Source organism: Streptomyces sp. NPDC111802 (genome assembly GCF_055634335.1).
The window spans coordinates 57,672-105,600 of sequence record NZ_JBVKCZ010000035.1; the positions used below are offsets into that span (position 1 = coordinate 57,672).

General features: G+C 65.1%; 31 protein-coding genes, 4 pseudogenes and 1 riboswitch (1 of these 36 running past the window's edge). Of the genes and pseudogenes, 18 read left to right on the plus strand and 17 right to left on the minus strand.

From position 1 onward, the window contains the following. The 4 genes from ACZ7NC_RS32110 to ACZ7NC_RS32125 all read left to right on the plus strand — a co-directional run. Positions 1 to 674, plus strand: partial view of a S8 family serine peptidase gene (locus ACZ7NC_RS32110; RefSeq protein WP_471493179.1) — the 3' portion only. Its footprint begins 1,102 nt before the window's first position; only the last 674 of its 1,776 coding nucleotides appear in the window; the start codon falls outside the window, past its left edge; the stop codon is at positions 672 to 674. Between the two features lie 190 nt (positions 675 to 864). Next, the gene (locus tag ACZ7NC_RS32115) at positions 865 to 1,959 is read left to right on the plus strand and encodes an alpha/beta hydrolase family protein (protein WP_471493181.1); all 1,095 of its coding nucleotides are present in this window, start codon (positions 865 to 867) and stop codon (positions 1,957 to 1,959) included. 185 nt (positions 1,960 to 2,144) lie between these two features. Further along, positions 2,145 to 2,738 carry a 2-amino-4-hydroxy-6-hydroxymethyldihydropteridine diphosphokinase gene (gene folK / locus ACZ7NC_RS32120; RefSeq protein WP_471493183.1) on the plus strand — a complete coding sequence of 198 codons (594 nt, stop codon included), beginning with the start codon at positions 2,145 to 2,147 and terminating at the stop codon, positions 2,736 to 2,738. A gap of 481 nt (positions 2,739 to 3,219) precedes the next feature. Continuing rightward, positions 3,220 to 4,587: a hypothetical protein gene (locus tag ACZ7NC_RS32125; RefSeq protein WP_471493185.1), complete on the plus strand. Its 1,368-nt coding sequence runs from the start codon at positions 3,220 to 3,222 to the stop codon at positions 4,585 to 4,587. Between the two features lie 1,402 nt (positions 4,588 to 5,989). Here the strand turns inward: ACZ7NC_RS32125 and ACZ7NC_RS32130 are convergent. Both ACZ7NC_RS32130 and ACZ7NC_RS32135 read right to left on the minus strand, forming a co-directional pair. Then, positions 5,990 to 6,967: a CAP domain-containing protein gene (locus ACZ7NC_RS32130; protein WP_471493189.1), complete on the minus strand. Its 978-nt coding sequence runs from the start codon at positions 6,965 to 6,967 to the stop codon at positions 5,990 to 5,992. Positions 6,968 to 7,257: 290 nt separating this feature from the next. Next, the gene (locus ACZ7NC_RS32135; protein ID WP_471493191.1) at positions 7,258 to 7,518 is read right to left on the minus strand and encodes a hypothetical protein; all 261 of its coding nucleotides are present in this window, start codon (positions 7,516 to 7,518) and stop codon (positions 7,258 to 7,260) included. Between the two features lie 326 nt (positions 7,519 to 7,844). Here ACZ7NC_RS32135 and ACZ7NC_RS32140 point away from each other — a divergent pair, with 326 nt between their 5' ends. Next, positions 7,845 to 9,071, plus strand: coding sequence for a nucleotide sugar dehydrogenase (locus tag ACZ7NC_RS32140; protein WP_471493195.1), 1,227 nt, complete (start codon positions 7,845 to 7,847; stop codon positions 9,069 to 9,071). A gap of 649 nt (positions 9,072 to 9,720) precedes the next feature. After that, positions 9,721 to 9,899 (plus strand): annotated as a pseudogene (locus ACZ7NC_RS32145) (IS481 family transposase); the annotation flags it as partial. On the opposite strand, the gene ACZ7NC_RS32150 reads toward ACZ7NC_RS32145, so the two are convergent. Beyond that, entirely contained in the window at positions 9,868 to 10,347 is a 480-nt protein-coding gene (locus ACZ7NC_RS32150) for an alpha/beta hydrolase (RefSeq protein ID WP_471493197.1), read from the minus strand. The pseudogene ACZ7NC_RS32145 and the gene ACZ7NC_RS32150 sit on opposite strands and share 32 nt — an antisense overlap. A gap of 537 nt (positions 10,348 to 10,884) precedes the next feature. Between ACZ7NC_RS32150 and ACZ7NC_RS32155 the strand changes: the two genes are divergently transcribed. After that, positions 10,885 to 11,283: a DUF4234 domain-containing protein gene (locus ACZ7NC_RS32155; RefSeq protein WP_471493199.1), complete on the plus strand. Its 399-nt coding sequence runs from the start codon at positions 10,885 to 10,887 to the stop codon at positions 11,281 to 11,283. An 862-nt stretch (positions 11,284 to 12,145) separates the two neighbouring features. Here the strand turns inward: ACZ7NC_RS32155 and ACZ7NC_RS32160 are convergent. Both ACZ7NC_RS32160 and ACZ7NC_RS32165 read right to left on the minus strand, forming a co-directional pair. Beyond that, positions 12,146 to 12,832, minus strand: a complete 687-nt coding sequence (locus tag ACZ7NC_RS32160; protein ID WP_471493202.1) for a transglycosylase family protein — start codon at positions 12,830 to 12,832, stop codon at positions 12,146 to 12,148. A gap of 3 nt (positions 12,833 to 12,835) precedes the next feature. After that, a riboswitch (cyclic di-AMP (ydaO/yuaA leader) is annotated at positions 12,836 to 13,005 on the minus strand. A 372-nt stretch (positions 13,006 to 13,377) separates the two neighbouring features. Continuing rightward, positions 13,378 to 13,530, minus strand: a complete 153-nt coding sequence (locus ACZ7NC_RS32165) for a hypothetical protein (protein ID WP_471493206.1) — start codon at positions 13,528 to 13,530, stop codon at positions 13,378 to 13,380. A 1,060-nt stretch (positions 13,531 to 14,590) separates the two neighbouring features. On the opposite strand from ACZ7NC_RS32165, the gene ACZ7NC_RS32170 reads away from it, so the two are divergent. Further along, the gene (locus tag ACZ7NC_RS32170) at positions 14,591 to 15,193 is read left to right on the plus strand and encodes a hypothetical protein (RefSeq protein ID WP_471493208.1); all 603 of its coding nucleotides are present in this window, start codon (positions 14,591 to 14,593) and stop codon (positions 15,191 to 15,193) included. A gap of 58 nt (positions 15,194 to 15,251) precedes the next feature. Here ACZ7NC_RS32170 and ACZ7NC_RS32175 read toward each other — a convergent pair. After that, a pseudogene (locus ACZ7NC_RS32175) lies at positions 15,252 to 16,966 on the minus strand (alkaline phosphatase family protein). Between the two features lie 373 nt (positions 16,967 to 17,339). Between ACZ7NC_RS32175 and ACZ7NC_RS32180 the strand changes: the two are divergent. The 6 genes from ACZ7NC_RS32180 (at position 17,340) to ACZ7NC_RS32205 (ending at position 23,010) form a co-directional block, all read left to right on the plus strand. Continuing rightward, positions 17,340 to 17,498: a hypothetical protein gene (locus ACZ7NC_RS32180; protein ID WP_471493212.1), complete on the plus strand. Its 159-nt coding sequence runs from the start codon at positions 17,340 to 17,342 to the stop codon at positions 17,496 to 17,498. A 326-nt stretch (positions 17,499 to 17,824) separates the two neighbouring features. Beyond that, on the plus strand, positions 17,825 to 19,336 hold the full coding sequence (locus ACZ7NC_RS32185) for a glycosyltransferase family 2 protein (RefSeq protein WP_471493214.1): 1,512 nt from the start codon (positions 17,825 to 17,827) through the stop codon (positions 19,334 to 19,336). 62 nt (positions 19,337 to 19,398) lie between these two features. Next, complete coding sequence (locus tag ACZ7NC_RS32190) at positions 19,399 to 19,980, plus strand: sortase (protein ID WP_471493217.1); 582 nt, start codon at positions 19,399 to 19,401, stop codon at positions 19,978 to 19,980. 447 nt (positions 19,981 to 20,427) lie between these two features. Further along, entirely contained in the window at positions 20,428 to 20,616 is a 189-nt protein-coding gene (locus ACZ7NC_RS32195) for a hypothetical protein (RefSeq protein ID WP_471493220.1), read from the plus strand. Positions 20,617 to 20,826: 210 nt separating this feature from the next. Further along, positions 20,827 to 21,594, plus strand: a complete 768-nt coding sequence (locus ACZ7NC_RS32200) for an enoyl-CoA hydratase-related protein (RefSeq protein ID WP_471493222.1) — start codon at positions 20,827 to 20,829, stop codon at positions 21,592 to 21,594. 459 nt (positions 21,595 to 22,053) lie between these two features. Next, positions 22,054 to 23,010, plus strand: coding sequence for a glycoside hydrolase family 6 protein (locus tag ACZ7NC_RS32205; protein ID WP_471493267.1), 957 nt, complete (start codon positions 22,054 to 22,056; stop codon positions 23,008 to 23,010). Between the two features lie 1,669 nt (positions 23,011 to 24,679). On the opposite strand, the gene ACZ7NC_RS32210 is transcribed toward ACZ7NC_RS32205, so the two are convergent. From ACZ7NC_RS32210 to ACZ7NC_RS32235, 6 genes are all read right to left on the minus strand, one after another. Continuing rightward, on the minus strand, positions 24,680 to 25,852 hold the full coding sequence (locus ACZ7NC_RS32210; RefSeq protein ID WP_471493224.1) for a hypothetical protein: 1,173 nt from the start codon (positions 25,850 to 25,852) through the stop codon (positions 24,680 to 24,682). 2,029 nt (positions 25,853 to 27,881) lie between these two features. Next, positions 27,882 to 28,691, minus strand: a complete 810-nt coding sequence (locus ACZ7NC_RS32215) for a 3'-5' exonuclease (RefSeq protein WP_471493226.1) — start codon at positions 28,689 to 28,691, stop codon at positions 27,882 to 27,884. Positions 28,692 to 28,796: 105 nt separating this feature from the next. After that, positions 28,797 to 29,162 carry an integration host factor, actinobacterial type gene (mihF, locus tag ACZ7NC_RS32220; RefSeq protein WP_471493229.1) on the minus strand — a complete coding sequence of 122 codons (366 nt, stop codon included), beginning with the start codon at positions 29,160 to 29,162 and terminating at the stop codon, positions 28,797 to 28,799. Positions 29,163 to 29,556: 394 nt separating this feature from the next. Continuing rightward, complete coding sequence (locus tag ACZ7NC_RS32225) at positions 29,557 to 29,970, minus strand: hypothetical protein (protein ID WP_471493231.1); 414 nt, start codon at positions 29,968 to 29,970, stop codon at positions 29,557 to 29,559. An 83-nt stretch (positions 29,971 to 30,053) separates the two neighbouring features. Continuing rightward, positions 30,054 to 30,203 carry a hypothetical protein gene (locus ACZ7NC_RS32230; RefSeq protein WP_471493233.1) on the minus strand — a complete coding sequence of 50 codons (150 nt, stop codon included), beginning with the start codon at positions 30,201 to 30,203 and terminating at the stop codon, positions 30,054 to 30,056. A gap of 169 nt (positions 30,204 to 30,372) precedes the next feature. Beyond that, positions 30,373 to 30,723, minus strand: coding sequence for a hypothetical protein (locus ACZ7NC_RS32235; RefSeq protein WP_471493235.1), 351 nt, complete (start codon positions 30,721 to 30,723; stop codon positions 30,373 to 30,375). Between the two features lie 491 nt (positions 30,724 to 31,214). On the opposite strand from ACZ7NC_RS32235, the gene ACZ7NC_RS32240 reads away from it, so the two are divergent. Beyond that, positions 31,215 to 31,559, plus strand: a complete 345-nt coding sequence (locus tag ACZ7NC_RS32240; RefSeq protein ID WP_471493237.1) for a hypothetical protein — start codon at positions 31,215 to 31,217, stop codon at positions 31,557 to 31,559. A 94-nt stretch (positions 31,560 to 31,653) separates the two neighbouring features. On the opposite strand, the gene ACZ7NC_RS32245 is transcribed toward ACZ7NC_RS32240, so the two are convergent. From ACZ7NC_RS32245 to ACZ7NC_RS32265, 5 genes are all read right to left on the minus strand, one after another. Continuing rightward, positions 31,654 to 32,349: a response regulator transcription factor gene (locus ACZ7NC_RS32245; RefSeq protein WP_471493239.1), complete on the minus strand. Its 696-nt coding sequence runs from the start codon at positions 32,347 to 32,349 to the stop codon at positions 31,654 to 31,656. Positions 32,350 to 32,438: 89 nt separating this feature from the next. Continuing rightward, on the minus strand, positions 32,439 to 33,260 hold the full coding sequence (locus tag ACZ7NC_RS32250; RefSeq protein WP_471493242.1) for a sensor histidine kinase: 822 nt from the start codon (positions 33,258 to 33,260) through the stop codon (positions 32,439 to 32,441). A gap of 2,654 nt (positions 33,261 to 35,914) precedes the next feature. Then, positions 35,915 to 37,000: a C40 family peptidase gene (locus ACZ7NC_RS32255; protein WP_471493245.1), complete on the minus strand. Its 1,086-nt coding sequence runs from the start codon at positions 36,998 to 37,000 to the stop codon at positions 35,915 to 35,917. 784 nt (positions 37,001 to 37,784) lie between these two features. Next, the gene (locus ACZ7NC_RS32260) at positions 37,785 to 39,083 is read right to left on the minus strand and encodes an alpha/beta hydrolase (RefSeq protein WP_471493248.1); all 1,299 of its coding nucleotides are present in this window, start codon (positions 39,081 to 39,083) and stop codon (positions 37,785 to 37,787) included. Positions 39,084 to 39,743: 660 nt separating this feature from the next. Next, positions 39,744 to 40,328, minus strand: a complete 585-nt coding sequence (locus ACZ7NC_RS32265; RefSeq protein WP_471493250.1) for a hypothetical protein — start codon at positions 40,326 to 40,328, stop codon at positions 39,744 to 39,746. A 2,848-nt stretch (positions 40,329 to 43,176) separates the two neighbouring features. Between ACZ7NC_RS32265 and ACZ7NC_RS32270 the strand changes: the two genes are divergently transcribed. From ACZ7NC_RS32270 to secF, 3 genes and pseudogenes are all read left to right on the plus strand, one after another. Continuing rightward, on the plus strand, positions 43,177 to 43,605 hold the full coding sequence (locus ACZ7NC_RS32270) for an SsgA family sporulation/cell division regulator (RefSeq protein WP_471493254.1): 429 nt from the start codon (positions 43,177 to 43,179) through the stop codon (positions 43,603 to 43,605). 363 nt (positions 43,606 to 43,968) lie between these two features. Beyond that, positions 43,969 to 45,663, plus strand: a pseudogene (gene secD, locus ACZ7NC_RS32275) (protein translocase subunit SecD); the annotation flags it as partial. Between the two features lie 81 nt (positions 45,664 to 45,744). Next, positions 45,745 to 46,791, plus strand: a pseudogene (secF, locus tag ACZ7NC_RS32280) (protein translocase subunit SecF); the annotation flags it as partial. Between the last annotated feature and the right edge of the window lie 1,138 nt (positions 46,792 to 47,929).

Consider the following 47,929-nt stretch of genomic DNA (forward strand, 5'->3'; position numbering starts at 1 on the left):
TGTTCCCCGGAGGGCACCTGAGCGACCTCATCGAGGCCCTCGACTACTGCATCACCCACGACATCGACATCGCCCAGGTCAGCCTTGCCTACACCGCGCCGTCCCAGCTCATCGCCTGGAAAGCGGCGGACGCGCGGGCCGCCGGGATCACGCTCGTCGCCCCGGCCGGCGACACCGCCGGGCCGGTAACTCACCTGGCCATGCTGCCCGAGGTCTTGGCGGTCGGGGCCATCGCTCACACAGGGTCCTACCCCACCAGCAGCCCTCTCTCCGCCGTCCAGCCGCCCTGGCCCGGCCCGTATCCAGCCCCGTTCACCCCGACCGGCCCGGGAGTGGATCTGGTTGCACCGGGGGCAGCTGTGATCACCACTTCCTTTGGCGACGGCTATACGCCGGCGGATGGGACGGCCATCGCCGCGTCCCACGTCACCGGGCTGTCCGCGCTGCTTCTGGCCCACCACGACCACCTGCGCGCAGAGGCCATCCCCCGGACCACCGCCCGCGCCGACAGCCTCTACACCCTGCTGCGCACGGCATGCCGCCCGCTACTGGGCGCTGATCCTCGTGTGGGGGCAGGGATCGCTGACGCTCCGACCGCTCTGGGCATCACCTCGAGTTGGCAACAGGATTTCCGGGCTGAGCAAACCTACGCTGCGGCGCACCAGCGGCGATGACGCCCATGGACGCGGTCACCGGGCCCGTCGCTGGAACGGGCTGAGCACCTTCGCACGCTCTGGGCGAGGCGTAGGCATCGCGATCCTGGACATTCCCAGCAGTCCTGTGCAGCAACGGGCGGCACGTTTCCGTGTTCTTAGCATGCTCGTCAGTAGCAAATAAAGTACGCGTCGCATAATCCTGACCTGCATGAAACGCAACCGCACCCATGCTCGAAAGCACAACCGACTCGGCGCCCTGCCCCGATTGGCGGCCACGGCCCTTGTCGGCACCGTGGTCGCGCTTCCCCAACAGGCGCAGGCGGAAACTGCTCCCGCGGCAGCCGTCCAGTCTGCCAATACATACCAGCGAGGCCCCGCGCCGACCGAGCAGAGCATCACGGCCGAGCGGGGGCCGTTCGCCACCGCACAGCAGGCCGTGCCACCCGGCAGCGGTGCCGGATTCAATCGCGGGACGATTACCTACCCGACCGACAACACCCAAGGGACCTTCGGTGCGGTTGCAATCAGCCCGGGGTTCACTCGGCCCGAGCAGAGAGTTGCCTGGCTCGGACCCCTTCTTGCCTCACACGGCTTCGTCGTCATCACGATCGACACCAACACAACAGGCGACTTCCCCGAAGGCCGAGGCGATCAATTACTTGCCGCGCTCGACTATCTGACGTCCAAGAGTCCGGTCCGCGACCGGGTCGATCCGCAGCGACTGGCGGTCATGGGGCATTCGATGGGTGGCGGGGGCGCATTGCGTGCTGCTGAGAAACGCCCGCAGCTGAAAGCCGCCATCCCGCTGGCACCCTGGGACATCGGCAACCCCATAGCCACGAACAGAGTCCCCACCATGATCATTGGGGCTGACGGCGACGGCGTCGCACCGGTAGCAGCGCACGCCGATCCGCTCTACCAGGGCATGACCGCCGCCCCCGAGAAGGCGTACTTGCTCATGCGAGGTGCTGATCACGAGGCGCCCGGACAACCCAATGCCACGACGCCGAAGTACATGGTTGCCTGGCTGAAGCGGTTTGTGGACGACGACACCCGCTACGAGCAGTTCCTCTGCCCGCCACCACAGCCGTCGAACAAGATCGGTGAGTATCGTGGCACCTGCCCCGGCGGAGGACCGTCGCAAGGCGTGGCCAGGCCGACGGCCGTGCCGGCTGCGGGCGGCGGGAACGCGCTCCCATCTCCGCAAGCCGCGCAGATGCATCCGGCGCAACCAGTACCACAACAGCGTCCAGCCGGCAGCAACGATCACTGCCCCGGGTCGTCTGCGCGCCCGCACGCATAACCAGTGACTTTGTTGTTCCGGGGCATTCGCCATCGTGGCTTGCCTGGTTGCGAGGACCGCGCAACAGCGCATCAGTCAGCTGGGGGCAGGCCGGCGAGGAGGCAGGCCCCATCCTGCGAACCCAACACTCAAAAGTGACCGCACCTGCCATTCGATGACATGACCCCCCATGACCGGAGCCGAGTATGAGCATCAGCGACCCAACCGTGCAGCCCGTGCCCGCCTCGGTGGTTGAGCAGGTAGACGCGGCGGATGTCACCCTGAGCAATCCAAAACGCGCCGTGATCGCGTTGGGCAGTAATCTGGGCAACCGGCTGGAAAGTCTGCAGGGCGCGGTCGATGCCCTGGAGGACACTCCGGGCGTACGCGTCAAGGCTGTGTCGCCGGTGTACGAGACAGAGCCGTGGGGCGTCGCGTCAGGCTCCCAGCCGCAGTACTTCAACGCCGTAGTACTCGTCAGGACGACACTGCCGCCCTCCTCGCTGCTGGAGCGGGGTCTCTCGATCGAGGAGGCCTTCGAACGTGTACGGGAGGGGCGTGGGGGCCCAAGGACTCTGGATGTCGACATCGTGACGTACCAAGGCGTGGTCTGCGACGCCCCGGGGCTCACCCTGCCTCACCCCAGGGTGCACGAGCGGGCCTTCGTGATGGTGCCGTGGCACGACGTGGACCCGCAGGCCGAGGTACCGGGACGCGGGGTGGTCGCTGACCTGCTGGCCGATGTGGGGCGCTCGGGCGTCGAACCGCGCCGCGATCTAGAACTCTGGCTGCCCGAATAGGCGATGCTTCCGCTGCCACCGCGCCGCCGTGCCGGGCGGGCTGCGGGATCAGGGCGTCAAGGCTCGCGGTGGGCGGCAGGGTAACTGCTCGCACGACCGGGAACGCAGGGGAGGGCAGACTGCCGCCGGTTCCAGGTGGCGTGCCGAGCAGAACGGGAGCAGCCCCGACCGCGCTGGGACGTGTCGGCACCGCCAGAGACGTCACCGTGCGGGCTCGCACCACGAGCGCCCAATTGTCCATGTGCAGGACGTGCGTTGGCCGCGAGGCTATCGGCCGGGCGCCGCGAACCGGGCGCCCTCTGCGCGGGTGTCGATCGGCCGTTCACAGATCGAGCGGTTGCGTTCTTGTCCCACATCGCAGGTATGCGGCGATTTGAACAGGGGAAGCCTCGCTCTGGCGGCACCGGCCATTTCAGGACATCTGCCTGGCACCACGTCGATCGCGGGAAGTTCGCCAGACGGGGATGAAGGGGGATCGCAGATGACGAGCCATACTCCCAATGATCGGCTCAGGACGTTACTGGCGGAAGCTGAGTGGAGCGCTGGCGAGTTGGCGCGAGCTGTCAACGGCCTTGGCACAGCTCAATCGATGACGCTTCGCTACGACCGCACATCCGTGGCTCACTGGCTTTCCGGATCCAGGCCCCGCCCCGCGGTCGCTGAGCTGGTTGCCGCGGCGTTCAGCCGACGAATCGGCCGACTGGTCACTGTGGAAGAAACCGGACTGGCCCCTGAAGTACCGGCGGCCGGTGTTCGCTTTGTGGACAGCATCAGGGAAGTTCCGCTGCTGCAGCGTCTGGGGGTCCTCGCGCGCGCGGATGCAGATCCAATGGAGCGAGCCCCTCTGGTGCAGTCCGCTTACCGTTTGGCCCGTGTGCCGACGCAGGACTGGGAGCAAGTCCGCTCCTTACAGCCGACGTCCTTCGACGAGAGACGACGGGCCACCGCGGAGGACGCGCAGATGCTGAACGTCATGGCCAAAGTGTTCGCTGACCAGTTGGAATGCCATGGGGGTGGTCACGCTCGTGCGACGCTGGCTGCGTACTTGGCCAACGATGTAAGTCGCATACTTACCGCTGCCGCTCCGCCTCTGCTGCATCGAGAACTGGTCACCGCGACCTCGCAGCTGACCCATCTACTCGCCCGGATGACGAGCGATGCCGGTCACCAGGGGCTGGCGCAGCTCTATTACGAGACTGCCCTCGAATTGGCACTAGTTGCCGGTGACCGAGCTGTGTATGCAGTCGCATTGCGAGCGATAAGCGCACAGGCAATGCAGCTGGGCCACCATCGAAACGCCCTCGCCTTGGCTGACGCGGCACTCGAGACGGCTGGACCGCGAGCCAGCGGGGCCGCTATGGCTTTCCTTCTCAGCCAGCAGGCTGTCTCTATTGCGCACGATGGGCAACGAAGATCTGCGATCACCAGTCTCTCCGCCGCTGAAGCGCACCTGGAGCGGGCATCAAGCACACCAGGCCCCTTCACTTCCTATCCGCGGGCTGGGCTCGAATACCAACGTGCGCAGACACTCCTGGCCTTGGGGCTTCGTGCCGACGCCTTGGCTGCCCTTCGCGACTCGGCCCGCCTTCGTGCCCCTGAGAGCCGCAGAACCTTGGCTCTCACGGAGTTTCGCATGGCTGAAGTTCTCTTGACCATGGGGCACTTGGAGGAGGCTTGCGCCCACTTGAATCGCTTTCTCGACCAGTGGCCCCGGCTACGGTCTGCTCAAATCGACCACGCTGTTGGCAAGCTTCAGGGGTTGTTGAAGCCGTACCTACGGCAGCGACAGGCCCTGGCGGTATGGGAGCGCGCCCGCTCGTTGGCCGATGAGCTCCCCAAACGCTATTGATTCGTATGCGCCGGGGGACCTGTGCCGGAATTGACGGTGACATTTTCCTCCGGGCGCACCTCACGATCGCTGTCGCCGCCGCGGGTTTTCTCTGGTCGGTTGGGGTGCGGACCGGCCCCACTCAATCGAGCTGGACCCAGAACACCTAACGCAAAGGGATCATCCATTCCTCGTTCATACGAGATCCACGTGGGCGTGTGTGCGCAATGCCCGAGGGAAATTGAACTCTTCACCCGAAGAGTCTGAACGGTTTAGCCCATTCGTCTCAGGCCGTGCTTACCGGCGCGAGTTCCAGTTACAGCAACAGCTGCGGCAGTCACTGCGTTCAACGCGTTCATGCATGGGGCGCCGCTGCACTGGTTCCGCAACAGGTGGCCATGTGGTCGAATGAACCCAGCGAGCATGCAGCGCCGGGGCGGCCGCAGTGCAATCAGCAACTAGGGCCAATAGTGCGGTGATACGCAAGAAACCACCACGCTGCGTATAAAATGTCCTCCTCGTTGCCAACACGTGTGCACGCCTGCAGGTGACATTGAGGGACCAGTGGGTCAAGGCCACTGGCTGCCTGTCCTCTCCCACGCCCAAGGCAGTCAGTGGGTCGAACGCGGCCGTTCATGACGGCCGCGTTCGACCTGAACGGCTACGCTGTCGCTTTTGGCTTTGGACCTTCTGGTCCAGGCCGTGTAAGCGCCCTTGATCGCGTACGGGCGCCACCCTGTCGGGCAGGGCAGCTCGGCGGGAGGGTGATGTGCCGTCCGTAAGCGGCTCTCTCCGGGCAGGCCTTCGCCGGACCACGGATCGGCCACATGATCTTCCTCCGCACGGTTCGGTCTGGCCGGGAGGGGCGCCGCCAATGCCGTCTGTACGACGGTTGAGGTCGGACTCGGTGAGCCGATGCAGGGGCCGCCCCTCCCGTGAAGAGGAAGTTTGATGGGTCAACGCCGCGTGGTCAAGAGGTCCTCGTGTCGGCGTGACTCGGCCCGTGAATCCTCTGTCGTGAGCACCGGCTGTCTGCAGGAGTCACGGGTGAGCTGGGAGGCGCGTGCTCCCGCATTACGGCGTAATGCCCATTGGGCCTTTGGCCGCTGATGGGACCAGAGAGCTCCGTGGATGGAGCCGGCAGTACCGATCGCACTACGGGCGGCAGCACGACGCAGCGAGTAACAATCTCCCCGCCTTTCGGCCTCGCCATGATCTCCTGCAGTCGGCTTCCAGACGGGCACAGCGGATTGCACGGACCGCTAGCCCTGTTCCACAGGGAGCAGATCGACGTGCAGGTGGAGTGAGCGGCCCCGCCCTCATGTATATGAGGGCGGGGCCATCGCCCCTCTCTGCTGCCCAGCGCTGCCCGCTGGCGGCCTGCTGGGCAGCACCGCGGCGGACTTCATGGGCTCGAGGAACGTCAGCTTCCGACGCCGAAGTTCTGCGTCCAATAGGAACCAGTGGCGTCCACGCCGATGCCTATCTCCTTGAGCCTGGGGTCGAGGATGTTCGCCCGATGGCCTGGACTCTTCATCCAGTCGGCCATGATGACCTCAGGGCTGCCCTTCCGGTGGTGAATGTTCTCGGCATACCTGGACCAGTCGTAGCCGGCCCGCCTGATCCGCTCGCCGGGCGACGACCCGTCGGCACCAGTGTGGGCATAGACACTGGTGCGGGCCATCTGGTTCGCGTAACCCTGTGCGGCGCTGTTCAGCTTTGCGTTGAGGGACAGGGGCCGCAGACCCGCCTTCGCGCGCTCCTGGTTGACGAGCTGCAGGATCCGCCCCACGGTCGCGTTGGTGGGCGTTGCGCCCTGCTTGTTCTCGGCCCGCTGAGTCTGATTCCGGTCCTGCGCTGTCTGATTCCGGTCCTGCGCTGTTTGGTTCCGGTCCTGCGCTGTTTGGTTCCGGTCCTGCTGGGTTTGCTTGCCCTGGTCGTTCTGGTGGGGCTGGTTCTGCTGTATCGGCGTCCACTGGCCTTGCCACTGGCCATTCTCATCCAGCCGCCAGTCGCCCTGCCAGTTGCCCTGCCGTCCATGCCATTCACGCTGACTCGAAGAGTCGGTGACGACTGAGACCGGGGTCTGCTCGCCCTGCGTGGGCGTCCACTGTCCCTGCCACCCCCTGTCGTCCTGCCGGAAGTTGCCCTGCCAGCCTCCCTGCTGACCGTGCCATTCCTGCTGGCCTGACGCATCGGCGGTGCCCGAGCCGTACTGAGTGCCTTGCTGGCCCTGCGGGGCGGCCGACTGCGACTGCTGCGAGCCGGGGCAACAGGAAGCGCTGGCAGCAGTCGCAGCAGCTAACACGAAGCCCGCGGAAACCGGGACCAGTGCACCGGCCCTCAGCACGCGCTTCTGCAGCGGCGTCAGCTCTTTCGGCTTCTTATGACGTGCCGTCACTTATTCCTCCAACACACTGAATTGGACAATCTCCAAAGTCCGCATGGATGCACTGCCGGAATCCCAGTCGGTCCCAGTCGTCATCCTTGCTCCGCGCAGACTTGGATCGAGAGACAGGCACACGGAACCCCTGGTTCATGGCCTGCTGTTCAGAGTTTCGGGCGTCCTCCACGTCGTGCTACGTGGGCACCCTTACATCCGTCGAGAGGACGGGTCGATGACCCTCCCAGATCCTCTGCGGATTCTGCGGCTTGTACTACGCATCGGCCGCAACGTGGAAGGGGCGCTCCTCATCTCTGTGCGCGACGAGGCTGCTCAGCAGCAACACTACGGTCCGGGAACGAGAACCCGGAGCGGAAAAGGCCGGTCATACGAACATCGCGCATTGCCAAAACGTAACAGGCGCCACCTATGCTTCCAAACTTGTCAGGATGCAACATAGGGGCACCATTCTTCTTGCCGTCAATGGTGGTGAATTGAGGGGTAGTTGACAAGACGCGCGATGCGATCGGCAGCGGCCGGATGCCGCAGTCTTGGGCGAGCAGCGTCATGGCGGCGTCACTGAGCGGGGCGCTCCGGGGCCGGACCGGACGAGTTCACTCCCCAACTTCCGTCGGGAGCCAGGCACTCCTAGCTCGGGTCATGTACGCCAATCGTGTGGACATCATCACTTCTTGCGCGTCACTTCCTCTTCCTCTGTAAGGGCCAAACCGTCCTGCTCAGGTGCAGGCTGCTGCTCCGGGCACCTGCACCTTCGTCAGAACAAGGAGTAAGCGATGCACGCCGTACGGCCTATGTGCTGTCAACGGTCCACCCCTTGCCGGAACCAACCCTGTGCCCAAGCTCGCAGTAGGGGGACCCGGTGAAGGTAGCCGTTATGGGACAGGGGTCTGTCGGCTTGCCACTCGCAGTGGCCGCTGCTGAGGCGGGCCACGACGTGATCGCGTTCGAGCCGGACCCCCAGCGCTTCGAGCAACTGCGCGTCGGCGTCTCCTACATCGAGGACATCCACCGCAAAAGACTCGGCGCCGTGCTGAAGTCCGGCCGGTACTGGCCGACACGCGAGGAGGCCCGTCTCGCCGATTTCGACATCGCGGTCATCGCCGTGCCGACGCCGCTCAAGGACCGGCTGCTGGACCTCAACGGCGTGCGGCAGTCGGCGGAGACGCTGGCGCGGCATGTGCGCAAGGGCACGACGGTCATCCTGGAATCGACCACGCATCCCGGGACCACACGGAAGGTCGTGCTGCCGATCCTGGAGGCCCTCTCACGGCTGCGGGCAGGGACAGGCTTTCACCTCGGGTACAGCCCGGAGCGCGTCGACCCGGGCAATGAACGGTGGACATTGGCGACCACGCCGAAGGTCGTTTCCGGGCTCACGGAGGAATGCCGCGCTCGTGTCGCGGAGTTCTACGCCGGCATCACGCAGAAGGTGGTCCTGGCGGACAGCCTCGAAGAGGCCGAACTGGCAAAGGTGTTCGAGGACGCGTTTCGCCATGTCAATGTCGCCCTGGTGAACGAGCTGTCCCGGGTGGCGCACATGCTGGGCGTGGACGTCTGGCACACGCTCGACCTGGCCGGTTCCAAGCCGTTCGGGTTCACGAAGTTCACACCCGGATCCGGGGTGTCCGGCCCCTGTCCCCCCGTCGACCCGGTGTATTTGAGTCACCACGTCAAGGCGGGGGGCGGCGAACCATTCCGGCTGGTCGAGCTTGCTCAGCAGATCAACGAGGAGCAGCCGGCCTACGTCGTCAGCCGCCTGCAGGACACTCTCAACACCCGGCACCGCAAGGCCCTCAAGGACGCCCGGGTTTTGGTGCTCGGCCTGGACCGGAAACCGGGCGCCGACGATTCGCACCAGTGCCCGGCCGTCGGGGTCGTCGCCGAGTTGGAACGCAGAGGCGCTCTTGTCCACACCACGCTTCCCCATGTAGCCGGCCCGGTTCATGGCCGTCGGGGCCGATTGCCGTATCGGGCCTACGACGCCGTCGTACTGCTCACCCCCCACAAGGAGTTCGATCTCACGAGGATTGCCGAAGAGGCTCGCTACGTGCTTGATGTGCTGGGTGTCATGCCCGAGGCCGCACACATCGAGCGGCTCTGAATGGTGCCCGTTCCAAGGGGGTCACGGGCATCCGCCCCGTCCCCGGCGAGTCCCGCCTACGGTCGGCCTCCTTCAAAAGAACCTTCGCGCCGGTTCGCGTATCGCTGCCCTCGTAGAGCCCATCGCCGTTGGAGAAGTGCAGGGCCCGTTCGGTGCGATACGGCAGGCCGTTGGTGGAGGTGGCGTTGCGCGCGTCGAGGTGCGGGCGCAGGAATGCCGGAAACCACCACATGACTCGGCCTTCGGGGGCAGGAGCGCATCTCGGCGGCCGTTGATCCGCGCTACTGGTCGCGCCCACTACCGGCCCAGGGGGCCCGGAAGCCCCTGCGCTCTGTTGTGCGGGGACAAGCCCCTGTGGGCGAGTGCTCGGCCTTGCAGCATGCCCGGCGTGCGGGTGCCCTTGACGAACGCCCGGCCGGTTCGGGTGGCACGGTGCGGGCGAGCCGGGGCATGACGCCATGCGGTGCCGTCTCGGCCTTGTCGACTGAACCCCCACGTAGCAGATCAAAGCCACAGCACGAGCACCGCCTCGTACAGCGGCCCCACAGGAACGCCGCGCCCGCCGCACAATCCGTCACATCACGGCCCGGTTCCGCCGCAGTCGCGGGTGCCGCGCGGCCCGCCACACAGTCCGGCTGGGATATCGCCGACCGAACGCTTCAGCCCCACCCTGCTCGAGGAATGGGCCTACCGGCGGCCCTGCACCACCAACACCGAACGCGCCACCGCTCCGGCAGACTTCCTCCCACCTACAACCACCACCGCTGCCACACCGCACCCGGCGGCCAGCCACCGGTCACCCGCGTGAACAACCCGGCGGATCACTACATCTGGTCTGCGATGATCCCAGGGCACTACTCCCTGGATTCGCCGGAGTCGAGATCTTCGGGGCTGATGTCGCGGTGGGATTGGTGTTCGCGTTGGTGTCACCTTCGGGCGGGCAGGTGGTGCCGTCTGCGGGCGTCTTGCCGTCGAGGAGGTAGGCGTTGACCGTGGCGTTCACGCAGGCGCCGTGTCCGAAAGCGCCATGGCCCTCACCCTGATTGGTGAGCTGGATGCCGACCCCGTCACCGAGCGCCTTGGCCATGGCGCCGGTCCACTCGTAGGGAGTCGCGGGGTCGCCGGTGGTACCGACGAGGAGCATCGGGGGAGCGGTCCTGGCAGAGACGTCCAGGCCGCCCTTGTCACCCTTGACCGGCCAGTCCGTACAGGCCAGCAGCATCTGGGCCTGTGACTCGCCGAAGACCGGCGATATTTTGCGGAACTCGGGGAGCATTGTTTCCACCTCCTGGGATGTGTACCGCTTGGAGGTGTCCGCACACGTGATCGCGGTGAACGCGTCCTGGTTGAGGCCCTGCTGGCACCAGCGTCATCTCAACACCGCCCTTGAGACCGCAACCTCGACCCGCTCCCGTCCCTCGCCACCACGTCGCCCTCGACCCGTGGCGCCTGACGGACCAACCTCCGGTATCCGTTCCGTGAGGACCCGGACGCTGCCGCCTGCCCTCCCGAAGATCGATTTGCCATTCAGCCTCACGCGAAGGCAGCCCCGCATGTTGGGGCTGCACAAGGCGCAGCGCCTGGGTCTCCGAAGTGCAGACCATCACCCGAGGGCCCAAAATCGGGGTACGTGAGCTGCACAGAGACCGGCCGACCATCTGCCTGACGCGATTCAAAGAAATCGCCGGGTTGGTGGGCGCAGACCACATACGGCCAAAGGCCCCGGCATCACCGAACGCCTGGCCCTGCGCAGCAACTCGGGCCCGGGGCAGCCACGTGCTGCTCATTCATCGCCTTGGCCTCAGGAGGCCCGATGCATGGTCGTACCGGAAAGCCCAGGAACATCTTCCTCGTGTGGCTCATCTGGCCACTGCTCACCCTGACCATCTATTACTTCGTCTGGTATTATAAGATCAATCGTGAGGCGCGCGACTTCGACGAACGCATCGAGGTAAGTCCAGCCTGGGCCATGCTGTCCCAGCTTCTCGGCTGGATCCTGATCGTGCCGCCGTTCATCTCCGTCTACCGCTGCGGCAAGCGAATCGCCCAGATGCAGCGCGCCGCAGGTATGCCCGGCTCTTGCAACCCCTGGGTCGGAGTCATCCTGTTTTTCGTCGCCGGCCTGCATGCGCTCTACTACCAACACGAGCTCAACCAGATCTGGGCCCGCTACAACCAGCCCGAAGGCACAACTGTCGCCCTGCAGGCATGACACCAGTAGCTGCGACGGGCGGCCGGGTCGCAATGCGGGCAGTTCTGGCGCCGATCAACGTTGGTCGGCACCCGGCAGCGGCTGCGGCGAATTGAACGGGGTAGCGGTCTCGTGGACCTCTCAGACTTGCAGGCACTGCGGCGCTTACAAGTACGTTGAAAGGCGCGGATCGCGAATCCCTTCGCATCCCGAGGCGTCTCAGGGCCGTCGGTGCCGCGATCTGGTGGGTTGGTGTGTGATGCGGTGAGAGCTGATGGCGGGGGCGGTTTGGCGCCGAAGCCTCCGTGGGGCTGTACGGCATGGGGGGAGTCATGGCCGACTTCTCCCCTACCTGCGCGGTGATGCCACTGCCACTGCATCCACCACGGGCAATGCCTCGGTCGTCTGCACCTGGGCACTCCACGGCGGTTCAACCCGAGCGGAAACCTCCAGTTCCAGCTCTCGGTCTTCGGGACGCGACCTTCTCGCACAGCATCCCTGTGGGTCGTCTCCACCGTGAATGGCGGCTCGCAGGTGGTGATGGCGACGCGACCGCGATGCCATCCGCCTGGGCCGTGCCGACCAGGCGCCCGGTCCGCTTGACTGTGCAACAGCTGGCAACGGCGGCCGAGTTCCACGCGTGCTGTGGGTCGCGCCCACAGCAGCGCTCGCCCCACGCAGCGGGCCGCTGCCTCCACTCAACGCGAGGTGCCCTCAACGGCACACGACCTTGCAGCGCCCACTCGGTATGGACGGCCCTGCTCTCGCCCTGGTCTATTGATCGTGATCCAATAGCGCCCGTGCAGCACTCGGGCTCGTAGCGGGAGTCGCTGAGTTCAGCGGCGCACGACTCGCTGCTCGGACGTCCCGCTCGGTCCTGCGGTCATTTCAGGCGCAGTTGCTGGCCCGGATAGATGAAGTCGGCGTCCTCGACGATGTCCCCGTTCAGCTGGAACAGCTTCTGCCAGCCACCGTTGACCTCGTGCTTCCCCGCGATCTTGCTGAGGGTGTCGCCCTTGACGACCTTGTACTCGCCGTCACCCTTGTTGACCTTACCCGTCGGGGCGGCGACGCTCTTGTTCTTGTCGATGGCCTGGCGCTCGGCGGAGCGGGACGTGTGCTGCTGCTCGGTGGAGCGAGTAGTGGCGCTCTGATCGCGCTGAGGGGAAGCGCTGTCCGAGGAGCCGCTGTATGCGGCCTTCGACAGGCCCTTGCCGCAGTTCGGCCAGGCGCCCTTTCCCTGGCTTGCGAGGACCTTCTCGGCTGTCTCGATCTGCTGGGCCTTGCTGGCCTGGTCGGCGGTGGAGGCGTACGCCGTGCCGCCGTACGCGGCCCAGGTGGAGGCGGAGAACTGCAGACCGCCGTAGTAGCCGTTGCCGGTGTTGATCGACCAGTTGCCGCCGGACTCGCACTGGGCCACGGTGTCCCACTCGGAGGCGGTGGCGGCCGAGGCGCTGCCGGCCGCCATCAGCGGGGCGGCGACGGCGGCGGCACCGGTGACGCCGACGACGGCGACGATGCGAGCGGTCATGGATGGACGAATGCGCTTGCGCGTACCAGATAACTGCATGGATGAATTCCTCACCGACGCCTACGAGGTGAGCTGTCGGGTTCGGACCGGTTGAGTGCCCTGCCATGACTCGCTTCGAGCGAGGCACGGATTCACCCCAAGCCGCGTCGGTCAACTGCCCGGTGCGGCACTTACCTTGGGTCCCCCGCTCCTGCCTACGGCGCTTGACGCGTCGACTGTTCCCGCACCACCGCCGACAGGATTCGGCGTTGCGGCAGGCGGGGCCCGCGGTGGCGAGCGGTCCTGACCGTAGACATGTGATCCGGGGAATTCCAAAAACGATCAAGGCCTCTGAGAGCTATCTCTCACAGCTGAACATATGGACATTCGACGCGAAGTGGTGCGTGAACTCGCGCTGATTCTCGACATTCCGACGTTCAGAGCGGTGGCCTGACCAGGGGAGACGCGAAACGTTTCGTGTCGGCGCTGCTTTTCAGCTGCTGAATGGGCTGAACGGGCTGCTGCAAGGGGTCAGGGTCGTGAGCGAGTGGCGTCCACGCAGTCACCCACTCACTCACGACCTCGCCCCTAGATCCCGGCCGTGATCAGACGTACTGAATTTGCCAGTTCACCCAGTTGGCGTACGGGTCGGCCGATTTGAGGTTGAACTGCTTGCGGGAGTCGCCGTCACAGACGGGGGGTGTGAGCTTGGAGTCGACGTAGTATCCGTTGCGGTACCAGTCGAAGCGCATGACCACGCAATGGTGATCCTTCCAACGGTCCTCAACCCAACCCTTGACGTGAGAGGGGGTCCAGCAGGGCTGGCCGGCTGAGGCTCCCCATTGCATGGAGAACGCCCACCCTGAACCGCACCAGGTACCCGGCGTGCTGTTCTGATCCGCCATTGCGGTTCCCGACGCCATACCTGTTGCCATGAGCGCGGCCGCGACTGTCGCTACGACAGTGGATCTGCGTCGCATGAACTGACCTCCGTTGTTTGACAGTTGGACAGGTATTCGACTCGTGCGCGGCACATCACAGCACGAGAGATTCGGTCCGACCCAGACCTCAAACTGGTCATCTCTCACGTCTTGTCCGGGACGGCGGAAAAATGCCGTCGCAGAGCGTTATTGGCGCATTCAACAAAACGTGTCGGCTTGATACGTCGTCCGCTGGCTCTTCGAAGGATGCTGCGACCGATTTATGCCCGTGACTGGGATGAGCGGTCGACGGCTTAAGCATCGTTCGAAGCGATACGGGAGTGACCCGTGTCACATGAAGAATTTCGCATTTGTGCGTGCGGACTCGGCTGTTCGCGGGTCCTAAGGGTATCCCCGGAAGTTCTCCGTCCGAGGTAGAAACGGAGCCCCCATGGACCGCCCCACTGAGCCAGAGGCCTGCGCACGGCTGATCACCGTGCAGAACAACCTGGTCTTGGTTTCCGCCGCCATTCGACGTGCCGCGACGGATCCATCAGCCCTCTCCATCGCCGTTCCCCGCTCATCCCCCGAGGCATTCTCACGAGCGGTTGCTTCCACGGCCGACAAAATCTGGTCTCGCTGACTGCGCTCTCCTTACGTCTGTCCATTGATCGGCCGGGCCCCGCGACGTTCCCCGCGCGGGGCCCGGTTTATGCCGTCTTTCCAGCCTGGCCACCAAGACAGGGTGTTACCACGAGAGGCGGACGTCGTTGATCACGCGAACGCTGTCCCGGGCGGGACGGCCCCTGATCAAGGACGCCTTATGACAAGTACTGGCACACACACCCGCTCTCTGGGCCCCACGGCACTGCTGACCGCCGCCTGTCTATTACTGAGTGTGTCGCCCGCTTCCGCCGCGAACCCCGCCGGGACCGCGTCGCTCGGATCGGTCGACATTGTCAACGGCGATCGAGCTTCCGTGTTCATCCCCTCGCTGGCTCGCTGCGATGTCAACGGCCCGAGGACGCGCTCATCTGTGGTCGGAGCCATGTCCGGGCCGGGTATCAGGTTCGGCGGTGGGAAAAGCAAATGCACCACATCGGTTGATCCGACGTCGGGCGAGACGACGACGAAGTCGGAAGCCGTGGGCAAGAACTTCGAGCTCAGCGGCCTGCGCTCGGTGGGTGGACCCGCGATCAGGATCGGAGACTTCAGAGTGACCTGTATCGCCACATCCCACGGCACCTTGGCCGACTGGACCATCAGCGGGCTGTCGGGAATCTCGGGCTTGCCTGATTACATCCCGGCCAACTACGTGCATCCCATCCGGAGGAAATCGGACGGCAAGCTCCTCGCGCATGCCGTCTTCAACGAGACGACGCTGCCGACGGCCGATGACGGCAGCATCGACCTCAACGCGCTGCACATCAAGTTCCTTCCGGAAAGCCGGATCACCGGCGAGGCAACCGTTGGCACGGTGGCTTGCTCACCGACTGACTGACGGTCATCAGGCCCCCTGCCGACTCTGGCACGCACCAACGGCCAGCAAAGGGACGCGGTCATCCGGTGCTGATCGCCGGGCCGCTCACCCCTGTCCGGGCACCGGAGACAACGGTGATGTCGTACCAGCGGTTGCTGGCGCGCAGGTCGACAGTGTGATCGATGATGCCGAATGCCATCACGCACAGGGTCCTTTCAGCTCCCCCATAGGCGTTGCGCATAGTGAGATCGACGTCGGTCGCACCTGTGTTCGCGAGAGTGAGTCGCCCAGGAAACCGTTGGGGCCGAACACCGAAAGGTCCTAGCTGCCAGCGGAGATCGTCTTGCCAGCCTCGGTTGTATACGTCCAGGGGCCGTACGAATTCGGGCGGTTGCCGGGGCGGACGTGGAAGCGTGCGGCGGCTTTGGGGCCGCCGCTGAAGGTGAGGCGGAGCCTTTCGGCGGCTGCGCCGAGGGAACTGTCCACATAAGGGGTGTACGGCAGCGGGCGCGTGGGCCGGCAGCAGGGTTCCTGTTTGGGCAGGGCAGGGTGGCGGGCGCGAGCGGAACGTACCGGGGCCCTGACTCTTGGTTCGGCGGCTCGTAGGCGGCGGCGCCGGGGAGGGCAGGCCGGTCGGTGTTCTTGCCGCTGAAGTCGGAGGCGGAGGTGAGGTCGCCTGCCACGGTGCGCCGCCAGGGGGAGATGTTGGGCTCGTGGACACCGAACCGCTGGTCCATGAACCGGATGATTGAGGTGTGGTCGAACACTTCGCAGCACACGTATCCGCCGGTGCTCCGGGGCGATGCGACGACCATGGGGACTCGGTGGCTCATGCCGTAGTGTCCGGCGGAGAACCTGGGGTTGCCCGGGAAGTATTCGTTGGCCGCGGAGACAGTGGACTTGCCCGGTGCGGCTGACACGGGGGCGTATGGCGGCACCACATGGTCGAAGTAGCCTTCGTGCTCGTCATAGGTGACGAACAGGGCGGTCTTGGCCCACACTCTGCGGGTTCGAGGTGAGCGCGTCGAGAGCGTTAGCGAGGTACCAGGCGCCGTAGTTCGCCGGCCAGCTGGGGTGTTCGGTGAAGGCTCCGGGGACGGCAATCCAGGAGATCTGCGGCAGTCTGTCGGTCGAGACATCGGCTCCGAGTACGACGAAGTATCCTTGACCTCACTTGGCGTTGGTACCCCGACGCGCCTTCTCGTAGAGCGGGTGGCCCGTCCTGGCATTGCGGAACTTGTTGAAAAAGAGCAGCGAGTTGCCGATGAAGTTCTCGTTCATCCAGCCCCAGTTGCCTGCCGCATCCAGGCCGTCGCCGATGTCTTGGTAGACCATCCAGGAGATCCCGGCCCCCTCCGGTCGGTCGGCGTACGTAGTCAAGCCGTATCCAAGCTCCGCGTTGTCCAGGACCGGGCCGCCGCCCTTGGCGTCGTTACGCCATCGCGCTCTCGGGCTGGACACCTAACCACCGGTCGTACTTGCCGTTGTTGAACGCGGCGTGAACTCCGGCCCACGTTTGGTTGTACCCCGAAATAAACTGCATGCCGAGGTCATCGGCCTACGGATGGAAGGGCAGCACCTCCATATTCGGGCCCTACTGGCGCCGACCGGATGTGCCGCTGGGCAGTGAGTCCGGGGGAGGGTCACCGAAGCCCCGAACGCCCCTGATTGTTCCGAACCGGAAGAGTGATATGCGGGCAAGGTTGCGGCTCGGCTGAGGCTTTCGGAGAGCGTCGCGAACGCAGCAGTGCCGCCAGCAGGCTGGAGGAAGCGGCGCCGGTTCAATTCAGGCATGGGGAAATTCACCTCGTGAAATGCGGGTTGGGCCTCTGGAGCTGCGGCAGGGAAGGCAGGCAAAGGCTCGCAGCGCCTGGCTCCGCAAAACCCCGCCAGAGTGGCGCGTCGCAGTGCCGTGCTGGTGAACGAGAAAGCCGTTGGCTGCCCGGCTTGTCACCACACCGGCCGGCTGCGTGCCGCACTGCCCGCCCGAGCGTCGCAGAGTCCTCTGGCGTGAGGGCGGAAGAGCCCTCCTGACGGAACCAGTTCAGGGCTGAACGGAGGAGGCGGGCTCCCGGATGGGTGGCCTTACAGGGCAGGAGTGACCGGGATGCATAATATGTCCCTTTAAAGGAGCTAGTCATAAGTTCCCCTAAATGAGGAGGTTGTGTTGTACGACAACGGTTCGCAGCTTGCGGCCACCGGGGCTGGCGTGTCTGTTCTGGGCATGACGCTCGGTCTGGGCTGGTTCACACTTCTCGCCGCGGTTCTGGTTGTGGGCGGCTTAGTGGGCCTGACCGCGCTCACCTGCCGCAACGGGCAGAGCTGAGAAGGGGGCGGGGTCATGAGGCTGAGACACTCAGGCCGACGTGCAGATTCATGCCGAGGGTCGTGGCAGTGGGTACCGGCCAGGCAGTGCGGACTTATGCGCTCGTGTGACCGCCCGCGGCGGCCAACCGAGCAGGAAGTCGCAGCCCGCGGCTGGTGCGGCTTACCCATTGGCGTTGCTGGCCTCGCCCCTCAGCTCACACCTCAGGCCGCGGCCGGATCAGTCCGGCCGCGGCCTGAGGTCATGTGCCGCCACCGCGGCATCCGCGCACCTCGTCTCGGCGGCGCCCCCGAATACTGCTGGAGCGCGAAGGATCTGAGGCAGAGATGACGCGTCATCCAGGTTTATATTCGACGATTCTCGGCTTATGGCTATGTCTTCTGGCATTGCTCATCTGGCAGTTTGAGCCGGAGGCGCATCGGGCCTTCGCGCGGTCCACCGCGATCGGAGTGACGGTCGTCTCCAGTGGCCTCTTCATCGGCTACTTCTGGCTCAATGGTATCAAGGACCTCGTCTACACCCTCACTTTCCATCGCTATCGCGACCAGCTGCAGCCCAAGGTCCCCGCGCAACCGCGAGCCGACGGCAACTGGCCGAGGACCATCCTGGTTTACTGCACCTGCGATGACTTCTGCGCGGAGTCGCTTGAGGCTTCGATGCGGCAGGACGCTCCACAGGTGAGCACGGTGATCCTGGACGATTCAAAAACCGATGAGTTCCGCCGTCAGGTGGATGAGTTCGCCGCCGAGCACGGCGTGGAGGTGATCCGGCGCACCGACCGCGTCGGGTTCAAGGCGGGGAACCTCAACAACTTCCTGCGGCAGGCTGACTTCGACTACTTTGTCATTCTGGACAGCGACGAGATCATCCCGCCCAACTTCGTGACCCGTTGTCTGGACTACTTCGAGCATTACCCGAACGCGGGGATCGTGCAGGCCAATCACGAGGCTACCCGCAATCGGAACACCTTCATGCGCCGCTTTCATCCCGGGGTCGCTTCGCACTGGCTCGCCTACCAATGCGTCAAAAACCGGTTCGGATTTCTGTCCCTCCTGGGGCACGGCGCCATGGTCAGTGCTTCCTGCTACCGTGCGGCTGGCGGCTTCCCGCACCTGGTCGCAGAAGACCTGTGCTTCAGTATCGAAGCCCGCGCGGCCGGCTACCTGACTGTGTTCGCGCCGGACATTCTGTGCGAGGAGGAGTTCCCGGTCTCCTACATGGCCTTCAAGCGACGCCACAACAAATGGACTCAGGGCAACATGGAGTTCATCAAGAAGTACACATGGCGGATCATCTCCAGCCCTATGCGCTGGTTTGAAAAGATGGACATCGTCATGTTCAGCTACAGCCTGCCGCTGACCAGCCTGTTCAGTCTGTACGTGGTCATCAACGTCATCGTCTTGCCGGCGCTCAGCTACTCCGTGCACTGGCCACTGTGGATGCTAGTCCCGACGGTGTTGTTCATTGTCGCCCCGATGCTCAACGACATCCTCAGCCTGCGCAAGACCATGCGCGCCGGCGCGCTTGCCTCGTATTTGCTTCACACGGTGCTGCTGTTCGGCTCGATGTTCTTCATCAGCCTTCGCGCTTCCTTCAAGTCGCTGTTCGGGTCATCGGTCTTCCTTGTTACCCCGAAGCAGGGGACGCGCGTCACCTGGCGTCAGGCCGTGCGCTTCAACTGGCCCGACCTGCTGTTTGCTGCGGCACTCACCGCGACATGCTTGTGGTTCACCCACAGTGTCCTGCCGGTTTTGCTCATCACCGTACCGACAACAGCCGCTCTCTATCTGGCCCGTATGCACATGCGCGGCCACCAGCAAGCGGAGGCCGGTCAGTGAGTCGCTCGTCCCGGTTGGTGCGTGCGGTCAGGCTCCTACTCGCCGCTATAGCGGGGGTGGCCGTGACCGTCGGGCTGGCTCTGGGCGGCTACACAGCATGGCTGGTCTGGGGTACCAGTTCCCAGCCCAGCCGGGCCCAGCAGGCGCGCACTGTTCAGGTCGAGAAGGATCTGACGCGCAGTACGCCATCGCCGAATGCCGGCCCAGATGCCCCCGCGGTGATGCGCATCCCCGCCCTCGGAGGCCGTTGGGCCTATCCCGTGTACAACGGCACGGCCGCCAAACAGCTGAACAAGGGATTGGGGCACTACCGCAGCACAGCCGGCCCCGGTCAGGTCGGCAACTACGCTGTCGCCGGACACCGCTCGTCCAACTCCGGATTCGCACCGTTCGCCGAACTTCCGGACCGCATCAAACGAGGATCCCGCATCATCGTGACTGCCCCCACCGGCCGCTACACCTATACCGTCACCAAGACCCAACACGTCACGCCCGACGCCGTACGGGTCCTCCGCCCTGACCAAGGCCGCGGCGCCGACCCCAAAAAGCGCCTGATCACCCTCATCACCTGTACGCCGCGCTACGGAAGCACCGGCCGTTTCATCGTCTACGGCCATCTCATCTCGCACCAAAGGCCCAAGTGACGGGGTGTTGCACTCACTTCCGCGGAAGCGCGGTCCATTCCTACGCTTGTACCAGCTACTCTTTGTGAGCGTTTACGAGCAGAGCGTTGGGACGGTGATCGCGCCGCCCGCGCGGTCACCGTTTCGCCAGCCACCCTGGGCCCTTCTTGCCGGCCGGGGAGCCACTGCGTTTTGAGCAGTCGGCACAGTTGAAGGGCTGTTGCTGTACGTTAGCCCGCCGCAGTCAGGGAAATCTGGGCATTGCGTAACGAATGCTCCGTGGCGGTGTCAGATGGAGTGACAGCGCGCATAGCCATCGATCCGGGGCGCCGAGGGCGACCAAGGCCCCGGTCGCTGGTGGCCGTATGACCGAGGTGCTCGCGCCCTGAGGGGCTGGGTTCGCCTCTGGCGTGGTCATGGCCATGGGATCGGCACGCTGCGTGTGCGGCTCTTGAAAGAAGGTGTCCTGTGGTTGCCATCCCAGACCTGCTGGCTCGGCTGCTGAAGTGCTCCGTTGATTTATTACACGACAAGCTCTGCCCGTGCACGCACTTCAACCACATCGAGACGGTCGACGAGCTCCAAGCGCCGCCGCACGAGTTGGCTGACCACGACTGGCAGGGCGGCGAGCACGACGGCTTGAGCGCGGGCTGGTGACGACCATGAGCTTCACCCAGAAACACAAGAGGTATTACTGCCCAGTGTGCGGCACGGTGCGCGAAGCGTACAGGCACTGGGCGCAGGGGTGGATCGTGGACGACCACACCCTCTTCACCCGCGACGCGTGGAAGACACAGCACTGCCCTGGCGGGCCAATAAACCCCGAAACAGATAAAGCTCCATGAGGCAGGCGCGGAAGGAGGCCCCGTGGAAGAGATACCGATGAGCGACCTCAAGATCGAACGACACGACCGTGTGGTGACTGTAAGGCTTGACCTGCACATTCTCAATGTGCTGAACCATGAACTGCTGGCCGAAGTCCTCGACATTCTCCGGCCGTTGGACTCGGATCCCGACGTGGGCTGCTTCGTAGTCGCCGGCCGGCAGAGGCTTTTCGAGGCGGACCACGATGTGATGAGCGTGGCCGGAGAGTCAGCCGCTGAGATGGCTGTGGACGACTGCTCTGCCATCTGGGAAGAGTTCGCACGACTGCGTACACCGAAGGTCGCGGCCGTTGACGGCTGCGCCCTGGGCAGTGGCTGCGAACTGGCCACGATGTGCGATGTCATCATCGCGGGCGAGTCAGCCGTCTTCGGCCAGCCGGAGATCAAATTGGGTGCTCTCCCGGGCGTCGGCGTTACCCAGCGCTTGACCCGTCTCGTCGGCAGGTCCAAGGCGATGGACTTGATCCTCACCGGTCGCGCCATGAGCGCACCGGAGGCAGAGCGTTGCGGCCTGGTCTCTCGCGTTGTTGCCAACGGCCAGGCCCTCGCGGAGGCACAACAGCTGGCCATGGTGATCGCTTCCTACGGCGGCGCGACAATCAACGCCGCCCGGGAGTCCGTCGACCGAGCCCTGAAAACCAGCCCTGGGGACGGCGCCCTCTGCGAACCTCGCGCATTCGCCCCGTTCACTCTGGAGCAAGGACGGATAGGGAAGGTACCGCAGCAGCGCCCGCCCCACTTCTGGAGTTGACTCACTCGGAGACCGGCAGAGAGCGCCGGAAGAGAACACCGACTGCGTGGAGGCGGTCTCGGCCTGCTCCTTCGTGCTGGCCAGAGCGCGAGTTCAACGAGCGCCACACGCCCGCGATCAGCGATGGGCGCTCATGCGGCGAGTATGGCTGTACGGGCGTACCGTCGGAAACATGCGGATTGTCATCGCCGGTGGTCCCGGCCGGATCGCGTCGAGCCCGGAGCGCCTCCTCCCCGTACCTGGGTACCCCGTTGATCATCCGCAAGTCCGAGCTCATCTGCGTGTCAACGGCGAGGCGTGGCCCTATCCGACGCGGCGAGGTGACGGCCGTACTGACGGAGCCGGTCTACACACCCACGACGGCGGTGAAGTCAGTGGTGGTGGATTGAGAATGGGCGTGTATTCGGTTAAGGCCCACCCGCACTGCTCGACCCCGGACCAGCGGGACTGGGCATGCTCATGAACAGTTGGCTGCCAAGAACATTGCTCGCCGGACTGCTTGTCGGTCTCTGCTGTGTCAGAGCTGGTGCCACTACCGATACAGAGCCGTTCTGGATCAACCCCGACTCTTCCGCTGCCCGGCAAGCAGCTGAATGGCGCGGTGTCGGCCGCACGGCGGATGCCGCGCTCATGGACCGCATCGCCACCCGTCCCCAGGCGGAGTGGATCACCGGGCTGAATCCGCAGTCCGTGGTGGAAGCCCGTACAAAGGCCGCTGCGCGCGCCGGGCGAACCGCGGTGCTGGTGGCGTATCACATCCCGAACCGTGACTGCGGGCAGTACTCGGTCGGCGGTGCCCAGGACGCTGCGGGCTATCGCGCCTGGATCGAGCAGTTCGCGGCCGGGCTCGGTGACCGGACCGCATACGTGATCGTCGAGCCGGACGCGGTGGCACAGGTCGTGGCAGGCTGTCCGGCGGTAGCGGCGGCCGAGCGCTATGGGCTACTGGCGTACGCGGTCGACCGGTTGAAGCGGCAGCCCAACACACGCGTCTATCTGGACGCGGGCAATGCCGGCTGGATCCCGCAGGCCGGCCGACTGGTCGGCCCGCTTAGGGCCTCGGGGGTCGCTCAGGCCGACGGTTTTTCCTTGAATGTCTCCAACTTCCAGACAAACGAGGTGAGTCGGCACTACGGCGACCTCCTGTCGAGTCATCTGGGCGGCAAACACTACGTGGTGGACACCAGCCGCAACGGCAAAGGACCGTACCCAGGCTCGGATTCGGAAGGGTGGTGCAATCCGCCCGGACGGGCCTTGGGTGTTCCGCCCACGGACCGCACCGGTCACGCTCTCCTGGACGCCTACTTGTGGATCAAGCGTCCCGGCGAGTCCGACGGGACCTGCGGCGGGGGACCGGTCGCGGGGGAGTGGTGGCCGTCGTACGCCCTCGAACTTGCCCGCAACGCACATGAATGAGCAGGGCCGCACCGTTCAGGCCTCGGATGGACCGAAGCGACTCAAGTGACTGAGATCCGCGGTCCAGTGGCCGTTCCTGCCGAGTCCGGCTGGCCATGCGTGCCGACCGTGCGTGAGGCTCCATGACGTCGAAGGCCATCGATCTTGATCAACGAAGAAAGGGGCTGGATGAGTCCCCGTCCCCCTCCGGGAGCGGAGGGCCAAGGAAACCCGGAGGGGGAGGGCCCAACTCAGACATACATAAGAGGCGTCTCAGGCGGCTTTATGACGCTGTTGCCGTCCAGCGCGCTCAAAGAACACGACGATGTTCATCAGCAGTGACATAACGAGACAGCGACTGTGAATTCTCCTGTTTTGACCTACTCTAGTGAGGGGTGTCAACGCCAGGTCCTGCCGCCCGACGAGGTCTCCTGGCGCGTTCCGCCCGGCAGGTAGTCCCCCTTGGCCTGCTCGGGCGGTTCGCCCCTGCTCGGCTCGGCCTTCGCCGTAAGAACCCCGCCTCTGCCAGGGCCATGTGACGGCCAGGAGAGCCCCCTGAGCTACGAACCGGGGCAGCAGACGGTCGGTGAGCTCTGTTTCTTTCCGTCGTGCGGCGTCATTCGAGTGGCCAAATGTTCTGCGGAGCCATTCCGAACCCGCAGCCGCGGTAACCCTTTCACCGCTTCAGATCCGATCCGGTGGTGAAAGCCGTCCACAGTCAGAAAGCGCCCGCATCCCTAGCGACCATGCGTAGTTGGACAGGAGGATTTCCTCCTTCAAGGACGGTGTATGCCCATGAACTGCTGTAGCCGCCTCTTGTGCGTCCTCTACGTCGCTACCAGTGCCCTTCTTGCCGGCATCGCAGGTCTCGAACTTCGGTACGGCCCGTTGTGGACGGCATGTGTCTTCGCTGCCGCCGCTCTCGTCCCGGTTATCGCAGTTGTACGCGAGACCATGATCTGCGACGAGCGACGGCATATGAGGGAGGTGACGTCCAAGCGGGCCAGGCACGGTAGTGAAGCCGTCGAGTCGATCCTCCAGGCGGCACTGGAGGCCGCGTGCTGCGAGCGCTGGTGGACGAGCCTTGGCCGCAATCATGACACGGGCTGCCAGAAGACGAGGAGCAGCGCCGCCTAGAACTCCCGGTCGGGGACCGACGCGAGAGCCAGCTTGGACATCGCCCTTCGTGCTCTTCCCCTTGAACTTGTTGAGCATTCGACTGAACGCATCGATCAACCCGCGCCGCGGCGGCCGCCCTGACTGCATCACGCACGCCAGCCATGTCCGCTGCACCGGCGCAGGCCGGGACTCACACATCCGTGGCCCCCGATCCCGCCTGCCAGAGACGCCGCCCCGTTATGCCCATCGCCAGTGCGCGCCAATCCGGATATGCCCGCGACCGTCACCAGAGTCACCGTGGATGCCGTCTGCAAGAAACCGTCACCGGCATCACCGTCAAGCTCGCAGGCGCCGCCCCGGGTGGTGCACTCGATCCAGGTCCTCGGCGACAACGCGATTCACGTCGCGCTGCCCAGCCCTGGGCCTGTCCGCCTGGGCCCGGCCACCGGCGAGGAGTTGGGTGCGCTCGAGCGCAAGCTGAGGGCTCCACGAACTCGAATCAGCTCGCGCCCCCGCCCCGAGGTCGTCACGGGGCAGGGGCGCGGCAGGAAACCGTCGCTAGGAAGCGGGCTTACCCGTAGTAGCCGCCACCCGAGTAACCACCGCCAGGTGCGGCTTGCCACCTGCTCTGGTCCTGCTCAGCCTGCTGAGCCGTCCCGGTGACCGCAAACTGGGCTGCTTGCTGCCAGGTGTTCCCGGCGCCGGCTTGCTGCGAACCCAACGCATCCGCCCCCTGCTGACGCCATGCATCGGTGCCAGCCGTGTGCGGTGCACTCCCTGCAGCAGAATTATCCGCACCACCCGAGGTATGAGTACCGCCCAGGGTGTTCCAACCGCCCGCAGCCGAGCCGTCCGTCGCACCGCGAGCGCTATCCGCAGCCGGAGCCTGGGCAGTCGAACCGGCGTGCTGATACGGGTTCTGGCTCTGCGTGCCAGTGGGCGACTGCGGCAGATTCGATTCTTCTGTTAGAGCAGCCTGCTGCACACGGGCCTGCCCCTCCTGCTCAGTCTGCTGCTGCCCTTGCGCCGGCCGCTCCTTCTCCACCGGCGTCCACTGGCCCTGCCACTTGCCGTCGACCAGCTTCCAGTCACCCTGCCAGCCGTCTCGCTGCCAGCTGCCTTGCCACTGCCCCTGGCTGTTGCGCCGCCACTCACCTTGCCAGCCGTCCTGCGGAGTTCGAGGCTGAGGCTGCTTGACGACAGGCTCATTCTGCTTGGGGCCGGGCTGCTGTGTGGGCGGGGTGAGGGGGGCGGTCGGCCCCTTTGACGACTGGCCGTAAATCTTTGCTACTGCCGCCGTCTCATTGGCAGACGGTGTTCCAGGAGCCCCACGGTACGCAATCGTCGGTCTCATGACTTCATCAGAGTTCCCAGGAACGGAATCTCTGCCCCCTGTCGCATGGCCAAGCCCCAGGGCGTGCCCTATCTCATGGGCAACAACACCCAGCTTCTGCTCATCGTTGGCCCGGCCATGCCACCAGTCGGAGTTGAGGGTGACCCGTTGACCGTGACCACACTGGACACGCGTGAAGGTGCAGTTGTCGCCCGCCAGCCCGGCCAGCCCGCGGTTGAGCCTGGCTACGTTGAAAAGCAACGCAGGGGTACCGCCCTGCGATCCTTTCGTGAACCACGGCGCGGTGGTGCCTGTCTGCTTACGCAGCGCCTGGTCCCAGTTTTGAACCCCCTGGAGAATGATGTGCTGCGAAGCCGGATCGACACCATTCATGTAGTCCCAGGTGATCACTGGCGGTTGTCCAGTGCCCGAGCCTGTTCCCTTCAAGGCGGGGGCGTGCGTGCCCGAGCCTGAGGGCAAGGTGTTGACCTGTGCAGACGCGTTTGTCGCTCCGGCTAACAAGCCTGCGCATATGGGTGCTGCAACCACGCTGCCGCGCAGCACTCGCGTCTGCGCCGAGGAGAGCTCTCTACGCGCCTTCTTATGACGTCCTGCCACGTTCCTGTTCCTTGTGTCGCCGTTCAGGCCCATCGCTCAGCGAAGGGGGTACGAGATCGGCTGTCTGCCGATCGATGGGCACACGGGATCTTGATCGTCACCCCGTGGGCCTCTACTGCTGCGCCAGCCTTGCTGTGTGACGTGGTCCTTTAGGACTTCGCCAGGTGTCCCCGGCCATTCCGGTCCAGGCTCCGAGGGACTCCGGTGCAGTCTGAAGTCCAGGCGATGGGCTTCCACTTCACCGGATTGTCCGCCGCTGGTGATCGCCTGCGGCAGGGCTTTCCTGGAGGGAGGGCCATCAACTCTTCGTTCCTCTTTCAGTACTGCGATGCGGGCGGTGATCCACCTGGCACGCATACGCCGGGGGCGCAACAACGACTCGTCCAGGGAGAGATACCCCGGGCGATGGCTGACACCGCTATGAGAACACGCCAGTTCGACGGTCTCGCCGCCGCCTGGCTGTACCAACTGGCCCGAATACCAACAGGGCGTGATGCTGTACGTGTCACGAAGTAGACATACCGCGAGGCAATTAATGCGCGGGTTGTACCTTGCATGACAAATTGGTCCCACGCACACCTTCAATGCGCGTTCTTGGGTCACTGTGTCTATTCAATGCCGCTGCCAGCTTTATGACTCAAATCACAGCAATGGTACGCCTGTTGAGACCGTAGGTGATCATTCTGCAAATCGAACCTCCGTAACAGGCAAACTGGGGTGGGGCAACCCGTTGGCGAGGCTGGCTAAAGCTGCGGATCGCGACTTGCCGCCAAGGTGCGGACGAGGAGGGGTTCGTGTTGCAGTTTCAGTAAGAGCGGCACGATCCGAGGGACTGGCAGCAACGAGGTGGTCTGGCCACGGATCGGGTGACGGGGACGGGGTCAGGCGGGAACTCTAGGACTGTTGAGCGGCTTTCAGGTGTCAATTCACAAGCGGTCTGCAACGAACTGCCCGGTGGACACTCACCGCCGGCTCACCGGGATCGAGTCGCGGGCTCTGGCCCTCGGTCGCTTGGGTCGCTTCGTCCTTGCTGGCAACCTGGCCCGGAGGGGCGATGACGCCCCCTGTCATACAGGCCCGAATGGTTATTTCCCTCGGCGGCTGGGCTTGAATTCCGGCTGCCCCTACCCGTTTGTCGCTGCCAGCAGCAGGCTCAGGACGAGTGAACAGACGACGAGGATCAGGAGCACGTGCTCCACAACAATCCGGTCCCATGTCGGCCTCTTGACCGTCGAGCCCGCCTCGCGCCGTACCTTCCGCCGCTCGCCGGGCACGGCCGCCTGCGGGGCCATGCGCAGCGGAGTCTTCGGTTGGCCCGGCACGGTTTCGGATAGGCGGACCCGCACTCCGGCTGCCCTCGAACCGTCCGCTATCAGGTGGTCAGGCTTCCACTCTTGACGCATACGCACCCTCCCCGGAGCCGTCTGTTCCGGCTGCTACGGTGGGGCAGATGGAGGCCTCAAGGCCACATTTCCCCTCAAACGCCAGGCAAACGCCACCCCCGCTTCACACGTGGGGATTGCTTTCATATCGGGCAGCATTGAGGGATTCACCCGCCAGGAGAATCCGACGCGACTGCCTCCGATGAGTTCGGCCTCGCAGCGGTAGCCCACTCGGCGTAACGTCTCGGCGACCAGGTCGTTGGAATGAGCGACGCCGTTGCTTGCTCCCTGAGTAAGCAAGAGCCTCGGCTCGCGCGCCGTGTGCCCTTGTCCGTGAGGGTGGGCAGCGGCGCCCAGCGTCCCCGGGCCCTCTCCTCCTCTGAATGACCTGCGCCCCAGGGAGAGGGCTCGGCCCTGCCATGCGGACGGCTTGCCTCAGGTCACCAGGAGGCGGGTGCGACGGCGCCCATCTCTTTGAGCTTCGCGAGCAAGAGTCGGCAGTTGCCGGCCCCGCTGTGGAGGCCGCCCAGCGGCTCACGACAGTAGGCGGCGTCCCTGGCAGACCACAGCCCTCGCCACACCGCACACCGGAGCATCGCGTCCTCCCAGCGGAGTCGGCCCAGCCACTCCTGGGCGACTGCGGCATGGCCATGGTGGCCGATTAGTTCGCGCTCGAAGACAGCGCGGTGGAAACCGGCGTCGTACGAAACCAGGGTGCGGTTCAAGAGCACATCGGAAAGGGCGGGCAGCAGCTCGCCGAAGGACGGAGCCTGGGCGATGTGTTCCGGGGCGATGTCGTGCACGGCCAGTGCGATCGGGTCGACGACGGCGTCCGGCCGCACGTACTCGTCGAAGACCAGAGCGCCGCCGCGGTCGACGGCGGTGATCTGCACCGCGCAGGCGTTATCCGGACGGGCGGTCTGCACATCGACCACCAGGAGCGAGTCGTTGGCCAGCAGGCCACGGGCCCAGCGGGCAACCTGCTCGCGCTCGCGCGCCCAGGATGCCGGACGCCGAAGCGCACGAACGGCGTCGTCGAGACTCGCGTACTCCTCTTGGGTGGCCAGTACGCGCCATAACGGTGCCCGGCCGTCGTGGTATTCGGCGCTCACTGTGCCCTGATACTGACGGTTGGCGTACACGGCCCAGATGGTCCGATTGGTGCCGGCGGGGCGGACGAACTGCACGGCATGTTCATCTACGCGACGGGTGAACAGGTCGTCTAAGTGAGTCGGCTCGGCGAAGGTCACCGCGCTCCCCTTCCCCGGCCGGCACCGGCTGCACCACGGATGATCCATTTTCACCGTACCGGCCGGACGGTCACGAGAGCCTCGGACACCACATGGCTGCGGCAGTTACTGCTCGTCCCCATACAAACGGCGGTGCGTAACGGCTCCAGGCTCCGGGCCACGCGTGGTCACGCAGCGCGCGAGCAGACGTTCCCGCTGCCGGGGGCCGAGGCCCTGGACACGGCGGAAGGCGGAGATCTCCAGCTCAGTGAGGAGCTTCTGGGCACGGATCTTTCCGATGCCGGGGAGCGCGGCCAGAAGAGTACGGACCGGCATTCTGCGGATTACCTCGGACTTACTGTCGAGCACCTCGGCGAGCGAGACCCTGCCGTGTTTGAGCGCGTTCTTGACCTCAGCACGCTCTCGCCGCACCGCAGCGGACTTGTCGGAGGCAGCCCGGCGCTGCTGCGGAGTCAAGGGGGGAACTGGCATACGAAGCTCCTGCTCGTCGTACTGATCGGCCGAGGTCAATCTGGCCGATGACCTGACGTGTCATGGGGGCCCGCACAAGGGGCCGACGTATCCGTCGGCGGCACGTGTGGTAAGTAAACGGGATTTTTGAGGCAGCCGCTGTCGATCCCCACCTGCGTGACTCTCCCTCAGTGCTGGGCATGTGGCGGAGCGCGGGAAGGAGGGTGCAGCGCCATATGGGGTGGCGGGCTGTTCACGGCATCAGGTCCGCACGAGTGTGACGGCTGTGCGGACCTGACGGGCCGGGAGGGAACCAGCGTATGTCGTACAACGAGGCTGTTTCGAAACGGTTCTGCAGAATCGGCCGTTACTGGTGGCGCCCCTCCCGCTGCATTCTCCACGGGGAGTTCAGAAGTCAGGCCGCCCGGGTTCGGGCTACGAACAGTCCAAGCGCCTGCTGCCAGGTTCGGGTGTGCATCCGCGCAGCTAGATCCTCCGCCTGCAAGCGCGCCGCCGCCGCATCGGCGTGTTGGTTGGCGTGGGGCAGGAGGGAGAACCAGGCGCCGCCGTTCATCGGTGCGAAAAAGGCGAGGTAGGCACGCCAGCTGGGGCGGGGCTCCGCGTGATGCGCGGCGAACAGCAGGCCTCGGCCGCAGAAGACGACCCTGGCGTAGCCCGGGTCGATCCGGGCATGGGTGAAGAACGGGTTGCCCGCCCGGCGCGCGGCCAGCCGTACATGTCGCAGGTCATCCAGGCGGAACGGTCTTTGCAGGGGCACTTCGAGGCCAGGAGCTGGACGGCGCCACTGCCGTAAGCGTTCAGAGCTCATATAGGGGGTAACGAGTCCATGTGGACGCAGGTGCCCGGCACGTTCCGTGTCCGCGAGCACTGTCCGTCCCGTGCCGCTGCCTCTCAGCGACCTAACCCACTCATCGCGACGGCTTCGAATCGTTCTTCGGCCGTGGCGTCGTTGCGGTCACGCTGAGCGGCCCGTTGATCCACCTCTGCCTGCGACATGGTACGAGCGTTCTTGAGCCAGTTGGCCAGGTCGGTGTCAGTCATGATTTGATCACTTCTCGGTGCGCTGAACTGTCACATATAGGACACATCTGTGACGTTGGGCGTTACGTACTTTTTGAGAAATAAACGGATATTTTTCGGACGTTGATCGCGTCTTGCGGCCAGAAGGTAGCCCTCCAGTCGACCATGCTCAGCTGCACGTGCATTCGGTTCAGCCCAGGGGGACGAATGGCACGGTGAAGCAGGCCAGCCGTTCACCAGCCCCGCTCTGGTCCCTGTGCAGTACTACGGAGCCTGCCTCGCCGGCACGGAAGGACCAACTGCCGCGCGTACGGGCGTAACCCGTGCCGTCCGAAGCCGCCTTGAAATTGAGCCAGACCTCGTTTCCGGGGTCGGCGTGCGCCGGGTCGGTGGACGGCCGGTGCTGATAGTGACCCCCCGAGTCCAGCGGATACGGGCCGCACGGCCTTTGGTGGACGTGTACGCCGTAGGCATGGCCCGGCTCCATACCCCACACGCGCAGCCGGACCTCGGTCGAACCCTGGTCGCTGTGCTGTTCCACCACGATGCGTGAACTGGCTGGGACGAGGTCAAGGTTGTACGTCTTGGCGGCTGACGGAATGAGGGACGTCGGGGGCGCGAAGGTTCCTGCGGCTCTGAGCCATAAGCAATCCCGCGCGGCCCCCGGGTCCGAACCCGTCGCCAGCACTGCCGCCGCCAAGGCGCCGACGATCATCCCTGCCGCCATCATCGCTCCGTATCCGCTAACTGGTCCACGACCTGTTTTGGTACGGCCATCGGCATCCTCAGCCCGCACCGTGAGCGGCACGTGAGTGAACCTCGGCGATGACATATAGGGGCCAAGGCCGCGGCCCGATGGCACGCCCACCGGCGGCGAAGTCCAAGGGTCGGGTCGCGCTCATCCTCGCCGCCCCTGGGCTGAGCCTCTCCCGGGCACCCGGCCGGTTACGCAACGCCACCGCAAAATCACCCGAATCCAAGAACGCTGTGCGCAGTTGGACGAGGGGGCCTCTCGATGGATGGTGAAGGACGATGAACTGTTTCAGCCGCCTCCTGTGCGTTCTCTATGTCACCACCAGCGTTGGACTGGCCTGCACTGCGGGCATCGCATTCGGACATGGTCCGGTGTGGGTTGAGTGTCTGTTCGTCGTCGCCAGTGTCGTCCCTCTCATCGCTGTCGTGCGAGAGAGCGTGATCGGTGAACAACGGCGTCGTCTGGCGGACGAGGCCCGGCGGAAAGACCGCGGTAGCGCAGTTGTCGAGTGGATTGTCCAGGGTGAGCTCGACGCCGCCTGCTGCGAGCGCTGGTGGACGAGCCTTGGCCGCGACCATGACCCCGTATGCCGGTACCGGCTGCCCAGGGGCAGCGCCGCGTGAGGAATCCCGGCCTCGCTGTCTCGATCAGCTGATCGTCCATAGCATCCGGCTCGAGCGCTCACCGTACAGACGCGTGATTCAAGCTGGAGGCACTTCAGCGAGGCTCGTCCAGCATTTCGGCGTCGTGTACGAGGAGTGCGATCTGAACGCGGTTGTTGAGATCGAGCTTTGTCAGGATGCGCGAGATGTGCGTCTTGACTGTCGGAACACTCAGGTAGAGTCCAGCCGCAATCTCGGCGTTTGTCTTGCCTTCTCCCACGGCAAGGGCGACTTCACGTTCCCGTTCATTGAGTCGGCCGAGCAGATCACACGCCCTATTGCGCCGTGCTCCGTGCCCCGACTCGGCCACGTGTGCGATAAGTTGCTGGGTGACGGTCGGTGACAGCACCGGTTCTCCTGCCGCCACCTTTCGAACGGTCGACACGAGCTGTGGCGGCGGGGTGTCCTTGAGTACGAACCCAGCAGCGCCGGCTCGCAAAGCACGCAGCACGTGATCGTCTGCGTGGAATGTCGTCAGAATGATCACTTCGGGGGCGTGTCTTCGCCGCCGTAACTCCTCGGTTGCGGCGAGACCGTCCACAACGGGCATTCGGATGTCGATCAGCACGACGTCCGGCGCGTACTGATCGACCAGCTTGCCCACTTCGGCCCCATCCGAGCCTTCCCCGACGACTTCGATGTCCGACGTACCGCCGAACATCAGCCGCAGCCCCGCCCGCACGAGCGGGTCATCGTCCACGAGCAGGACACGCACACGGCCCTCTAACGGCCGGTCACGGGGCTCACACATACGGCCAGGGTATGAGGCTGCCGGACAGGTCGCGATCCGACGCCCACGTCCCCTCGCGCTCGGGAGTTCCTGTGCGGTGCGGTGGGGCACTACGCGGCGTCGGCGGTGGGCCAGGGCAGCCAGGCGTAGAGGCGGAAGTCTGCGGAGGCCGTAGAGCCGTGTTCGAGACGGCCGCCAACCAGGGCGGCGCGTTCGGACAGACCAATGAGGCCTTGCCCTGAGCCCGGGATGGCCGACCGCCGTCGGCCAGTGGTTCGGTCCCTGGCGGGCAGTGGGTTGCGTACCTCGATGGCCAGACCTTCCCCTGGCTGACCGGTCACGGTTACCACCGCGTCCGCACCAGGGGCGTGCTTGCGGGCATTGGTAAGGCCCTCCTGGGCGATCCGGTAGGCGGTGCGTCCCACCCGCTCGGGGACCGGGGCGTTCATGACCCCCACCTTGTCCACCAGTGTTACGTCGGCCTCCGACGTCCGTGACTCTTCCAGCAGCCGGCTCAGGTCAGTGAGGTTCGACTGCAGGCGGCCCTCCGCGGACCCATCGCCCTCCGGGGTGCGCAGGACGCCGATTACTTCACGCAGGTCCTCGAGGGCCTGGTGGGCGCTCTCCTGGATCACCTTGGCAGCCTGTCCGATCTCGTCCTGCGAGGCGTCCGACCGGAACTCCAGGGCGCCTGCGTGCACACTCAGCAATGACAGCCGGTGTGCCAGTACATCGTGCATTTCCCGGGCCACCTCCTCACGCGTCCGCCGACGTGCCTGCTCCGCGCGCAGTCCAGCCTCGACCTCGGCGCGCTGAGCACGTTCGCTCAGCGACAACACAAGCTGGTGCCGTGATCGCACGAACATGCCCCATCCAAGGGCCGCGCAGATCAACCCCATCCCAGTCAAGGTCCACGACATGACCTGCTGCAAGGGCGCAGAGTGCAGGAGGAGGGCGACAGGCGAGCTGAGCAGCGCTGGTATGCCAACGGCCGCGACTACGCGGAATGGCCGTTGCGCGGCGAGGGTGTACAGAGCCACGAGCCCTGGACCGGTGGGACTGACGTAGAAGGTGCAAGCGACGGACAGCATCACTGCCAGCCCAACCGGCCAGCGCCTGCGCAGCCACACCGAAGCGCAGGCAGCCGCGCTCACGAGGGCCTCAGCCGTCAGCTGAGACCTCGGGACGAAGGGATCGTTCGCCATCCCCCACAGATGGAATAGGCAAAGAAGCAGGGCGAAGCCGAAACTTCCGACGTCGGCGACCCAGTCGCGCACAGCTCGGTGTGAGTGGCTGACTGCATGAGCTCGGTGGCGTCCGCCCCTGTGCGCACTGGCATCGGGACTCGGCATGGCCGTCGGCAGAAACAGGCGGGACACCAAGCCCGCCCCGACTCCCGGCCCCATCCCCGCAGCAGCGGCCATGCCCCTACTCTCCATAATCGAAATACCCACTGAGCGCTCCGTCCGCCTCCCGCGGAACGTGGTGGCAGCCTGTTCAGCGAGCGGTCAGGCGTCAGGGCAGCCACCCAGCCGACGGCGATCGATCTGACCTCTCATGGCCCTGATCAGCTGCACGATGGGAGAGGGCCGCGACGGCGACTTCGTCGGCGTCGCCAGCCCTCAAAGGCACGCTGGAAACCTTCAGGCGACTACCCTGCATCTCGGCCCTCGCGAGCTCACCCAGGATTCCCCGTGCCGGTCTACTTGGCCTTGGGCGCTGCGCTGGAGCCTGCGCATCCGGTAGCGCCTGCTTTCGCGCTGCCTGCTCCGGACTGAGTGCTTTCATCTGCAGCGTAAGCAGCCTGTGTCTCTTTGAGAGCTTCTTCGACTGCTGTGAGGTTCTCTTCCAGGGCTTGGTCCAGGCTGGTCGTGTCCCCCTGGGTTTTCTGCGCCTCATCGTGCAGCTTCTGTGCGTACTCCTGGAGCTTCTTGTAGACGCCCTGAGTGATGGCTGACGCATTCTCCTCAGTCTTCTCGGCTTCCGATAACTGGTCCCATGTCTTTTCCCACAGGGCGACAGCCTGTTGAGCCCATTCTTCGCTGCTGCCTACAGACTGTGCCGAGCTATCGCTCGTACCCCCGCTGGAAGACTGGGTCGCTGAGGCCTGCGCGTATGTTGAATCCTCGTGCGATGCTACCGGGGACGTAGATGCCTGGGCAGGGTTCGATGAGAGTATTGCCAGGGAACTCAGTCCCGCTGCGCCAGCAAGAGTTGCTATTCGGATCTTCCGCGCCGTCTTCGTGCCCGGCTTACGGTGACAGCCATTCACGCGTCGGAGTGACGGTACGCCCATTTTCCCTGTTCCCTCACATCTCACTATTCGGTACGAAATCTGACTCCCGGCCTGCGCCTTGGAGTTACGCCGTGTGGACTTGTCCTCTCCCGCACCTGCTGTGCCCGCCGGACTTCGCCGGCTGAGACAGCCACTCGGCCTGGTATACCCACCGTAACTAAGGGCCTGATCTCAGAAGAACACACCATTCCGACGATGTCACCCCCCACCTTGTGCACCCCTCGGCCGTCCGGCACGCGACTTGGGGCTTGAGAGATGTCAGCGCATGCACAAGCTGAATGGCGTGTGGACACTTGTTGCGCAGAGAAGTGATAACCCGCTGCCGCACATGAGGCCGACAACTACCTCCGATACTCACCAGCCCTCCTCGCCGTCTGGTGGCATGACATGAATCACGGTTGCGTTCTGGTTGGCGTAGAGGGCTCGGGTTGGGTTGAAAGCCAACCCTGATCCTGGCGCTGATCACCGCTGTCTACCGCAATGCTCCTGGCGCCCACGATGCCGTCGGCGCATCAGATCCTCACCGGCGTTCCCCGGTGCGTTTGTGGTCGGGGGCCACTCTTCCGGGGGATCTTCTTGAGGGAACGGGTGCGAGTACTGCACACGCTGAGAGCTGCTCGATTTTTCGGCAACCAGCCACACATTGTGGAGGCGTAGACGTCGAACTGTTCGCCGGGCCGCGGGAAGTCGCTGGCCGCGCAACGATGACCAGTGGGCCCGCTTAGGGCGGATCCACCCCGGCGAGCTAACGGATGTGTAAGCGGCTCTTCTTCAGATGACCGCCGGCAGGGCTTCCGACCACGTCAGTCGGCGCTCGACAGTGGCAGGCGGTCTTGGTTAAGACTCTTCCAGCGCCCTCGACGGGTAGGAGAGCCTGCGCATGGAACCCACTCCCGTCGAGGGCCAATAAGTAGGAGCGGCGAAGCATGACATACGAACCCGAGACCCATGCTGACTCCGGCAGCGCCGGGGACCTGACGACTCGCCGGAACGACGCGGGGGGCCGGCTCGGCTGCAGGCGATGCCCGGGACGCGGATGATGTAAATGACGGAAGTCAGCTGCGGCCGCCAAGGCCGCCCTCTCGCCGTACAAGTCCCCGCGGCTTCCGCGCTACCTGCGCAAACGCGGCATCGCAGATAGCACCCCAGAGAAGACGGACCAGCGACGACACAGGCACTATCGCGGTCACCGCGGCGGGCGCCGCCTGGGTCCGACCGGCAGAGCTACCGCCGACGCCATGTCCTTGAGCGCGCTGCTTCAACCGGTTTAAGGCCTCCGATTGGATTGACCTACGCGTCCGGCCGTACGACTCCCAGAATTGGTATTGAGCCGGCTCCAGCGACCGTCACGGTCCGTCCCGGGCGCGGGGCATGAACCATCGCGCCGTCGCCGATGTACATTGCGACATGGCTGGCATCCTCGAAGTAGATGATGAGGTCGCCTGGGCGCATTTCCTTGATGTCGACGCGCTTGAGTCGCGCCCACTGCTCCTGCGACGTGCGCACAATGGGGCGGCCGGCCGCGGCCCAGGCTTGCGACGTCAGCCCTGAGCAGTCGTATGAATCCGGGCCTTCGGCGCCCCATACGTACGGTTTGCCGAGCTGATCCATAGCGAACTGAACAGCCCGCATGCCCGCCTCGGTCACCTGGCTCTTGACGCTCTTCAGAATGCCCGTGTTCAGCCAGGCGGTCTGCGCTCTGAGCTCGGCCTGCCGCTCCAACTGGGCGAGCCGCTCCTTCTCTTTCTTCTCCAGCCTGGACTCGAGTCTCTCGGCCGCCGCGATCTGTTGCGCAACCTCCTTCTCGGCCGCTGCCTTCGCCTCGCGCTGGGCCTCCAGCTTCTGCCAATGCGCCGAGGCGGCCTTTGCGTATCGCTCCAAGTCTTTCTGGGCGCGGAGTATTTCCTTGATCAGACCATGGGCGGCGCGCTCGCCCTGCAGTAGGACGGCGGCATTATCGAGGAGCTCTTCCGGGTCGTCGCTCAGTATCAGCCGCGCCTCGGGCAACACGCCGCCGGTACGATATTGGGTGCGGACCGCGGCACCGGCCCGATCCTTCAAGTAAGCAACCCTCTGCTGTAACTTGACCTTTCGCTTAGCCAGCTCAATGATTCGCCCCGACTGATCCTTGGACGCCTCCTCTGCCGCGTTGTAGGCATCGGTTGCGACGGCCGCATCATGGTAAAGCTGGTCCAGTTTCTTGCGGACTGCCCTGAGATCCTTCGTTTGTGGGAGGGGTGGATCGGCAATGGGGGATAGAGACGGCGTCGGCGCCGGAGTGGGGTTCGCGAAGGTCACCCCAGGTGTCACAAGCATGGTGACCGTACAGACTACGGTCACGGCCATCGCGCGTGTGCCGCACTTGCTGGGTCCCATACCACCTCAGCTCCAATAACTGATTTCTCGTCAGTGGACTTATAGAGCTCTGGCGAAGCGAGATATGACGAAGTGCAAGCATGAAGACGGCCGGATTCTGGCCCCGGTGCTGCCGGATCACACAGGGGGTCGGTGGTATCCCGACGCAGGCCTCGAGGGGGCGACTACACCATGGGCGACCTCATGCAAGGGCCCGCACCGCTGCAGCGGTACGGGCCCGAAACGCGTATCCGAGGGAGGATTCGGATGTGCATGTACGCGCTAGCGCTTTCAACGAGATGCGCCACCATCTGGTCACGGCTGTCTGGCGCTTTCGCGCCGTTCGAGCACCTTCTGCTCGCTGCCCCTCCGACCGCGTGTGCGAGTCAGTTGGATGACCGCTGCCGGACGCCTACGGATTGAGGGCAGAGGCGAAAGCGAGAACGAGGCCGCACGGATGCGGTAAGCATCAACACAACCAGCGGTCACGAACAGGTCGTCCCGGGAACGGCGACCTACCGCCAAGAATCCGCCGTCCCCGGGCCTCGACCCACCCATTTAGAGGGAGCTTGCCTCCCATCATGACGGCTCTACAGCCCCAGCCTACGGACGCACCTCCGCTGGAGGGACCTTTGCCGGTCGCGGCCGACCTGCTGAGTCTGCGCCTGCCGGCCCCGATCCGACGGGCAGTTCGCGGCGATCCTGGTCCGACCGGAGAGCTCCGCTACACGGGCTGATCACTTCGAGGCCCCGCGGTGTCCACCACGTCGAAGGAGACAGTGATTGCTGCACCTGGGTGGGGCGTTCAGTCGTTGCAGGTGGTGCCAGCCTTCGGGGAGGTGCCGTCCAGTAGGTACCTGTTGACGATGTCGGTGATGCAGGGGCTGGTGCCGTAGGCGGTGTGGCCGTTGCCACGATGGGTGATCTGGATGGCCACGTTCGCACCGAGTTGGTCAGCCATGGGGGCGAGGTTGGTGTGAGGGGTGGCGGGGTCGCCGGTGGTGGAGATGAGGAGGATGGGTGCGGAACCCCTTGCGGTGACGGGGACGTTGGGTGTGCCGCGAGTGGGCCACTCGGTGCATTGCAGTAGTTGGGTCCAGGCGTAGTGGTGGCCGAAGACAGGTGAGGCTTCACCGAAGGCCGGCAGGCTGTCTTTGATGTGCTGGAGTGTGTAGCGGTGGGGGGTGTCGGCGCACAGAGTGGCGATGGCGGCAGGCTGAGTGGTGCTGTAATGGCCTTGCGGGTCGCGTCCCGTCAGCGCGTCCGAGAGGGCGAGGAGGATGTTCCCACTGCCCTGCCGAAGGGCTTCCTTGAGGCCTCCAGTGAGGTGAGGCCAGTAGCTTTCCGCGTAGAGGGCCTGGATGACGCCGTTGAGCGCGCGGGTCTGGGTGAGTGGGCGGCCATCCTTTGTGGGCAGGGGCTTGTGCTCCAGTCTGTCAAGCAGGGCCGCGATCTTGCGTTCAGCTTGCTCAGGTTCGCCTCCCAGTGGGCAGGCGGGCTGTGTGCTGGTGCAGTCGGCGAGGAACTCCTCCAGGGCCAGCTGGAAGCCTTTCGCCTGCCCGAGTGCGCTCTGTTCGGGGGTCTGGGCCGGGTTGGTGACGGCGTCGAGGACCGTCCGGCCGACGCGAGCGGGGAACAGGTGGGCGTACAGGGCGCCAAGTTCTGTGCCGTACGAGAAGCCGACGTAGGACAGCCTGTCGTCGCCGAGGATCTGGCGCAGCAGGTCCAGGTCACGAGCGGTGCTGCGGGTGCCGATGTGCGCCAGCATGGGGCCCGAGTGCTTGGCGCAGGCTCGGGTGGTCGTACGGGCCAGTCGCAGGAGTGCGGCTTGCTCGGCCGGGGTGTCGGGTGTGCTGTCGGCGGCGGAAGCCTCGTCCCGGGCGGAGTCGTCCAGGCAGTGGACCGGGCGGCTGCCGCCGGTACCTCGCGGGTCGAAGCTGACCAGGTCGTAGCGGGTGCGGAGTTCCTCGAAACCCTTATAGGTCTGCACGGCCGCCGGCAGCATGGCCACACCAGAGTCTCCCGGGCCGCCGAAGTTGAAGACAAGCGAGCCGATCCTGTCTCCGGGCCTGGTGGCCCGGGCTCGGATGATGGCCAGTTCCATGCGCTCCCCGCCGGGGTCGGACCAATCCACCGGCACTTTTACCGCAGCGCACTCCCACCTGGGGTCGTTGGCAGACCGGGTTGATTCCGCGGCCGGGGCGGGACAGCGCGCCCAGTGAGGCTTCTGTGCAGCCAGCTCAGCAATGCCGTCCGCATGGCTGCTAGCCCCGCGTTCGTCGGTGTCGCAGGCACTGGTCAGCGCCAGGAGCAGAACCGCCGCAGCACTCACCGGCGCCCGGGATAATCGCAGTCGGCCAGTTGACACTCGCCGTGCGCATTCCGGCACCGCCAACCTCCCCGCTTCCACACGCCCAGTTCTTGAAGCAGCGTAATGACAACCCGTCGGCCTGGCAGCTCAACCAGCCCCATGGCTACCACCACGCACTCACCTCTGTGGCATTGCCGATGGCCAGGAGATGTCGCGAAATGGCCGCATGTGGAAATGCGCCTCCGGTACGAGTGCGTATGTCAGCAGCGCCGCCGTTCTCATCCCGGGTTTCGACCTGCGCGAGGATGCGGAACATGCACCGTCCTCCTGCACCCGCTCCGCTACGGCCGCCCGCATGGCGACGGACACGTGTTGAGAGAAACGCCTCTGCTGGCGATCTGAGCCGTAGCGGCTTGCGCGGAACCGCACACCAGGGACTGGCGGGACTGGCTCCTAGCGAGGAAAACACCGCTTCGAGAGGGAAACCGTGGGTGGCTCCGGCCATGCCTTCCTTGATTGGCCCCGGAGCTGGAACTCGGCAGCCCGGGCCCGATCTTCGGCGGACCGTGCCTTGTCGCGGGCGCAGTCGAGCTGTTCGCGCAGGTCATCGACCTTGGTTTCCAAGCCGTGGACGCGGTTGCGATAGCTTTCGGCATCTTCGCGTGCGCGCTGCAGCTCATTATGGAATTCCTGGCGGATGGTCTTGGCGGCCTGGAGCTGGGCATCGGCGTGGTCGGCGGCACGGCGGGCGGCTACCTCGGCATCCCGGGCGCGGTCCTCGGCGATACGGGCCCGCTCGCCGTTCCGCATGGCCTCCGCCTTGGCCTCAAGGACTCTTTCCTTCTCCGCCTGCAAGAGCTGCTGTATCTCCGCGACATGGCGCTGGGCCTCGGCCTGTGCGCGGTCGACGGCGGCCTGTGCGTCCCGCGCGATCCGCTTGGTCTCGGTCTCGAACCGGGCCCTGCCCTCTTCCAGTTCCCTGATCGCCTTGTCTGCTGCGCCCTCGGCGGTGCTCTTCCTGGCCTGGTACGCGGTCATGGCATTGTGGTGCGGATCCCTGCAGTACTTGGGGGCTCGGCCCGGAGTGCCTGGGCGCTTGGTCATCCGCGGCCGCTTGCACCCCGGGAACGCACACGTCAGGACCTGGTCAACCTCAGTCGTGTCCGTCTGCACGGTCTGCTGCGCACGCATCATCGGCATGCCCGCACGCGGATTAATGGTGCGTCGGCCGGTTGCTTGAGGAGGTCCATGGAGAATGCAGTTCCTATCTCAGCCTTGACCAGTGTGGTCCCTGCAGCGTTACGACACGGCGAGACGGGCATTTGATACGAAGAAAGCACCTTCACTCCTGTGCGGTGCATCACCATTGTTGCAACCATTGAGAACGAAAGGTAAATGACGGGCATCCTGCCTGCTCTTGCCCTTAGTGGAGCACCGTCCCCCGGCCTCGGTCGCCTGGTGATCTTGCGTTGGAGTAGGCGCAGCCTCGAGGGCGACCACCGGCGGGGGAGGGGAGCGTACGGAGCTCCCCGTCTTCGCGCTCATCCACGACGAGGGGATGGACGGCAGCGCTCTTCGCCGACCGACCCGCCGTGCACTGGGCCATGACGGCACGGTACGACAGCCTCCACGGCCGGCCCGCGCCCCGGCCAGCTTGCGGCGGCGGCGCCGGAAGGAGTCGGGGCGGCGCTGAGCCCACCGACAAACGGGTCCGGCGGTGACGTTGAACGGCTACCCGTGTACATGGCGGTGCCCTAACAGTGGGCGTGGCTTGAATGACGGGCCGCCAGCAACCGGAAAGCCGGGGTTGCCCTGGGGGCTGTGGCCTGTGTGCAGGCCGGTGCGTCGCCATGCTTGAGGGTTTCGTCCCGCAGGGGGGAGTGGGACGTACATGGCGGCGCACCGGCAGTCCCGAGCGGGGGACCCCCGGGACAGCGGAGTCCGGGTGTCCCGGCTTTACCCAGTAGATCGGCTATGTGGTCTGCGGGGGAAGACGGTTGCGCTGCCGGGGACGTGAGAGCGTTGAATCCCGTGTTGCTGTTCCGCAGATTTGTGTACGGGGCGCGCTTGTGGTTCTGAGGGCGGTATTGGGCGAACCCTTCGCCCTACGGCGGCGGGTGCCACAACTTGCGAGAAGGACATTGCTGCCGACCTGAAATGCGCCGCCGAGGTAGGGCCTTGATACTGGACTGGCCGGTCGCGCTTCCCCCCAGTCGCGGACCGGCAGATGAAGCGGCGCCCCGGGCCTCCCGAGCGACCCGGGGCACCGCCTTGTCCGCGGTCGAGAACAACTACGCTGCGGAGCAGGCAGGTCAGGACGTCGCTTGGTGGCGCGGTGGCGTAATCAGTGACATGCGCGAATGCACAGTAGGGCCGTCTGAGGTGCTTCAACGGTGGTTCGTAACTCCCCGCTGCCCGGCACTCCACCAGCAGGTAAGGCCCTGGGAGGGTGGTGCCTCACCCCAGCGATGACTACCGCCAGGTCCCCGTATCGCTGGAGTAGGAGGACACGGGGACCCTGCGGAGGAGAGGGCGTAGTCGGACCCAGTCCCACATATCGGAGTCTGCGTCGGCTGGGGATATGACGTCGTGTCACGCAATTGGCTCACTCCCCATGACGCTGTGAAACGGCACTCTTGTCCAGCCGTTTGCTGCGATTTACGACAAAGCTATCAATTTGGGGTCATTTGGGTGATAATGAGCTGGGGTCGCTCACGCGTTCTGCCCGGCGTAGACCCCTTGTGGTCGGGCAGAACGCGGCGACCCTTCCCGCGGCCGAGGCAAGCTGTCGGCGCCTGCCGCCTTTCACTCGGTTCCACCGGCGCTATGGCCCATGAGCGGAGTGTGACGATGACGGAGCTCGTGAAGAGGGGCGAGGCGACTCCGCGCACTCGCAGCCTCAGGTCGGAGGAATCGCGTCATGGCCGCGAACTCCGGCCGCGCTCGGAGAGCCGATCGATGCCCCCGGCGGTCTCGGCCTCGTAGTCCGCACGGAAATCGGCGTGCGCGTCTGCCCGGGGGCCCCGCCAGATCACATACGGCCTGGACGATACGCCATCAACGGTTAGGGCTCATTGCCGGCCTCGGCAACGTGGCGCGATACCAGTTGGCGAGTGCGAATCGGCGAGCGCGGGCCAGCGCAGGTTGGAACCAGAGCGCTGCTGCGGTGGAATGGGCATGTTCCTTGGCATCGTCTCTCCGTCCCGCAAGTGAAGCCATACTGTCTGGCCCCACAGAAGGCGCTTTGTCAACTATGTCCGTTTATGGATGAAATGGCGGCATTTCCTGCTTTGGTTTGGCGGGTCCGAACAATAGAGCAGGCTTGGCTGGTGGTGGGCACCCTTATCCACCTCAACGGGCGGATCGATGGGACCGCTGTCTTTCCATTTCGCTCAAGGGGTCCTAATCGTCAAGCATTTCGCATGCTTGTTCAGTATCCGGTAGGTGCCGAGCGTGCCGGTCTCAGAAAGCGCGTTGCGCGGCGCGGAATCGATCGGGGCGGGTATCTGGGTGTTGAGCATGGCCTGCGGTTGAGGTGGTCGTCGCCCCTTAGCTGCGAGAAGGTGCCGCTCCCGGCAGGACACATGGAAGGCTGAGACTCGAATTCCAACCTCGATTTCGCCGAATCGAGTGCAAGTCTGGCCCCATTGTGGCAGTTTGAGTCGACGTGAGTAGGGGAGGTGACAGGTGATCGCGCCTGCCGGACAGTTGGTAAGGGCAGTCGGCCGGGATGCTGTTCAACTAATCATTAGAGATGCCGGTTCGCAGACCTGTGATGCATCTCATAACAGAGGTGCTTGGATCTCGCGTAGCGAATCAGTGCTGTGCCGGGTCGTAGGGGAATAGGAGTACCGGCTCAACCCGAAACAAAACGCAGAGGCTTGTCATGGACGTCACCTTCACGCAGGTAGCTGAAGCCCGGATCATTGCCTTACAGGACAAACCGGTTCCGTTCCTGGCCACCCTCCGCTACTCGTCGACGGACCCGCTGGCGATCCACCTCACCCTCCCTGTTCAGGCGACACGGGGAGACTGGCCGGAGACGTGGATCTTCGCCAGGGATCTGCTGTCGGAGGGCTTGAACAACGACGCTGGCAGCGGGAGCGTCCGCATATGGTCGTGCTGTCCTTCGGGCACGGTTCTGGAGCTCCACTCCGCCGGAGAAATACTTCCTGTCCAGTTCCAAACGACGGTCCTCGCGGACTTCCTGCGACGCTCGTATGCCCTGGTTGTGCCAGGTCACGAAGACGTCGGTGGGGCACTTGAGAGAAGCTTGGACTCGGTCATGCGAGACGGTCCGATTCAGCGGGAGTGAAGCCTCGCCTTTGCCAAACACCATCATCGAGATGATGGTGGACGTCTTCTCGTAGTCGGCCCGGTGACGGGAGCACCACGCTCTGCTCGGCCAGAAGCACGTCTGGCGACGAGCCCGCGACCAAGGCCGCAGCGACACGCTACGTCCGGCTCGGCACACCGTTTGAATAGCTCGATTCGCTCATGCTGGGCTCGGTGATATGGGAGCTCGGTGCGGGTGCCGGTTAAGCACAATACCGCCGAGAACGGGGCAACGGGGCCTAGCACAGCGCGGGGATGAGTTGTTCCGTCGGGGGAGCCCGGCACCAGGTTATGGCCGCCGCGCCCGTCAAGCGCGGGGCGGCCCCGAGAGGGAGTACGAACGGTGGCTGTACCTAACAAGGGCCGGAGAGCGGACGCACAGAACAGGCCAGGGCACGCGCTGGCCCTGATTCTGGTCGCCCTCGTGGCGATGACCGGGGGAATGCTCGTCTCCGACAACACCACTCCGCGTCTCGGAATCGACCTCGTCGGTGGTACGAGCATCACGCTCAAGGCGAGAGCCGACCAGGGCTCAGTGATCAACAAGACCAACATGGACACCGCGGTCGACATCATGAACCGCCGCGTCAATGGCTTAGGCGTCTCTGAGGCGGAGGTACAGACCCAGGGGACCGACCACATCATCGTGAACATCCCCAAGGGCACGAACTCCAAGGAGGCCAGGCAGCAGGTCGGCACCACCGCCAAGCTGTACTTCCGCCCGGTCCTGACCAGCGAGCCCAGCAGCACCCCAAAGCGGCCGTCGCCGAGCGCGTCTCACCGTGGCGGCGCCTCCCCCAAGGGGGGCAGAGGCCCCTCGGTTGGCGCCTCGCCCAGACAAAAGGTGTCCTCGTCTCCTGCTGCTTCCGTCACCGCCAGGGGGCGCGGGCCGGGCGCATCGGACCGGAACAGCTCCAAGCCATCGGCCACCGCCTCCGCGGGCGGCTCGATCACAGCATCTGAAATGCAGACTCGGTATGCGGCCCTGGACTGCTCCCAATCCGCCGAGCGCGCCAAGGCCGGCAAGAACGCCAAGCCCGGTGAGCCCGTCCTGGCCTGCGGTGAGATCAACAAGGTTTGGTACAAGTACTTGCTCGGCCCAGCTGCTATTGATGGCACCGAGGTGAAGAAGGCCCAAGCGGTCTTCGACTCCCAAGGCGCCGCCGGCTGGCAGGTCCAGATGGACTTCACTTCCAGCGGATCGCAGAAGTTCGCCGACATCACCGGCGAACTAGCCACAAAGCAGCAACCGCAGAATCAGTTCGGCATCGTCCTCGACGGCCAGGTCGTCTCCAGCCCGTACGTGCAGGCCGCCATCACGGGCGGCCAGGCAGAAATCTCGGGCAGCTTCACACAGCAGGAGGCACTGCACCTCGCCAACATGCTGTCGTACGGCGCCCTGCCGCTGTCGTTCAAAGAAGAGACCGTCACCACGGTGACCGCCGCGCTCGGCGGTGAGCAGCTGCACGCCGGACTGCTCGCCGGCGCCATCGGGTTCGCCCTGGTCGTGATCTACCTGGTGGTCTACTACCGAGGCCTGTCGGTTGTGGCCCTGGCCTCCCTGGCGGTCTCCGCCATCCTCACCTACGCGATTATGTCGTTGCTCGGTCCGGCCATCGGATTCGCGTTGAACCTGCCGGCCGTCTGCGGTGCCATTGTCGCCATCGGTATCACCGCGGACTCATTCATTGTGTACTTCGAGCGCATCCGGGACGAGATCCGAGAGGGCCGTTCGCTGTACCCCGCGATCGAGCGGGCCTGGCCTCGCGCTCGGCGCACCATCCTGGTCTCCGACTTCGTGTCGTTCCTCGCCGCCGCCGTGCTGTTCACCGTGACCGTCGGCAAGGTGAAGGGCTTCGCCTTCACGCTCGGCCTGACTACCTTGCTCGACGTGATCGTCGTCTTCTGCTTCACCAAGCCGTTGATGACACGTCTCGCCCGCCGCCCGTTCTTCGCGAATGGCCACAAGTGGTCCGGTCTTGACCCAAAGAGCCTGGGCGCCAAACCGCTGCTGCGCCGCTCCGGGCGTCGTGGCGGACGAAGGAGAGATCAGCGGAGGTCGAGACCGGGCGGCCTCGGCGCTCGGCTGCATCGCGGAGAGATCAGCTACGACTTCGTCGGCAACCGAAAGATCTGGTACGGGCTCTCCGTACTGATTACCCTCACGGCCATCGTCGGCTTGGCAGTGCGCGGCCTGAACATGGGCATCGAGTTCCAGGGCGGAGCGGTCTTCACGACGCCGGCCAAGATGAGTATGTCCGTCGCGAAGGCGGAGGAATACGCGCACGACGCCTCCGGCCATGAGGCGATCGTGCAAAAGCTCGGCAACGGCAGCCTGCGCATCCAAATCGCCGGCATCGACACCGACGCGTCGGACCAGATCAAGCAGGAACTGGCCAAGGACCTCAACCTTGACCCGGAGCGGCTGGCCGCAGACCTGGTCGGTCCGAGCTGGGGCGAAGAGATCGCCAACAAAGCCTGGCAGGGCCTTGGCATCTTCATGGTCCTCGTGGTGATCTATCTGGCGATCACGTTCGAGTGGCGCATGGCAGTAGCAGCTCTCGTCGCTCTCATTCACGACATCACCATCACGATCGGCATCTACGCCCTTGTCGGATTTGAGGTGACGCCCGGCACGGTGATCGGTCTGCTGACGATTCTCGGATACTCGCTCTACGACACGGTCGTCGTCTTCGACAGCCTCAAGGAGCAGGCCAAGGACATCACCGGGCGGAGCCGGTTCACCTATAGCGAGATCGCCAACCAGTCGATCAACAGCACGCTGGTCCGCTCCATCAACACCACCGTGGTCGCCCTGCTGCCGGTGGCCGGCCTTCTGTTCATCGGTGGCGGATTCCTTGGCACGGGCACACTGAAGGACATCTCATTGTCCCTGTTCGTCGGCCTCGCGGCCGGTGCTTACTCCTCGATCTTCATCGCCACGCCGATCGTCGCCGACCTGAAGGAGCGTGAGCCGGCGATGCAGGCACTCAAGAGGCGGGTCCTGGCCAAGCGTGCTCAGGCGGCCACAAAGGCGAACCTCGGGCAGACGCGATCCCGCCCAGGCCGCCGGACAGATGGCGCCGCGCCCGCGCTTGCGGGTGTGCGGAACCAGCCCTCCACTCGCACCCAGGGCCGCGGCCGAGTTTCCAGGAAGCACCGATGACCCCTGCGGCGTGTACCTCGGGCAGCGGCCGGACTCGGCCTTCGGCCCCCTCAAGAGAGAGCCTCACCAACGTCCTGGCAGGGTGGGCGTCGCCTGTTCACCATGAGGTGGTGCGGGTTGCCGTTCGCTGGGCTGTCCGGGCCCTGCCAAGCCAGTTTCACCGACGGCATCCGGGGGCTGGAAGGCGTCTTTGTACTGTCATCGCCGCGGCCGCGTTCGAGGGCCTTCACGGATGGCAGGGCGTCGGACAGCTCGCGGCGGAAGACGTCTCGCCGTAGGCGCGGTCGATCTTCCCTTTCACCAGGGCGGACCCGCCGCACGCGGCTGCCCGACGGCGGACGAGATTGGCAAGGTTGTTACCGCTCGTCTTCGGGCATCGGTTCGCCGGCTTCGTATGCGGCGCACCGTGTGCAGCCTTGGTCGAGGCAGGTGTGCGTTCGCCATCCCCGTCGGGTGCTCTCGCAGCCGGGTGCCTGCCAGGGGTAGGGGATTAAGCCGAAGGCACGCCATGCAGCCTGCCGTGCAGCCGCGAGGGCCGCTGGGTCGTCGGGTGTTTCGAGTAGGGCCAGAGCGCGCTGCAGGGCCATGCGCGCTGGCATTGGATCGGGAACAGGTCGGGGTCTTGGTTTTGCAGCCAGCAGTCCCGTGGAGCGTGTGTACTGCCGGGCTGGTTGTGAACGCATGAGCCTGGCAGCCACGATCATCATCTTGCTTCGCACAGTCCGCACAAACTCGTCCCAGCGCAGGCGCGTTACGGACATGAGCGGGTAATCATCCCGACGAGCGAGCGCACGCAGTTCTCACGGTTGCCTCGTGCCGGGGAAACGGACGTCTTTGATTTCATCTCCCGGCGGTGGGGTAGCTGGCCCACACGTGCTGGCGGCGCAGCCCGGGCGAGGTCCGCATCGGTGGAGATCAGGTTCGGGTCGGGCGCCTTGTGGACGTGGTAGCGCGCTCGGGGGACTGCGTATGCTCAGGGCCGGCACAGGTGCCGGTAGGGGACTTCGGGGAGGAACCTGTTCCAAGCGGCTGGGGACAGCGGAGCTCCGGCGCGTGCGCATACCGTGTCGACGGCTCGGTCCGGATCGATGTCGTACTTCTGCCACGGGACGTGCTCACCTGCGGCATACAGTGTGCC

Coding starts and splice junctions, on each gene's coding strand:
- folK (WP_471493183.1), top strand. CDS start 2,145: ATGAGCATCAGCGACCCAACCGTGCAGCCCGTGCCCGCCTCGGTGGTT.
- ACZ7NC_RS32125 (WP_471493185.1), top strand. CDS start 3,220: ATGACGAGCCATACTCCCAATGATCGGCTCAGGACGTTACTGGCGGAA.
- ACZ7NC_RS32115 (WP_471493181.1), top strand. CDS start 865: ATGAAACGCAACCGCACCCATGCTCGAAAGCACAACCGACTCGGCGCC.
- ACZ7NC_RS32260 (WP_471493248.1), bottom strand. CDS start 39,083: ATGGAACTGGCCATCATCCGAGCCCGGGCCACCAGGCCCGGAGACAGG.
- ACZ7NC_RS32140 (WP_471493195.1), top strand. CDS start 7,845: ATGGGACAGGGGTCTGTCGGCTTGCCACTCGCAGTGGCCGCTGCTGAG.
- ACZ7NC_RS32160 (WP_471493202.1), bottom strand. CDS start 12,832: ATGCAGTTATCTGGTACGCGCAAGCGCATTCGTCCATCCATGACCGCT.
- ACZ7NC_RS32270 (WP_471493254.1), top strand. CDS start 43,177: ATGGACGTCACCTTCACGCAGGTAGCTGAAGCCCGGATCATTGCCTTA.
- ACZ7NC_RS32230 (WP_471493233.1), bottom strand. CDS start 30,203: ATGACTGACACCGACCTGGCCAACTGGCTCAAGAACGCTCGTACCATG.
- ACZ7NC_RS32240 (WP_471493237.1), top strand. CDS start 31,215: ATGAACTGTTTCAGCCGCCTCCTGTGCGTTCTCTATGTCACCACCAGC.
- ACZ7NC_RS32205 (WP_471493267.1), top strand. CDS start 22,054: ATGAACAGTTGGCTGCCAAGAACATTGCTCGCCGGACTGCTTGTCGGT.
- ACZ7NC_RS32185 (WP_471493214.1), top strand. CDS start 17,825: ATGACGCGTCATCCAGGTTTATATTCGACGATTCTCGGCTTATGGCTA.
- ACZ7NC_RS32225 (WP_471493231.1), bottom strand. CDS start 29,970: ATGAGCTCTGAACGCTTACGGCAGTGGCGCCGTCCAGCTCCTGGCCTC.
- ACZ7NC_RS32255 (WP_471493245.1), bottom strand. CDS start 37,000: ATGGGACCCAGCAAGTGCGGCACACGCGCGATGGCCGTGACCGTAGTC.
- ACZ7NC_RS32150 (WP_471493197.1), bottom strand. CDS start 10,347: ATGCTCCCCGAGTTCCGCAAAATATCGCCGGTCTTCGGCGAGTCACAG.
- ACZ7NC_RS32135 (WP_471493191.1), bottom strand. CDS start 7,518: ATGACGCTGCTCGCCCAAGACTGCGGCATCCGGCCGCTGCCGATCGCA.
- ACZ7NC_RS32245 (WP_471493239.1), bottom strand. CDS start 32,349: ATGTGTGAGCCCCGTGACCGGCCGTTAGAGGGCCGTGTGCGTGTCCTG.
- mihF (WP_471493229.1), bottom strand. CDS start 29,162: ATGCCAGTTCCCCCCTTGACTCCGCAGCAGCGCCGGGCTGCCTCCGAC.
- ACZ7NC_RS32265 (WP_471493250.1), bottom strand. CDS start 40,328: ATGACCGCGTACCAGGCCAGGAAGAGCACCGCCGAGGGCGCAGCAGAC.
- ACZ7NC_RS32155 (WP_471493199.1), top strand. CDS start 10,885: ATGCATGGTCGTACCGGAAAGCCCAGGAACATCTTCCTCGTGTGGCTC.